Raw genomic sequence first — 56,928 nt, 5'->3', positions numbered from 1 at the left:
TTTCCGCTCACCACTACGCACCTGGCGTTGCTGAATTGCACGTTGTTGTGACGCAGGTCTTTCTTGAAGAAGCGCAGCCTGGCGCTGTCGCTTTCTGAGATCACGAAACGGCCTGAGCCGGCCGCCAGTTCAACTTCACGCAGGAAGGGGACATAAACCTCATCGTCATCCAGGGGCGTGCCGTCGTCCCAAGGCTGGATGTCTGACATTGAAACGCTTGGAGGGATGCGATTCAACGGAACAGCATCGGACACCCCTTTAAGCATGTCACCGGCACCTTCAGCCAGCCACATCGGTGAAACGCCACACGCTGAAGCGATCTGGGCAGCAAAGGCTGTTGCCTTCGATTTCCCGCGCTCAAGGTCGGAGATAGAGGTTTGCGTCAGGCCTGCGCGCTCGGCAAGCTCGGTTTGATTGAGCTTGGCGTGTTGGCGGGCTGCTTTGAGTCGTTCTTTAAATTCCATTTGCGGAGTATTACGGGAGCTCCCATATCATTGCAAATCGTTATCCCGATAATTTGCTAGGTGACGGCTTTATTCGTCGCGACCTTCCATCATGGTCCGTTTGAGCATCACATAAACCGCTCCGGCGCCGCCGTGTTTCGCTTGGCACGAGGTGAAGCCGAGCACTTGTGAATGTTGGCGCAGCCAGGTGTTGACGTGGCTTTTGATCATCGGCCGCTTGCCGTCCAGACGCACGGCCTTGCCGTGGGTGACGCGCACGCAGCGGATTTCGAATTTGGTCGCTTCGGCCAGAAACGCCCAGAGGGTTTCCCGGGCCTTTTCCACGTTCATGCCATGAAGGTCGAGGCTGCCTTCGAACGGGATCTGTCCGATCTTGAGCTTGCGCATCTGGCTTTCCTGAACGCCGTCACGCGCCCACATCAGCTCGTCTTCCGGGCCAACATCAATAACGAACTGATCGGACAGCCCGTCAACGGTGGTGGCATCGGTGCGTACGGTGGCGGCTTGTCGCAACTTGGCGATTTGTGCGCGGTCAGCTTTGGGTTTGCCGGTTTCGGCGCGATCGTGTTTGATCGGCTTGACGCCTTGGATCGCGCTTTTGAACAGGGAAAAATCGTCGTCTTGCATGTCAGCCTCCGCGAAGGGCGGCCAGTTTACCCAACTCGAGACGAATGGGGCGCGAGAAAACGCGCAACGCTCGGCTCAGTCATGCTTTTTCATCAAATGCGGGGAGATGTTCAGCTCTTGCGATTGCCGCGAGCGGCGACGGCAGCGACGCCACAGCCACACGCCGAGGTACAGCACGAACAGGCCAATCGCCAGAATCACTGCCGAACCGACCCGGTTGGTATTCAACTCGCCCAAGGCGGGCGCGTGGCCAAGCAGGCTGGCTATGCCTGCCATCGCCAGCAACACACCGCACATCGACAGCAAGGCAGCAAATGCCGCGCCGATTCGAAAACGCCAGTTGCGTTGGCCTTTGGGCCGCAAGCGGCGAGCGTCAAAACCATCGGATAACTTCATTCCGACCTTCCTCAATGGGTATCGGCCCTTCGACCGGGAGTTGACCGGGATGTTCCTGAGGCTAAGACAATTACAGCAAATGATAGGCTTTTGCGGATGAGCGGCGGCATGGACCGCTCATCGAGCGTTGATCAAATCAGAGCCTGGGTCAGGGCGAGGGTGGCGAAGTTGTCCGCCATGATCGCCATTTCGGTCTGCTGTACGTGGTCTGCGCTCAATACGCCACCCTTGTAAGGCAGGTCGCGAGTCGCGCAGGCGTCTTCCACCAGCGTGCAACGAAAGCCCAGGTTCTTCGCGGCACGCACCGTGGTGCTGACGCTGGAGTGGCTCATGAAACCGCACACGATCAGGTCCAGCGAGCCGAGATTCTGCAGGCGTTCCAGCAGTTCGGTGCCGTGGAACGCACTTGGCAGCAATTTACCGATGATGGTTTCGTCGCCCTGTGGTTCCAGGCCCGGGATGAACTCACCGCGCTCACCTTGTGGATCGAACAGCCCACCGACGGTGCCGAGGTGGCGGACATGGACGATCGGCCGGCCGGCTGCACGGGCAGCGGCCACCAGTTGCTTGATGTTCGCGACGGCAGCATCCATGCCGCTCAAGGCCAAGGGGCCGCTGAGGTATTCTTTCTGGGCATCGATGATGACAAGGGTCGCATGGCTCAGAACGGCAGCTGCATAACCGCGGCCGCTGAGTTGAAACATCGTTTTTGGAACGGACATTCTGGGGCTCCTTTGAGTGGGGCTTTTGCGACATTGTCCTCTGGCTGAGCGCTTCTGTGAATCGCTACCATCGTAGGCACCGTCATTGCTGGCTCGCAGCCTTGTCAATAGGCTCGTTTTGTTCAATAGCCAGTCGAAAAAATAGAATAGTCCTACATTTGCCCCGAAAGTTTTCCCGCGTCGTCGAGACGCGTTTTGGCTGTTAGAATCGCCAGTCGTTTTTTTTGGAGTTTGCCCCGTGATCACTTCCCGACTTCGTACCCTGCGTGACCATATCCGTTGGGCCGTCAGCCGCTTCCATGGGGAGGATCTGTTTTTCGGCCATGGGACCGACAACGCCTGGGACGAAGCGCGTCAGTTGGTGTTGGGTGCCTTGCACTTGCCGTGGGAAATCGCCGACAGCTATCTCGACTGCAATCTGGAAGAAGACGAGCTGGTCAAGCTGCAACGCATGCTCAAGCGCCGTATCGAAGAACGCATTCCTACCGCCTACCTGTTGGGTGAAACGTGGTTTTGCGGCATGTCGTTCATTGTCGATGAGCGCGTATTGATCCCGCGTTCGCCGATTGGCGAGCTGATCGAAAAACGTTTCGAGCCGTGGCTGGGCGCCGAGCCTGCGCGAATTCTCGACCTGTGCACCGGTTCCGGCTGTATCGGTATCGCCTGTGCCTACGAGTTCCAGAACGCCGAAGTGGTACTGGCCGATCTGTCGTTCGAAGCGCTGGAAGTGGCCAACCAGAACATCGAGCGTCATGGCGTCGATGAGCGGGTATACACGGTTCAGGGCGACGGATTTGATGGTTTGCCGGGTCAGCGTTTCGACCTGATCGTGTCGAACCCGCCTTACGTCGATGCGGAAGATTTCGCCGACATGCCGGACGAATACCAGCACGAACCGGAGTTGGGCCTGGCCTGCGGTGATGATGGTTTGAACCTGGTGCGTCGAATGCTCGCCGAAGCGGCGGATCACCTGACCGAGAAGGGCTTGCTGATTGTCGAAGTGGGCAACAGCCAGGTTCACGTCGACGCGCTGTACCCGGAAGTCGACTTCGCCTGGCTTGATTTCGAGCGCGGTGGGCATGGCGTGTTCATGCTGACGGCGGAACAGTGCCGCGATCATCAGGCGCTGTTCGCTTCCCGCGTCTGACCCTTACAAGCAAAAGATCGCAGCCTGCGGCAGCTCACAGGGTTATGTGTACACCTGTGTAGGAGCTGCCGCAGGCTGCGATCTTTTTGGGTTCGACACCGATTACCGGTGCGTGGCAATCCAGATCAGCAACCCCGCCTGAAACACCGCAAACGCCACCAGACAGGTAATGGTAAAGCGCAGCCCGGCGTCTTCGCGCTTGTACTTGCTGACTTTTTCTTCGTGTTTCTTGAGTTTGACTTCCTGCTCGGCCAGATTTTGCTCGGCTTGCTGGAGCATCTGCGCCGCCTCAAGAATTTCCACGACCTGCAATTTTTCCGTGCTCCAGTCACCCAACAGGTCGCCGACCCGCACCTCTTTGACGCTGCCCTTCAAATGCTGGGCGTCGGCATAGATCACGTCGAAACCATGCATCCGCAAAAAGTGATCGCGGCGCAGGCGAGTGTCTTCGTTCAGCGCATCCTTGTTGTTCAGGTCGGTGCCGTCGACGGTGTAGCCAGGCCATCTCTTTTTCGCCCAGGTAATGCCCTGAGCGGCCATGTATCGGCCGATGCCACGGTTCATCGGTTCGATCTGCAAACCGCTGTCAGGCCCGAAATGCACACGCCTGGTGGCGTGATCGACCCACACGTCCAGATGATTCTGTTCCTTGCGCACACGCTGGCCGGGCAGCGAAATGCTCATGCGCATCAGACTGTGTTCCTTGTTGTTGCGCTCGGCGTAACCGAATTCAACAAAGCGCAGCGGCCGTCCACCGGTGTTGCGGTCGGTTTGCAATGGCGACAGACGGAGCATCTTGTGGTGCTCGGCGTGGACGTCCGCCCACGGCAGCTCGACCACTGGTGGTGCGTCTTTTTCAGCAGTGGTGTCGGGTGAAGTCTGGGTATCAGTCATAACGGCGAGATCCTGTCCAAGCTCTGCTTGCCGCCAGTCATAGCGCTGGCGACAAAGGCTTATCGGCCGTTTTTTTCAGGACTGGAGGGCCAGGGGGCGTTCTCAACTGGTTTTCACGCCGCGCCGGGTCTGCTGTTGTGCAGGGCAAGGCGCGAGAAGCGTGGTTTGGTCATTCCAAATAAGCTTTGAGCAACGCAGCCCTGCACAACAGCAGGCCCGGCCCTTCGGGTTGTGCCTTAAAGCGGGCCAGCCTGCGTTGCAGGCCTTGGAAAGGGAACAACCATTACCAGCGGCCTGCGCCTTGCCTGGCCCGCTTTAAGGCGACAACGCGGCGTGAAAACCAGTTGAGAACGCCCCCTAGCACCGCTTAGCTGGTGCGAAGTCCGTCAATAAACCCGAGGATTCGCGTGCCGAGTTCGGCCGCCAGTGGCAATTGCGGATCTTTGTAAGAGGCCAATTGCCGTTTTACATCGTTGGGCACGATGCGCATCACGTGGTTCATGCCTTCGATCAGCGCCATCTCGGCGTCCGGTTTGGCGGCCTTCAACAGCTTGGCGTCACCGACACCGACCTGGATGTCGTTGCTGCCCTGGATGATCAGCGCCGGCATCTTCAATTTGGCGAACGCCGCCGCCGGGTCCTGGCGGAACAATGAAATCAGATACGGCTGCACGCTCGGGCGGAAAATCACCTGCAACTGCGGCGGCACGTTGTCGTCGGTGTGGCCGGCCTTGAGGCTATCGAGCAGTTCATTGCTGCGCAGCATCAGCGGCGGCGGCAGGCGATTGCTCAATTGTTGGCGCAGTACCTGATCGATCGGCCGGGCGCTGCCGGACATGGAGATGACCGCGGCGGCATCCAGGCTTGGCGCCGCGAGGCTGGCGATCAAGGCGCCTTCGCTGTGGCCCAGCAGGATCAGTTGGCCAAAGCGCGGGTCGGTTTTGAGCTTGCGGCCCCAGGCCTCGGCGTCCGCTACGTAGGCTTCAACCGAAAGATTGCGTTCATCCGGGGTCGCCGCAAGACTCGCCGCCACGCCGCGTTTGTCATAACGCACGCTGGCGATGTTGTGTTTGGCCAGTACCCAAGCGAGACGCTTGAGGCTGTCGTTACGTCCGCCGTCGGGGTTGTTTCCGTCACGATCCGTAGGACCGGAGCCGGAAATGATCAGGACAACCGGTACCGGCGTGTCGGACTTGGGCAGCAACAGCGAGCCGAAAAGCTCACCAGTGCCGGTGTCCAAAGTAATCGGGCGTTGCAGGACAGTGGCCTGTACAAAGCCGGTAAACAGGGTAAGGCTCAAGGCTATAACTCGCAGCATCATCACGCCATCATGAACAAGATGCCGGTTGGACTCGCAGGCACCCATAAGGTTCGAGGATGAACTAGTTGGGTAGCCTGCGTATACTGGCGCGCATTACGTATTTGGTTCGAATTCACGGAGCGTCCTGCATGTCCGGCAATACCTACGGCAAGCTGTTCACTGTCACCACCGCGGGCGAAAGCCATGGTCCGGCGTTGGTCGCCATTGTCGACGGCTGCCCGCCGGGCCTGGAGATCTCTCTGGAGGATCTGCAGCGTGACCTGGATCGCCGCAAACCCGGCACCAGCCGCCACACCACCCAGCGCCAGGAAGCCGACGAAGTCGAAATCCTCTCCGGCGTGTTCGAAGGGCGCACCACCGGTTGCCCCATCGGCCTGTTGATCCGCAACACCGACCAGAAGTCCAAGGATTACTCGGCGATCAAGGACCTGTTCCGCCCGGCCCACGCCGACTACACCTATCACCACAAATACGGCGAGCGCGATTACCGTGGCGGCGGTCGCAGTTCGGCCCGCGAAACGGCCATGCGCGTGGCCGCCGGTGCGATTGCGAAAAAATACCTGGCCACTCAGGGCATCGTCATTCGCGGCTACATGAGCCAGCTCGGCCCGATCGAAATCCCGTTCAAGACCTGGGATTCGGTGGAGGAGAACGCCTTCTTCAGCCCCGACCCAGACAAAGTGCCAGAGCTGGAAGCCTATATGGACCAGTTGCGCCGCGACCAGGATTCGGTTGGCGCGAAGATCACCGTAGTCGCTGAAGGCGTAATGCCGGGCCTCGGCGAGCCGATCTTCGACCGCCTTGACGCCGAACTGGCCCATGCGCTGATGAGCATCAACGCGGTCAAAGGCGTGGAAATCGGCGCCGGTTTCGCCAGCGTTGCCCAGCGCGGCACCGAACACCGCGATGAAATGACCCCGCAAGGTTTTCTCAGCAACAACGCGGGCGGCATTTTGGGTGGCATTTCGTCGGGTCAGCCGATCGTCGCGCACCTGGCGCTCAAGCCAACCTCGAGCATTACCACGCCGGGCCGTTCCATCGACATCTATGGCAATCCGGTGGAAGTCGTCACCAAGGGTCGCCACGATCCGTGCGTCGGCATCCGCGCTACACCGATCGCCGAAGCGATGATGGCCATCGTGCTGATGGATCACCTGTTGCGTCACCGTGGGCAGAACCTGGACGTGCGCGTGAGCACGCCGGTGCTGGGTCAGCTTTAATGACTGACCTCACAGCCGCTGCGGTCTGACGACGGTGGCGGCGCTCCCGTACTGGCGGCTCTCCAGTTTCTATCTGTTCTATTTCGCCTTGCTCGGTTCGACAGCGCCGTTTCTGGCGCTGTACTTCGATCACCTGGGCTTTTCCAGCGCGCGCATCGGCGAGCTGGTGGCGATCCCGATGCTGATGCGCTGCGTGGCGCCGAACATCTGGGGCTGGCTCGGTGATTACACCGGCCGACGCCTGGCCATCGTGCGCTTCGGTGCGGTCTGCACGCTGCTGACGTTTTCGCTGATCTTTGTCAGCAAGACCTACGCCTGGCTGGCGATGGTCATGGCCTTGCACGCGTTTTTCTGGCACGCGGTGTTGCCGCAATTCGAAGTCATCACGTTGGCGCACTTGCAGGGCCAGACTAACCGTTACAGTCAGATCCGCCTGTGGGGTTCCATCGGTTTCATCATCACTGTGGTCGCGCTTGGCCGGTTGTTCGAATGGTTGAGCCTGGATATCTATCCGGTGGCGCTGGTGCTGATCATGGCCGGGATCGTGGTCAGCAGTTTGTGGGTGCCGAACGCCCAACCGGCTCAGGGCAATCGAATTGCGGGAGATGGGTTTCTCAAGCAATTGCGCAATCCCGGGGTGCTGGCGTTTTACGCTTGCGTAGCGCTGATGCAGATGAGCCACGGTCCTTATTACACCTTTTTGACCTTGCACCTGGAGCGACTCGGGTACAGCCGTGGGCTGATCGGCGTGCTCTGGGCGGTCGGTGTGGTCGCCGAAGTCTTGATGTTTCTGGCCATGAGCAAGATCCTCGCGCGTTTCTCTGTGCGTCGGGTGTTGCTGGCGAGTTTTCTGCTGGCGGCGTTGCGTTGGTTGTTGCTCGGCTCGTTCGCTGAGTTCCTTTGGGTGCTGTTGTTTGCCCAGGTACTGCACGCGGCGACATTCGGCAGCTTTCACGCGGCTGCCATCCAGTTCGTGCAACGTAGCTTCGGCGCGCGCCAGCAAGGGCAGGGTCAGGCGTTGTACGCCGCACTGGCCGGCACCGGCGGCGCACTGGGCGCGTTGTATTCCGGCTATAGCTGGAATGCCCTCGGCGCCACATTGACCTTTAGTATTGCCAGTCTCGCAGCCCTGGCGGCTGCCGTTATCATTGCCACACGTATGCAAGAGGACAGGCCATGAGCCTCACCCGTGAGCAACTCGTCCAGGAAATCATCGATGCCGGGCGTTTTCTGTATGGCCGCGGCTGGTCGCCTGCCACCAGCAGCAATTACTCGACGCGCCTGTCGCCGACTGAAGCGCTGCTGACGGTGTCCGGCAAGCACAAAGGCCAACTCGGCCTCGACGAAGTGCTGGCCACCGACCTGTCGGGCAATAGCCTGGAACTGGGCAAAAAGCCGTCCGCCGAAACCTTGCTGCACACCCAGCTCTACAACTGGCGTCCGGAGATCGGCGCGGTGCTGCACACGCATTCGGTGAACGCCACGGTGCTGTCGCGCTTGACGTCGCAAGACTTCATCGAGTTCGAAGACTACGAACTGCAAAAAGCCTTCAGCGGCGTATCGACTCATGAATCGCGAGTGCGCGTGCCGATTTTCGATAACGACCAGGACATTGCGCGCCTCGCCGCCAAGGTGCAGCCTTGGCTCCTGGCCCATCTCGATTGCGTCGGCTACCTGATCCGCGGCCACGGTCTCTACACCTGGGGCGCGCGCATGAGCGATGCACTGCGGCAGATCGAGGCCTTTGAATTTTTGTTCGAGTGCGAGTTGAAGATGCGCTCACTCTTGAACCATAAAAAGCTGAACCGTCAAGCATGAACCGCCAAGCATGAACCGTTAAGGAGTTGCCCTGATGAGCAGCCTGTCCGTTTACCACGTCTCAAGCCCTGATTTGCCTAACAAGGTGCTGACGCATTTCGAAGACATCGCCTCGACCCTGGCCGAGCAGGGCGTGCGTTTCGACCGCTGGCAAGCCGCGGCGAAAATCCAGCCCGGCGCCAGTCAGGAAGAAGTGATCGCCGCGTATCAGGAGCAAATCGACAAGCTGATGACCGAACGCGGTTACATCACCGTCGACGTCATCAGCCTGAACAGCGATCACCCGCAAAAAGCCGAATTGCGCGCCAAGTTTCTCGATGAACATCGCCATGGCGAAGACGAAGTACGATTTTTCGTCGCCGGCCGTGGCTTGTTCACCCTGCACATCGACGATTACGTCTACGCGGTGCTTTGTGAGAAAAACGACCTGATCTCAGTACCGGCCGGCACGCCGCACTGGTTCGATATGGGCGAACATCCGCACTTTATTGCGATCCGCCTGTTTAACAACCCTGAAGGCTGGGTAGCCAGCTTCACCGGCGATGACATCGCCAGCCGCTTCCCGCGTCTTGAGGACTGAGGCGATGCCGATCAAGGCGATTCTCACCGACATCGAAGGCACTACGAGCGCGGTGAGTTTTGTGTTCGACGTGCTGTTTCCCTACGCCGCCAAACACCTGCCGGATTTCGTTCGCCAGCACGCCGAGCGTGCGGATGTTGCCGAGCAACTGACCGCCGTGCGCCGGGACAACAATGAACCAGGCGCCGACGTCGAGCGGGTCATCGAGATCCTCTTGAGCTGGATAGCCGAAGACCGCAAAGCCACGCCGCTGAAAGCGTTGCAAGGCATGGTCTGGGAACAGGGTTATCAGGCCGGAGAGTTGAAAGGCCACGTTTACCCGGACGCCGTTGAAGCGCTCAAACGCTGGCATCAGGACGGCTTCAAACTGTTTGTTTATTCGTCCGGTTCGATCCAGGCCCAAAAGCTGATCTTTGGCTGCTCGGAAGCGGGGGATCTGTCACCACTGTTCAGCGGCTATTTCGACGCCACCTCGGGGCCCAAGCGTGAAGCGCAGTCCTACGAGCGCATTACCCAGGCCATTGGCCTGGACGCTTCGCAGATCCTGTTTCTGTCCGACATCGTTGAGGAACTGGACGCGGCGCGTAGGGCGGGAATGGCTACGTGCGGGCTGGCCCGAGAGGGCGGGGAGTTGGTGGAGCATGTGACCGTCGACAGTTTTGCGCGGATCGATCCTTCGACGTTTTAAGGCACATAACACATAACCTGTGGGAGCGAGCTTGCTCGCGAAAGCGGTTTAACATTCAACATTGATGTTGCCTGAAATGCCGCTTTCGCGAGCAAGCCCGCTCCCACAGGGGATTGCGGGATTCCAGAAACAACTCAGGCCGTGAAGCGAAAGCTTTCACGGCCTGTTTGTTTACAGCGTTTAAACGGTTTAAACCGAGTGATACGTCGGCAGGGCAAACCGCTGCTGGCTTTGCAGCATGGAAATCTGCGGCAGTTCGCTGGCCTGTTCGGCGATGTCACGGCGAATGGCACTGATCACCCAGGAAAGCTGATCACCCGCATGCAATTGCTGGTAGGAAATCGAGCGTTTGAAGACTTTGCCGTCGGTGCTGCTCAAGGTCAGCAGAATGCCGCCGTCCGGACGTGGCTGGGTGGTCACTTCGAAGTTGGAGAACAGGGACGAAAATTTTTCTTGGATCAGGTTCATGTCTATCAGCTCCGTTAGCTCTTGAATGGCAAGCATGCAGAGGTAGTTGCAGTGATTGTGCCAGCACCTTATTTTTAAAAAGTCCTTATATATCAATTAGTTAGTTTTTCAGTGCTTTAGCACTTTCGTGCAATCTGCATGAATGGCCATCGTGCATCCTGCATTTTGCGTGGTCGACATCGATTCGATGGAACCATTTGCCCGGCGCAGGCTCACGATTTCAATTGCCGCAGCCGTGGATACAAATCATTTCAAAAACCGCGTGTACAGCTCAGGAACCGCTGACGTATTTTCGGCCTTAATCAACGCCGCCCGAACAATAAAAAAGATCGACCGGGAGCAACCATGAGCCGCACGCCGCACGACACGATTACCTGGGGCATGATGCTCCGCAAGCTGCCTTCCATTGCCAAAGCCATTCCTCGCGTGGTGAAGGGCATGAAAGCCGCCAACGTCAAGGACCCGACCCAATCGTGTGGCCTGGGCTGGAGCTTCGAACAAGCGACGTTGCGCAATCCCGATGGCCCGGCATTGCTGCAGGGCGAGGTGGCGCTGACGTATGCTCAGGTCAACCAATGGGCCAATCGCATTGCCCATCATCTGATTGCCCAAGGCATCCGCAAGGGCGATGTGGTGGCGGTCTTTATCGAGAATCGCCCGGAACTGCTGGTGACGATTCTGGCGGTGGCCAAGGTCGGCGCGATCAGTGCCTTGCTCAATACCTCGCAAACCCGCGATACCCTGGCTCACAGCCTGAACCTAGTGGCACCCGCGGCGATCATTGTCGGAGAAGAGCTGGTCCCGGCGTTTTCGGCGGTTCGCGAACGGGTGTCGATCCACGCGGCGCGCACCTGGTTCGTCGCTGATCGAGACACCTTCAGCCATCCCGGCATTGCGCCCGACGGCTTCATCAACCTGATGACGGCCAGTGCCGACAGCTCCAGCGACAACCCTGCCAGCAGTCAGCAGGTATTTTTCGACGACCCTTGTTTCTATATCTACACCTCGGGCACCACCGGCTTGCCCAAGGCCGGGGTGTTCAAGCACGGCCGCTGGATGCGCAGCTCCGCAAGCTTCGGGCTGATCGCCCTGGATATGCGCCCGGAGGATGTCGTCTATTGCACCTTGCCGCTCTATCACGCCACCGGGCTGTGCGTGTGCTGGGGCTCGGCGATCAGTGGCGCCTCGGGTTTTGCCATTCGCCGCAAGTTCAGCGCCAGTCAATTCTGGAACGATGTGCGCAAGTACCGCGCGACCACCCTCGGTTACGTCGGCGAACTGTGCCGCTACCTCGTGGATCAACCGCCCAGCGCCGACGACAGCAAGCACCGCGTGACGAAGATGATCGGCAATGGCCTGCGCCCCGGCGCGTGGGGCGAGTTCAAGACACGTTTTGCGGTGAATCACATCTGCGAGCTCTACGCCGCCAGCGACGGCAACATAGGCTTCACCAACATCCTCAACTTTGATAACACCGTCGGTTTTTCCCTGATGTCATGGGAGTTGGCTGCGTACGACCACGACAGCGGCGCGCCGATTCGGGATGCCAAGGGCTTCATGCGCAAAGTCGCCAAAGGCGAGCAGGGGCTGTTGCTGGCGAAGATCGACGACAAGGCGCCGCTGGACGGCTACACCGATCCGCAGAAGACCGAAAAGGTTGTGCTGCACGACGTGTTCGAGAAGGGCGACCGTTACTTCAATACTGGTGACCTGCTGCGCAACATCGGTTTTGGTCACGCGCAGTTTGTTGACCGGTTGGGTGATACCTACCGCTGGAAGGGCGAAAACGTCTCGACCACCGAAGTCGAGAACATCCTTTTGCAACACCCGAATATTTCCGAAGCCGTGGCCTACGGCGTGGAAATCCGCAACACCAACGGGCGTGCGGGGATGGCGGCGATTACGCCAGCCGAGTCCCTGGCGACCCTGGATTTCAGTGAACTGCTGGCTTTCGCCCGTGAGCAAATGCCCGCCTATGCGGTGCCGTTGTTCCTGCGGGTGAAGGTGAAAATGGAGACCACCGGCACTTTCAAATACCAGAAGACCCGCCTCAAGGACGAAGCCTTCGACCCCGGCAAAACTGGCGATGATCCGATCTACGCCTGGCTGCCGGGGACCCAGACATACGTGCAGGTCACTCCGCAGTTGCTGGCGGATATTCACGGCGGCGCTTTTCGTTATTGAATGCAGCGCTATTGAATGTGCCTATGGCCTTTCATGAGAAAAAAGAAGTGACAGCCTCGGGGCTGCTCGGGAAACTGTCGGCTTTGCGAATAACAGAACGTGGAGTGCCCAATGTCAGACCAAAGCCGCCAGATGACCCCCGAAGAAGCCGCTGAATTTGCCGAACAGGTATTCAACAAGGCGCGCGAGGGCGATGCGGCCATGATGGCTGCGCTGTTGACCAAGGGCCTGCCGCCGAACCTGCGTAACCACAAGGGCGACACCTTGCTGATGCTGGCCGCTTACCACGGCCATGTGGATACCGTAAAAGTCCTGCTCGAACACAAGGCCGACCCGGAAATCCGCAACGACAACGGCCAGAGCCCGATTGCCGGCGCGGCGTTCAAGGGTGACCTGGCGGTGGTCAAGGCACTGGTTGAAGGCGGCGCGCAAGTGGAAGGTTCGTCCTTCGATGGCCGTACAGCGCTGATGATGGCGGCGATGTTCAATCGCGTGGAAATCTTCGACTACCTGATCAGCAAGGGCGCCGACCCGAAAGCCAAGGACGCCAATGGCGTCTCTGCGCTGGATGCCGCCAAGACGATGGGCGCGGTGGACACCACGGCGCAGTTGCAGAAGCTGCTTGGCTGATTGCACCCTGTAGCAGCTGTCGAGCTTGCGAGGCTGCGTTCGGCTGCGCAGCAGTCGTAAAACCTATATGTGCGGTCTCCCTGAAACACCGCATCGTCTGATTTTACGACTGCTTCGCAGCCGAACGCAGCCTCGCAGGCTCGACAGCTGCTACACACACACACACACACCATCAATGCACCCACACCTCAACCCGCCGATTCTTGATTCGCCCCTCATCCGCGCTATTGGCCGCCACTGGCATCTCGGCGCCAAAACCACGAATCTCGCGTAACACCACGCCGCTTTTCACCAGTTCCCGCCGCACCGCCATGGCGCGCAGTTTCGACAGCAGATCGGCCCGCGCCGGATCACTCTTGGCGTCGCCAAACCCCACCAGCGTCACCTGCCGATTGGTTTTCTCGTGCTGATTTATATAGTCGAGCACTCGCGACAGGTCCTGCCGGGCCTTGTTGTCCAGCGTCGCACTGCCTTCTTCGAAACGAAAATTCACCGTCAGTCGTTGGGCGTGACGGCTGAGCGCCTGATAACCCTCCGGCATTAATGCATTCGGTGTGACCGTCATGGCATGGACGGTCTGGGCGATAAAGCCATTGGCCGCGACAATCGCCTGACCCTTGTTGCTTTGGGCGAACGCCACCAATGCGTCGGCCCAGGGATTTTTCCCGTTGGGCGGCAGGTAAAAGAACAGCCGGCGGGACAACGGATAGTCTTCCGTAGCAATCAGGCTGTTGAGCGGCAACATGGCTTGGGATTGGCCATCGGCAATCGCCACGGCTTTGGCCTGACGCACGTAAGGCAGGCCGATGAAGCCGATGCCTTGCGGGTCGAGGCTGACGGCGTCGGACAATTGCTCGCTGGATTCGAACCGTTTCGCCGCGCTGCTCAGCGTTTTCCCTCGGCGGCTGAGGACCAATTCCTTGAACGTGTCGTAGGTGCCCGATTGGTCATCCCGCGCATAGAGATGAATCGTCCCACCGGTGCCGCCGAGTTCTTCCCAGGTTTTTGCCTCGCCGCTGAAGATTCGCGCCAGTTGTTCGGTGTTCAGTTCGCTCAACGGATTTTGCGGATGAAGAATGATCGCCAGGCCATCGATGGCGATGACTTGCTCGGCGCCGGCGCTTTTAAAGTCGCCCAAGGGTTTGAGGTCCACCCGTTCGTTGTCCTTGATCGGGCGCGAGGCGGCGGCGAGGTCGGCGGTGGCGGTTTTCAGGGCGGTGAAACCGGTGCTGGAACCGTGGGCTGCGACATCCACCACGACCCGACGGCCCTGAGCGGTTTCGCCGATGACGCGCAGTTCGTTGGCTTTGTCCGGGGCCTCGTTGTGAATCTTGATCAGGCCCTGTTCGCGCATCAACCCCTCGACCAGCGCCGGGCCCAATGCCGCGCCAATGGTGTTGGATCCCTGGATGCGCAGCACCGGGCCAGCCTCGGGCGTCGGCAACGCGCCAGCCGAAGCTGTCAGCGGCAGGCAGGCGCACAGCATCAACAGGAACAACACGCGCAGCGTCATGCCGGCACCTTATAAGCCAAAGGAAGTGCCGGGAGAATAAGTCAGTAAGATGTCCGAAAGATGACAGATCAAAAGATCGCAGCGTTCCGCAGCTCCTACAATGGGGCGGCGTACACCCTGTAGGAGCTGCGGAACGCTGCGATCTTTTGCTTCTAGTTCAATTCAAGCCAGATCGGCGCGTGATCCGATGGTTTTTCCATCCCGCGCAGTTCGTAATCCACTCCCGCATCTTTCACGCGTGGCAACAACCCATGGGACGCCATGATCAAATCAATCCGCAGCCCACGCTTGGGCTCATCCTCAAAACCGCGGCTACGGTAGTCGAACCAGCTGAAACGGTCGGCCACCTCTGGGTTCAAGTGACGGAAACTGTCCACCAGGCCCCAGTTCTTCAAACGGGTCATCCACTCGCGTTCTTCCGGCAGGAAGCTGCATTTACCGGTTTTCAGCCAGCGCTTCATGTTGTCCGGGCCGATACCGATGTCGCAGTCTTCCGGCGAAATGTTCACGTCGCCCATCACCACCAGCGGCTGATCGTTGCTGAACTGGCTTTCCAGCAGTTGCTGCAGATCGCTGTAAAAGCGTTCCTTGGCCGGGAACTTGGTCGGGTGATCGCGGCTTTCGCCCTGTGGGAAATAGCCGTTCATGATGGTCACCGGCACGCCATTGGCATCGGCGAACGTGCCCCAGATGAAGCGGCGCTGAGCGTCTTCTTCATCGGTGGCGAAACCTTTGTGCAGCGCGAGAGGCTCCTGACGCGAGAGCAGGGCCACGCCGTAATGACCTTTTTGACCGTGGAAATACACGTGATAGCCCAGCGCCTGAACCTCGGCCAGCGGGAATTGGTCGTCGTGAACCTTGGTTTCCTGCAGTCCGATCACATCTGGCTGATGCTTTTCGATCAGCGCCGCCAGCTGATGGGGGCGAGCGCGCAGCCCGTTGATGTTGAAGGAGACGATCTTCATGGTCGGCAGTCCTGGCAAAAGGGCGATGCTAGCTGACATGTAGGAATGGGGCCAGTGTGGGGTGAGGGCATTCGTGTTTGTCAGTAAGGGTTGAGTCGTCCGGTCCGGCCTCTTCGCGAGCAAGCCCGCTCCCACAGGGTTCTCGAGCGAACACAAAATTTGTGTACGCCACAAAACCTGTGGGAGCGTGGCTTGCCCGCGAAGAGGCCAGTCCAGTCGATGAAGATCCAGCCTTGGTCTATACCTGTGGGGGAACTGTATTACCACCCAAAGGCTCGTACCAATAAGAGCGCAGTCATTTGAGCTGTGCCCCGGGGAGAAATACCGTTATGCCCGAAACCTCGACCGTCATCGCTGATATTCACATGCTCGACAGCGGCTATTCCCGCGAAGCACGTTCGCTGTTGTACCAGGCTTACCGGCATGAGCCGACGTTCGGCTACCTGTTCGAAGCGGAGCGTCCCGGTTATGAACAGCGGGTCCGTGCCACCGTGCGCGAACTGGTCAAACAACACTTTCTTCAGGACTTGCCGGCCATCGGCCTGCTGGTCAACGACCGGTTGATCGGCATCGCGTTGATCGCGCCGCCGCAACGTCGCCTGGGCATCACTGAAAGTTGGGCCTGGCGTCTGCGCATGGTGCTCAGCACCGGCTTTCGCTGCACCCGACGCTATCTCGAGTATCACGATGCCGTGATGGCTTGCGTGCCGTCCGACTCGGTGCACCTGCTGCCGTTGCTGGGAGTGCATCCGCAATTTCAGGGCAAGCACTTTGGTGAACAATTGCTGCAAGCGGTGCACAACTGGTGCGCGGTGGATGAACACTCCGAGGGTGTGATCCTCGATACTGGGAATCCTCGTTATCTGGAGTTCTATAAGCGTCAGGGCTATGAGGAAATCGGTGAGGTCGCCGTAGGACCAATTCGCGAACACGTGTTTTTCCACGCCAATCCGCAGGTGTTACAAACAGCAACGGCATAAAGGTAGAACTTTCATCGCACGCCAGGCTCTATCACGCTCCCAAGCTCGTGATAGCATCCGCGCCTATGAAGTTTCCAGGAAGAATTACCAGCGGCGTGCTGATGCTGATTACCAGCTGCGCGGCGCTGGCGCAAAGTGAATTGGATGTTCGGATCAAACCGTCCAACGATGAACTGAAAGCCAATATAGAGGGCTATATCGGCAGCCTCGGCGATCGTGACGAGGAAGCCTTGCTGCGCTTCAGTCGTGGCGCCGAAGAACAGGCGCGCAAGGCCGCCCAGGCCTTGGGTTACTACCAGCCGCAGATCGACTCGGATGTGAAGGGCGGCAAGACGCCTCGCCTGGTGCTGAACATCGATCCCGGCGAGCCGGTGCATTTGCGCAACGTCACTATTCGCATCGACGGCCCGGCCGCCTCCCTCAAATCCTTTCGTGTACCCAAAAGCGATGCGCTGAAAACCGGCGCAGTGCTCAACCATGGCCATTACGAAGATGCCAAGCGCCTGATTCAGAATCAGGCCTCGCGCTACGGTTTTTTCAGCGGTTACTTCAGCAGCCAGAAATTGTCGGTCGACCCGCGAGCCGGCGTTGCCGACATCGAACTGATCTATAACAGTGGCCCACGCTATTCACTGGGCAAGGTCAGTTTTGAGGGGGATTCGCCGTTCGACGAAGACCTGCTGCGGCGCATGGTGCCATTCAAGGCGGGCGCCCCTTATGACTCCGAATTGATCGCCGAGCTCAATCAAGCCATGCAATCGAGCGGCTATTTCGAAAGCGTGCGGGTGGATGCGGCGCCGACGGCGTCCAAGAACGACGTGATCCCGGTAGGCGTCAAACTCGAAACGCGCAAACCACGGACCATGGGTCTGGGGCTGGGTTATTCCACCGACGTCGGCCCGCGGGTCAAGGCCAACTGGACCCGGCACTGGGTCAACCCTCAGGGACACAGCTATGGGTGGGAGACCGAAGTTTCGGCGCCTCGGCAGAACGTCGGTGTGTTCTATGACATTCCCCTGGACCCGCCGCTGACCGACAAGCTGCGTTTCGCGGGTGGTTATCAGAACGAAGAAATCGCCGACAAGGACTCCCTCAGCAAACTGCTGACCATCGGCCCCGAGTGGCACAGCAAGCTGCCCAGTGGTTGGCAGCGGGTGGTGTCGCTCAAGTGGCAGCGCGAGGAATACAGGCTCGGCGACGACTCGGGGCTCAGCACGTTGCTGATGCCTGGCGTCAACTACTCCTATCTGAAAAGCGACAACCGTATCGACCCGCACAACGGCTATCGTCTGGAGTTCGCGACCAAAGTGGCCAAGGAAGGCTTGGGCTCGGACACCAATCTGGTCTACGGCACCGCGCTGGTGAAAGGCTTGACCACGGTCTTCGACAAACACCGCTTCCTCGGGCGGGTGCAGGTCGGCGGCAGCGCCACCAACGGCTACAAATCGGTACCGCCGTCGTTGCGCTTCTTCGCCGGTGGCGATCAGAGCGTGCGCGGTTACGACTATCAGAGCCTGTCCCCGGAAAACTCCGAAGGTGACCGCATCGGTGGCCGCTACATGGTCGCCGGCAGCGTTGAATATCAGTACTCCATCGCCGAAAAATGGCGGGTCGCGACCTTCATCGACCAAGGCAACTCCTTCAATACCCTCGAACTGCCGGACCTCAAGACCGGCGTCGGTATCGGCGTGCGCTGGGTTTCGCCGGTAGGGCCGATACGCCTCGACCTGGCCCATGCGATGGACGACGACGGCGGCATTCGACTGCACTTTTCCATGGGGCCTGAGCTGTGAATCGAGGTTTGAAAATAACGCTGCTGGCGATTCTGGCGCTGCTGATGCTGGTCGTCCTGACCGTGGCCACCGTGCTGGGTACGGCAACGGGCAGTCGCTGGGCGTTGGGATTTGTGCCGGGTTTGACCGTCGAGAATTTCCAGGGCCGTCTGGGCGGACAGTGGAGTGCCGACCATGTGCTTTGGCAGCAGGACAGCAGTCGGGTCGAGCTGAACAAGGTGATTTTCGCCTGGTCGCCGCTGTGCCTGGCGCGCATGACCCTGTGCATCGACCAATTGAAAACCGATCAGGTCAGCCTGCAATTTCCGCCCGGCACGGAAGAAGAAAGCAGCGGGCCGATCAGTCTCCCGGATTTGAAATTGCCCCTGGCCATCGAGCTGGGCGATGTCCAGGTCGGCAGCCTGCAGTTCAACGGCAGCGAAGAGCTCAAGGGCCTGCAACTGGCAGCGCACTGGACGGGCAAAGGTTTGCAGATCGACTCGGTGCAATTGCAACGTGATGAGCTCAGCCTGAACCTCTCCGGCCTGCTGCAACCCACCGGCAATTGGCCGCTAAAGGCCGAAGGTAAACTGACCTTGCCCGCGCCGGGCACCGAGCCTTGGACGCTGGCCTTGAAGGTCGACGGCGATCTGCTGAAAACCCTGAACCTGAAAGCCGATAGCAGCGGTTACCTCAACGGGCAATTGACCGGCGAACTGCAACCGCTGGTGGAAAACCTGCCGGCCAAGGTGCGGATCACCGCTGACGGCTTCAAGCCCGGCGCCGATCTGCCGGACACTCTGCAACTCAACCAACTGGAACTCACCGGCGACGGCGACCTGAAAAACGGTTACCAGTTGCTCGGCAAAGCCACGTTGCCCGCAGAACTTGGCCCGGTCGCGTTGTTGCTGCAAGGCAAGGTCGACGCCAATGGCGCTCAGATCGCCGGGTTGGACCTCACGGCCAACGATAAACAAAGCCTAAAACTCACTGGCAACCTCGACTGGAGCAAAGGCTTGAGTGCCGATGCAAAAATCGATTGGCTGGATTTCCCGTGGCATCGCCTCTATCCGCTGATCGACGAGCCAGAAGTAGCGTTGCGCAGCTTCAACGGTGAAGTCTCCTACACCGACGGCAAGTACATGGGGCACTTCAACGCCGCACTCGACGGCCCGGCCGGGGCGTTCAGCCTGACCAGCCCGTTCAGCGGCGATCTGACGAAAATCTACCTGCAACAAATTCAACTCGAAGCCGGGCAGGGCAAGGCCGAAGGGCACCTGAACCTGCAATTCGCCGACGGCATTGCCTGGGACACGGCGCTGGACCTGTCGGCGATCAACCCGGCGTACTGGGTCGCGGAATTACCAGGCATCCTGGCCGGACCGTTGCGCAGCAAAGGCGAGATGAAGAATGAAAAACTCAGCCTGACTGCCGACCTCGATCTGAAAGGCAAACTGCGCGGCCAACCGGCAGTGATCCAGGCCAAAGCCGATGGCGGTGGCGAGCAATGGAATCTCAGCGCGTTGCAAATTCGCCTCGGCGACAACAGCATCAACGGCAAGGGCAGCCTGCAACAGAAGCTCGCCGGCCAGATCGATATCAAGCTGCCGCGCCTGGCCCAGCTGTGGCCGCAACTGCGCGGCCAGCTCAATGGTCGCATCGATGTCGCCGGGACGCTCAAGGCGCCGCAAGGCAAGCTCGGACTGCAAGGCACGCAACTGGCCTTCGAAGATAATCGCCTGCAAAGCCTGAACCTGGACGCGACCCTCGACAGCGCGCAACGGGCCAAAATCGACCTCAAGGGCAGCGGCATTCAGGCCGGTGAGACGTCGCTGGGCACACTGACCGCCAGCGGCCAGGGCGATATCAAAAACCAGAAACTCACCCTCGACCTGCAAGGGCCGAAGCTGAAACTCGCGCTCGGCCTCGACGGCAATCTGGACCAAGGCAATTGGCGTGGGCACCTGGCCAGTGGCGATATCCAGGCCGGCGGTCAAGACTGGAAGCTGCAAGGCCCGGCAAAGCTTGAACGGCTGGCGGACGGCAAGATCAATTTTGGCACTCATTGCTGGACGTCCGGCCCGGCCAGTCTGTGCGGTGAGGATCAGCGCCTGATGCCTGAGCCGAAGCTGCGTTATCACCTCAAACAGTTCCCGATCGACAGCCTGGCGCAGTGGTTGCCCAAGGATTTCGCCTGGAAGGGACGACTCAACGCCGACCTGCAACTGGACCTGCCGGCCAGCGGCCCGAACGGCCAGATCAGCGTCGATGCTAGCGGCGGCACGTTGCGCATCAAGGAGAAGGACCAGTGGCTGGACTTCCCGTACCAGACCCTGAAACTCAACAGCAAACTCACGCCCAAGCGCATCGACACTGACCTCAACTTCGTCGGCGGCAAGCTCGGTGAGCTTATGCTCCAGGCGCAGATCAATCCGTTACCGAAGGACAAGCCACTGACCGGCTCATTCCGTTTGAATGGACTGGACCTGTCGGTAGCGCGGCCGTTTGTGCCGATGGTCGAGAAACTGACCGGACGCTTGAATGGCAGTGGCACGCTCGCAGGTACGCTGCTGGCGCCGCAGGTCAACGGCAATCTGTTGCTCAGTGACGGCGAGATTTCCGGGCCTGAACTGCCGATTGACCTCCAAGCGCTGCAACTTCAAGCCGTGATCGCTGGCGAAACCGTGCAATTGAACGGCGGCTGGAAAAGCGGCAAGACCGGGCAGGGTAGCCTGAATGGCAACATTGCCTGGGGTCAGGCGCTGGTGGTGGATCTGGCGCTCAAAGGCACGCAATTGCCCGTCACCGTCGAGCCCTACGCAAAACTGGAAGTGGTGCCGGACCTGAAGATTTCGGTGAAGGACGACAAACTGGCGATTACCGGCAAGGTGCTGGTGCCGAAAGGCGAGATCACCGTGCGCGAACTGCCGTCATCGACGGTCAAGGTGTCCGATGACACGGTGATCGTCGGCCAGCAGACCGAAGAGGGCAAACCCCCGATGGCCATGGCGATGGACATCGATGTGGTGGTCGGTCAGGACAAACTCAGCTTTGCCGGGTTTGGCCTGACCGCCAACCTGCAAGGTCATGTGCACATCGGCGACAACATGGACACCCGCGGCGAGCTCTGGCTCAACGATGGGCGTTATCGTGCCTACGGTCAGCGATTGACGGTGCGCCGGGCGCGTTTGCTGTTTGCCGGCCCGATCGACCAGCCGTATCTGGACATCGAAGCGATTCGCCAGACCGACGACGTGATCGCCGGTATTCGCCTGACCGGCAGCGCCGAGCAGCCGACCACACAGATCTTCTCCGAGCCGGCGATGAGCCAGGAACAGGCATTGTCCTATCTGGTGCTGGGGCGTCCGCTGAGCACCAGCGGTGAGGACAACAACATGCTCGCCCAAGCCGCGCTGGGGTTGGGGTTGATGGGCAGTTCGGGAGTGACCAGCGGGTTGGCCAAGAACCTGGGGATTCAGGACTTCCAGCTCGACACCCAAGGCAGCGGCAACGCCACCAGCGTGGTGGCCAGCGGCAATATCTCCGAGAAGCTCAGCCTGCGTTATGGCGTTGGCGTGTTCGAGCCGGCCAACACCATCGCCTTGCGTTACAAACTGAGCAAGAAGGTCTACCTCGAAGCCGCCGGCGGCGTGGCCAGTTCGCTGGACATCTTCTACAAGCGGGATTTCTAAGCCCCGCCCCCTCCAAAACCGGGTCGCTGCCTTCGCGAGCAAGCCCGCTCCCACACAGATCACACCAAACCTGTGGGAGCGGGCTTGCTCGCGAAGGGCGCGCTGCGGTCATCGATCCGAAGCAACTTTCCCGCGCCATTTATCAACTAAATAGCAAGCAACCTAACTATTACGTTGACATTCGCTGCCTAGGCAGTAACATCTCGTCATACATTCTCTGCCTAGGCAGCTAATTGGTGGTCAGATGAAACATTTCACCCCAGACGCATTCCACACTTGCCATCTCGGCCTCCTGCTCGGGCGCGCCGCGCTGCTCAAGGACCGGATCATCGACACGCACATGGAACCCCACGGCATCACCGCCGCGCAGTTCAAAGTGCTGATCATCATGGCCCAGTTCGGCGTCGATACCCCGGCCGAGCTGTGCCGTCACCTGTCGCTGGACAGCGGTTCGATGACCCGCATGCTCGACCGTCTGGAACAGAAAGGTTTCCTCGCCCGCCAACGCTCCGAAGCGGATCGCCGTCAGGTTCAGCTGGTGCTGACCGAGCAAGGCCAGCAGTTGACTGACCGCCTGCCGGAGATCGGCGCCGACGCCATGAATGAACTGGCCGGCGCGATCACCCCAGAGGAATTGAAAACCCTCGAACAGATCCTGAAGAAAATTTTGGTGGCAGCCGGTGACTCGATCACCTTGCTGCGGGTAGGTGACAAATGAGCAGTAAAACCTTACGTGCCGGCCTGAGCCTGGTGCTGGCAGCCATGACCCTCGCGGGTTGTGCCAGCTACAGCGGCTTGACGACCGAGGGCAAAAGCCTCGATGCGAAAAACCTCAAGGCCGGGCAATCCCTCAGCGGTGTGACCCTGTCGCCCGCGGCCTGGCCGAAAAGCGACTGGTGGAAAAGCCTCGGCGACCCACAGCTCGACGGCTTGATCCACGAAGCCCTGCACGACAGCCCCGACATGCAAATCGCCGACGCCCGTGCTCACCAGGCCAGCGCCGCCGCCTATGCCGCCGACGCCGCCCGCATGCCAACCCTCGATGCCAGCGCTGGTGTCAGCCGTTCGCGTCTGGCCCGGGATCAGGACCCGAGCGGGCAGGGCGGCACTTATTCCACCGTGCGCAACATCGGCGCCAGTTTCAATTACAACTTCGATCTCTGGGGTGGTCAGCGTGATGCCTGGGAAGCCGCACTGGGCCAGGCCCGTGCTGCCGAAGTCGATCAACAGGCCGCTCAGCTGACGTTGTCCGCCGACGTGGCTCGCGCCTACAGCGATCTGGGGCAGGCGCATATCGTCTACGACCTGGCCAGTGAAGACCTCAAACGCACCAAACAAATGCTCGATCTGAGCCAGCGTCGCCTGAGCTCGGGGATCGACAGTCAGTACCAGTTCCAGCAAACCGAAAGCCTGGAAGCCACCTCCGAAGCCAGCCTGATCGACGCCGAGAAACGCCTGCAAAGCGCGAAAATCGCCTTGGCCGTCTTGCTCGGTAAAGGCCCGGATCGCGGCAATGAAATCGCCCGACCGAAAATTCTTCAGGCCAGCGCCGTCGCGTTGCCATCGGTACTGCCGGCCGAGTTGCTCGGTCGTCGTCCAGACCTGGTGGCCGCGCGTTGGCGGGTCGAGGCCGCGAGCAAGAACATCGCAGCCGGCAAAACCCAGTTCTATCCCAACTTGAACCTCAGCGCTGCCGCCGGTGCCGAATCGTTGTTGGGGGATGCAATGTTTGGTTCGGCGAGCCGTTTCTTCAACATTGCTCCCACGATTTCAGTGCCGATTTTCGACGGCGGCCGACTGCGTGCCAACCTCGATTCCCGCGACGCCGATTACGACCTCGCCGTGGCGCAGTACAACAAAAGCCTGGTGAAAGCCCTGGGTGATGTCAGCGACACCATCAACCAGTTACGCGATATCGGCCGGCAGATCGGCGCTCAACAGCACGCCACCGACATTGCCCAGGATTCTTACAACACCGTGGTCCAACGCTACGGTTCCGGCATCGGCAATTACCTGGACGTGCTCAGCATCGAGCAGCAATTGCTCCAGGCCCAGCGCCAGCTGGCCAACCTGAATGCCGAGCAGATCGACCTGTCGATCCAACTGATGCAGGCGCTGGGCGGCGGCTTCCAGGGCGAATCCCTGACAGCAGCCAACGCAACCCCAGCCACGCAGCACAACTAATTCAAGGTATTTGTCATGGCCACTGCCGATACAGCCCAATCCCCTGACAACACGCAAGACACGAGCAATCCGCGCAAACGCAAAGTCATGCTGATTGTCCTGGCTATCGTGGTGATCCTCGCCGGTGTCGGCGTCTGGGGTTATCACGAATTCTACGGGCGCTGGAACGAAAGCACCGACGATGCCTACGTGAACGGCAACGTGGTGGAAATCACGCCGTTGGTCACCGGCACTGTGGTCAGCATCGGTGCCGACGATGGCGACCTGGTCCATGAAGGTCAGGTGCTGATCAACTTCGACCCGAATGACGCCGAAGTCGGTCTGCAAAGTGCCCAGGCCAATCTGGCCCGCACCGTGCGTCAGGTTCGCGGCTTGTACAGCAATGTCGACGGCATGAAAGCCCAGGTCAACGCCCAACAGGCTGAAGTGCAGAAGGCTCAGGACAACTTCAATCGCCGGAAGAACCTCGCCGCTGGCGGCGCGATTTCCCAGGAAGAGCTGTCCCATGCTCGCGACGACCTGACCTCGGCGCAAAACGCCTTGGCCAACGCCAAACAGCAACTGAAAACCACCAGCGCGTTGGTCGATGACACCGTGGTTTCGTCGCACCCGGACGTGATGTCCGCTGCCGCGCAATTGCGTCAGGCTTACTTGAACAACTCCCGCAGCACCTTGATCGCGCCGGTCACCGGTTATGTCGCCAAACGTTCCGTGCAACTGGGCCAACGCGTCCAGCCGGGCACCGCGTTGATGGCGGTCATTCCGCTGGATCAGCTGTGGATCGACGCCAACTTCAAGGAAACCCAACTGCGTGACATGCGCATCGGGCAGCCAGTGGACATCGAAGCCGACCTCTACGGCAGCGACGTGAAGTTCAGCGGCACCATCGACAGCCTCGGCGCCGGTACCGGCAGCGCGTTTGCCCTGTTGCCGGCGCAGAACGCCACCGGTAACTGGATCAAAATCGTCCAGCGGGTGCCGGTGCGGATTCACATCAACGCCGAAGAACTGGCCAAGCACCCGTTGCGGGTCGGCCTGTCGACTCAGGTCGATGTGAACCTGCGTGACCAGAGCGGCCCGGTGCTGGCGCAACAACCGCCGCAAAAGGCCTCGTTCAGCACCAACGTCTATGACCGTCAGTTGGCCGAGGCCGACGCGATGATCACTCAATTGATCCACGACAACAGCGCCGCGGTCAGCAAAACCGTCCAGCGCTGATTCGCCATCACACCGACCCTGTGGGAGCGAGCTTGCTGGCGATGGCGGATTTACATTCAACATCTTTGTTGATTGATCCACCGCTATCGCGAGCAAGCTCGCTCCCACAAGGTCAGCTGCGTCAGTAACAGGCGCTGCGCCAATCAGGTTCCAAAGGATTCGCGATGAGCAATAACGCCTCTTTTACGCCGCCCAGCCTGTTGCTCAGCACTATCGGCCTATCGCTGGCGACCTTCATGCAAGTGCTCGACACCACCATCGCCAACGTGGCGCTGCCGACGATTTCCGGCAACCTGGGCGTGAGTTCGGAGCAGGGCACTTGGGTGATTACTTCGTTCGCCGTGAGCAACGCCATCGCGCTGCCGCTGACCGGTTGGCTCAGTCGGCGTTTCGGCGAGGTGAAGCTGTTTCTCTGGGCGACGATTCTGTTCGTGCTGGCTTCGTTTCTGTGCGGTATCTCGACCTCGATGCCGGAGCTGATCGGCTTTCGGGTGCTTCAAGGTCTGGTGGCGGGTCCCCTGTACCCGATGACTCAAACGCTGCTGATTGCCGTCTATCCACCCGCCAGGCGTGGCATGGCCCTGGCGTTGCTGGCGATGGTCACGGTGGTGGCGCCGATTGCAGGTCCCATCCTCGGCGGCTGGATTACCGACAGCTATAGCTGGCCGTGGATCTTCTTTATCAACGTGCCGATCGGTGTTTTCGCGGTGATGGTGGTGCGCCAGCAACTCAAGGCGCGGCCGGTGGAAACCAGTTACCAGCCGATGGATTACGTCGGTTTGATCACCCTGATCATTGGCGTCGGCGCGTTGCAGGTGATCCTCGACAAGGGTAACGACCTGGATTGGTTCGAGTCGAACTTCATCCTCATCGGCGCGGCCATTTCAGTGATAGCGCTGGCGGTGTTCGTGATCTGGGAAATGACCGACAAACACCCGGTGGTCAATCTGCGGCTGTTCGCTTACCGCAATTTCCGCATCGGCACCATTGTGCTGGTGTTGGGTTACGCCGGGTTCTTCGGGATCAACCTGATCCTGCCGCAATGGCTGCAAACCCAGATGGGTTACACGGCGACGTGGGCGGGGCTGGCGGTGGCGCCGATCGGTATTCTGCCGGTGCTGATGTCGCCGTTTGTCGGCAAGTACGCACACAAATTCGACCTGCGATTGCTGGCCGGCCTGGCGTTCCTGGCGATTGGCTTGAGCTGCTTCATGCGTGCCGGGTTTACCAACGAAGTGGACTTCCAGCACATCGCTCTGGTGCAGCTGTTCATGGGGATCGGTGTGGCACTGTTCTTCATGCCGACCTTGAGCATTCTGATGTCGGACCTGCCACCAAGCCAGATCGCCGACGGCGCGGGCCTGGCGACGTTCCTGCGGACGTTGGGTGGCAGTTTTGCGGCGTCGCTGACGACCTGGATCTGGATTCGTCGGGCCGATCAGCACCACGCCTATATGAGCGAAAGCATCAGCACCTATGAGCCGGCTACCCGCGAGGCGCTTAACAGCCTGGGCGGAGCGAGCAATCCGGCGTATGCGCAACTGGATCATGTGCTGACCAGTCAGGCGTACATGCTCTCCACCGTGGATTACTTCACGTTGCTGGGGTGGGCATTCATGGGCTTGATTGTGCTGGTGTGGCTGGCGAAACCGCCGTTTGCGGCGAAGGCGGGGCCTGCTGCCTCCGGTCACTAAGTCAAACACAAGGAATTTGTGCCGGGCCGAAAATTTGATATTGGCGTAGGACCCATGTGGGAGCGAGCTTGCTCGCGAAAGCGATCTGACATTCAACATCTTCGTCGAATGTTAAGCCGTCTTCGCGAGCAAGCCCGCTCCCACAAGGGTTTTGAGTTCGGTAGTCAGTTCGCAGGTGCTGCCAGCTGCGACGGCGGGGCGAAGTCGAACGGAGCAAGCGCAAACCCGCTCTCATCCACCTGCAATGCCCACCCCTGACGATCCCAATCCCCCAGCACAATACGTTTGGCCGCCTGTTCGCCAATCTGCAACTTGTGAATGGCGGGGCGATGGGTATGCCCATGGATCAAGGTCTTCACGCCATAGGCCTGCATGATCCGCGGCACTTCTTCCGGCGTGACATCCACAATGTCGTTCGCCTTCATCCGTGTTTGCGCGCGGCTTTCATTGCGCAGCTTGCGCGCCAGTTTATGGCGAGTCCGCAGAGGCAAGTGCCGCAGGATGAACAGGGTGATGGGGTTACGCAGGTAACGACGCAGCTTCATATAAGCCTCGTCGCGGGTGCAGAGGCTGTCGCCGTGCATCAACAGCACCGGCTCACCGTAAAACTGCACGACACTCGGGTCTTTCAACAACGTACAGCCGGCCTGTTTGCAGAAGGCCTGGCCGAGCATGAAGTCGCGATTGCCGTGCATCAGAAAAATGGCCGTGCCGCTGTCGCTAAGATCGCGCAGGGCCTGGCAGATGGAACGCTGGAACGGCGTCATGGCATCGTCGCCAATCCACGCCTCGAAAAAGTCGCCCAGGATGTACAACGCACTCGCCGAGCGGGCGCGTCCGGCGAGCAAATCCAGAAACGCCCGGCTGATGTCCGGGCGCTCCTCTTCCAGATGCAAGTCTGAAATCAGCAGTATCACTCAATGATCTCGGCTTTCTCGATGATCACGTCTTCTGCTGGTACGTCCTGATGGCCGGACTTCATGGTGGTGGAAACACCTTTGATCTTGTCGACCACGTCGGTGCCTGCAACGACTTTGGCGAATACCGCGTAGCCCCAGCCCTGAGTGGTCTTGGCGCTGTGGTTCAGGAAGCTGTTGTCAGCCACGTTGATGAAGAACTGGGCGGAAGCCGAATGCGGCTCCATGGTGCGGGCCATGGCAACGGTGTACTTCTCGTTCGGCAGGCCGTTGTCGGCTTCGTTCTGGATGCTTGGGCGCTTGTCTTTCTTTTCTTTCATGCCTGGCTCGAAACCGCCGCCCTGGATCATGAAGTTACCGATGACGCGGTGGAAAACAGTGTTTTCGTAGTGACCGGCTTTGACGTACTCGATGAAGTTGGCCACGGTGATCGGGGCTTTCTCAGCGTTCAGTTCCAGGACGATGTCGCCATGGTTTGTTGTCAGTTTGACTTGGGTCATGATCGGTACTCTTTCTAATAATTCGTGGGTTTCGGGGCGTTGAAGCCCTCAACCGGTCCGGCCAATTTTGGCCAAGATGCGCAGTTTAGCGTGCCGGGCGCGAATTTCGAGGCTGTTTTTCATTTGCATCCGATTAAATGCAGCCGTTTTTTGCCCTGCGCTGTCAGCGACTTGACGGCATCGGCTATGATAAGCCCCTTTGTTTTAACCGCCGCTTTGATTTGGCCAACTGGCCGCGCACTTGTACGTTCAAGGATCCTATGAGCAAGCCCACTGTCGACCCTACCTCGAATTCCAAGACCGGCCCTGCCGTGCCGGTCAATTTCCTGCGCCCGATCATCCAGGCGGACCTGGACTCGGGTAAGCACACGCAGATCGTCACCCGTTTCCCGCCTGAGCCCAACGGCTACCTGCACATTGGTCACGCCAAGTCGATTTGCGTGAACTTCGGCCTGGCCCAGGAATTTGGCGGCGTCACGCACCTGCGTTTCGACGACACCAACCCGGCCAAGGAAGACCAGGAATACATCGACGCGATCGAAAGCGACGTCAAATGGCTGGGCTTCGAATGGTCCGGTGAAGTGCGCTACGCCTCGCAGTATTTCGACCAGTTGCACGATTGGGCCGTTGAGCTGATCAAGGCCGGCAAGGCCTACGTCGATGACCTGAGCCCTGAACAGGCCAAGGAATACCGTGGCAGCCTGACCGAGCCGGGCAAGAACAGCCCGTTCCGCGATCGCTCCGTGGAAGAAAACCTCGACTGGTTCGCCCGCATGAAGGCCGGTGAATTCAAGGACGGCGCACGCGTGCTGCGGGCCAAGATCGACATGGCCTCGCCGAACATGAACCTGCGCGATCCGATCATGTATCGCATCCGCCACGCTCACCACCACCAGACCGGTGACAAGTGGTGCATCTACCCGAACTACGACTTCACCCACGGTCAGTCGGACGCCATCGAAGGCATCACCCACTCGATCTGCACCCTGGAGTTCGAAAGCCACCGTCCGCTGTACGAGTGGTTCCTCGAGAACCTGCCCGTGCCAGCGCAACCGCGTCAGTACGAATTCAGCCGTCTGAACCTGAACTACACGATCACCAGCAAGCGCAAGCTCAAGCAACTGGTCGATGAAAAGCACGTTCTTGGCTGGGACGATCCGCGCATGTCCACGCTGTCCGGCTTCCGCCGCCGTGGTTACACGCCGAAATCGATCCGCAACTTCTGCGAAATGGTCGGCACCAACCGTTCCGACGGCGTTGTCGACTTCGGCATGCTCGAATTCAGCATCCGTGACGACCTCGACCACAGCGCCCCGCGTGCCATGTGCGTGCTGCGTCCGCTGAAAGTCGTGATCACCAACTACCCGGAAGGTCAGGTCGAGAACCTCGAATTGGCATGCCACCCGAAAGAAGACATGGGCGTGCGTGTTCTGCCGTTCGCCCGTGAGCTCTACATCGACCGTGAAGACTTCATGGAAGAGCCGCCAAAAGGCTACAAACGTCTTGAGCCGAACGGCGAAGTGCGTCTGCGCGGCAGCTACGTGATTCGCGCCGACGAAGCGATCAAGGACGCCGATGGCAACATCGTCGAACTGCGTTGCTCCTACGACCCGGAAACCCTGGGCAAGAACCCTGAAGGCCGCAAGGTCAAAGGCGTGGTGCATTGGGTGCCGGCAGCGGCCAGCGTCGAGTGTGAAGTGCGTCTGTACGATCGCCTGTTCCGTTCGGCCAACCCTGAGAAGGCCGAAGACAGCGCCAGTTTCCTGGACAACATCAACCCCGACTCGCTGCAAGTCCTCACCGGTTGTCGTGCTGAACCCTCGCTGGGCAATGCACAGCCGGAAGACCGTTTCCAGTTCGAGCGCGAAGGTTACTTCTGCGCGGATATCAAGGACTCGAAACCAGGTCATCCGGTGTTCAACCGTACCGTGACCTTGCGTGATTCGTGGGGCCAGTGATTCAAGGAACCTCTACCGTGCTTTCGATCTACAACACGCTCACCAAGAGCAAAGAAGTTTTCAAGCCGCTGGATGGCAACAATGTGCGCATGTACGTCTGCGGGATGACTGTGTACGACTACTGCCACATTGGCCACGGCCGCAGCATGGTCGCGTTTGACCTGGTGACCCGCTGGTTGCGGTTCAGCGGTTACAACCTGACCTACGTGCGCAACATCACCGACATCGAAGACAAGATCATCAATCGGGCCAAGGAAAACGGCGAGCCGTTCGACGCCCTGACCGAGCGCATGATTACCGCGATGCATGAGGACGAGGCGCGCCTCAACATCCTCAAGCCGGACATGGAACCGCGTGCCACCGATCATATTCCGGGCATGCTGAGCATGATCCAGACCTTGATTGACAAGGGTTACGCCTACGCTCCGGGCAATGGCGACGTGTATTACCGCGTCGCCAAGTTCATGGGCTACGGCAAGCTGTCGCGCAAAAAGATTGAAGACCTGCGCATTGGCGCACGGATCGAAGTTGACGAGTCCAAGCAGGACCCGCTGGACTTCGTGCTGTGGAAAGCCACCAAGCCGGGCGAGCCGAGCTGGGAATCGCCGTGGGGCGACGGTCGTCCGGGCTGGCACATCGAGTGCTCGGTGATGTCGACCTGCTGCCTCGGCGAGACCTTCGACATTCATGGCGGCGGCAGCGACCTCGAGTTCCCGCACCACGAAAACGAAATCGCCCAGAGCGAAGCAGCCACCGGCAAGACCTACGCCAACGCGTGGATGCATTGCGGCATGATTCGCATCAATGGCGAGAAGATGTCCAAGTCCTTGAACAACTTCTTCACCATTCGTGACGTGCTGGAAAAGTACCACCCGGAAGTCGTGCGTTACCTGCTGGTGTCGAGTCATTACCGCAGCGCGATCAACTATTCGGAAGACAACCTCAAGGACGCCAAGGGCGCACTCGAGCGGTTCTACCACGCGTTGAAAGGCCTGCCGAGCGTGGCGCCGGCTGGCGGCGAAGCCTTTGTCGAGCGCTTCACCCAGGTGATGAACGACGACTTCGGCACGCCGGAAGCTTGCGCGGTGTTGTTTGAGATGGTCCGCGAGATCAACCGTCTGCGTGAGAGTGATCTTGATGCGGCGGCAGGTCTGGCGGCTCGTTTGAAGGAATTGGCCAGTGTGTTGGGTGTGTTGCAGCTTGAGGCTGATGATTTCCTGCAGGCCGGTGCCGAAGGGCGGGTTGATGCGGCTGAGGTTGATGCGCTGATTGCTGCGCGTCTGGCGGCTCGTGCTGGTAAAGACTGGGCCGAGTCCGACCGTATCCGCGACCAGCTCACCGCCATGGGTGTGGTGCTGGAAGACGGGAAGGGCGGGACGACCTGGCGACTGGCTGACTGATTGCTGCTTCTGTTACAGACAAAACCCGCCTTGTGCGGGTTTTTGTTTTTGGTTTGTTCGCGAGTGCAGCGGTGTCTGGGCAGGCGCTTTCGCGAGCAAGCCCGCTCCCACATTGGATCTTCGCCATGTTTGAGTTGTGTGTACGACTCAATTCCCCTGTGGGAGCGGGCTTGCTCGCGAAGGTCTCAAACCGAACACCGGCAGTGCGGCCTACGCGTCACTCGGACTGGCGCAACCGCTTGTAAAGGGTATTGCGGCTCACCCCCAACCGCCGCGCCAAATGGGAGATGTTCCCCCCAGCCGCCTGCAACTGCCGATTCAAATCCTCGGCATCATTCAAATCCACCGCCAACGGCTCCGGTAAATCCACCGGCTCCATCTCCATATCCACAAAAAAATCATCCGGCAAATGCTCCGGCCGCACCGGTTGTTCCTCGGCCATGGCCAGCGCTACCTGCATCACGCTGCTGACCTGGCGCAAATTCCCCGGCCACGGGTGGCGCCCGAACAACTCCAATACCTCTCTGCTCAAACCGGCCCATTGGCTCGGTTCGCGGTGCTGTTCCCACAGGCGTTTGAACAAGGCCGCTTTATCACTGCGTTCTCTTAACGGCGGCAGTTCCAGGGTCAAACCACCAATCCGGTAATAGAGATCTTCACGAAACCGCCCGAGTTGCACCTGTTCGCGCAACGAGCGGTTAGTTGCCGAAATAATCCGTATATCCACCTGGAACAACTCGCTGCTGCCCACCGGTTGCACGCAACGCTCCTGCAACACTCGCAGCAGTCGAGCCTGAGTCGGCAACGGCATATCGCCGATTTCATCAAGGAACAGGGTGCCTTTGTCGGCCTTGCGGATCAGCCCGATGCTGCCTTTCTGGTTGGCACCGGTGAACGCGCCTTTTTCGTAGCCAAACAGCTCGGACTCCACCAGTTCGGCGGGGATGGCTGCACAGTTGACGGCGATGAAGGGTTTTTTGCTCCGGGAACTGGCCTGATGCAGGGCTTTGACGAAGACTTCCTTGCCGACTCCGGTTTCGCCGTGGATCAACAACGGAATGTCTTTTTCCAGTAACCGCTCGGCCTGGCGCACGGCTTTTTCCACGCGGCTGTCACCGAAATGCAGAGTGTTGAGGCTGATCGCTGCCGGTGTCGCCACCGTGGGTTCCGCAAACAGCCGCGCCTGAATCACTGTCTGTTTCGGCCGCTTCAACAGGCACTGGAAGCGGTTGCGTCCCGAGGTTTGCAACGCGAAGGGCAGGCCGTCCGGCTGGTTCAACAACTCCAGCAGCGAGACTTTGAACAGGCTTTCGACACTGACCCGCGACAAGCTGATGCCCAGCAGATTGTCGGCCCGGCGGTTGGCGGACAGCACCTGACCGGTTTCGTCAAAGATCAGCAGCCCGGCCCATTGACTGTCGAGGTTGTTCAGCCCGGTGTTGAAGGTCAGTTGGAAATGCTGGCCATGGAACAGGTTGAGGATCAGCCGGTTTTCCACGGTCTGACTCATCATCTTGACCATGCCGAGGGTGTGGGACGGCGGCAGGTAGCTGTCGCTGGACACATCCAGCACCGCGATGACTTTGCGTTCGGCATCGAAAATCGGTGCGGCGGAACCGGTCATGAAACGGTTGGCCTTGAGGAAATGTTCGTCGTGCTCGATGTGCACCGCCTGCTCGCAGGCGAGGGCGGTGCCGATCGCATTGGTGCCGCTGCAGCGTTCCATCCAGCTGGCACCGGCGCTGAAACCGCGGGTCAGGTTCGGCTCGATAAAACGCTGGGTGCCCCAGGACGTCAGCACCTGGCCCTGATTGTCGGCGAGCATGATCAGGCAGTTGGAGTTGCTGAGGATGTTCTCGTAGTACGGCAGGACTTCCTGGTGAGTGGTTTGCACCAGTGAGTGCTGGCTCTCCAGCAATTGCGCAATGCCCTCGGCCGGCAACTGATCGAACGCCGGGGCGCTCTGATGATTGAGACCGAACGCGCGGCAGCGGGACCAGGAGTCCTGGATGATGGCGTCGTGGGAGAGCGGCAAGGCGGGTGCGGCCATGGCAGTCGATCTCTGAGCAAGCTTTTATTGTTTTTATGGGTTTTGCATCACGCTGGTTTCGCCTCGGCCCCCTGTAGGAGCTGCCGAAGGCTGCGATCTTTTGATCTCGATCTTCACAAATGTCACGGGCGCCAAGATCAAAAGATCGCAGCCTTCGGCAGCTCCTACGGGGACCGTGAACGGTGTGTAGAGTGTTGTTCACTATTGTTCATTGTCAACCGCCGGGTTGTTCAATTGTTCAGTCGCGGTTGTTCATTTCTGTTCAGCAACGAACTCGGTTTTTCTTCCACTTCAAGGATTCTCAAGCCGGATCAACGGCTTGCAATTTCTGGCACGAATGTCGCTCTGTAGCTCTGGTCGCTTGACTCCAATAATAAAAAGGCCGAGCCATGTCATTAACCCTGGAGCACGTCAGCCGTACCGTCGAGGGCCAGACCTGGATCGATGATGCGTGCCTTAGTTTCGAAGCCGGATCCTTCAACGTTTTGCTCGGGCGCACGCTGTCCGGCAAAACCAGTCTCATGCGCCTGATGGCCGGTCTGGACAAGCCTGACAGCGGCCGCATCCTGATGAACGGCGTCGACGTCACTCAGCGCCCGGTGCGTTTGCGCAACGTGTCGATGGTTTATCAGCAGTTCATCAACTATCCGACCATGACGGTGTTCGAGAACATCGCCTCGCCATTGCGCCAGGGCGGCGTTTCCAATGAGCTGATCCAGAGCAAAGTGCTGGAAACCGCGAAGATGCTGCGCATCGAGAAATTCCTCCAGCGCCACCCCCTCGAACTCTCCGGTGGTCAGCAACAGCGCACGGCCATGGCCCGGGCGCTGGTCAAGGATGCCGAGCTGATCCTGTTCGACGAACCGCTGGTGAACCTCGACTACAAACTGCGCGAAGAACTGCGCCAGGAAATGCGCGAGCTGTTCAAGGCCCACCACACCATCGCCATCTATGCCACCACCGAACCCAACGAAGCGTTGGCGCTGGGCGGCACCACCACCATTCTTCACGAAGGCCGGGTGATCCAGAGTGGCAAGTCTTCCGAGGTGTATCACCAGCCGGAAACCGTGCTGGCGGCAGAGCTGTTCTCCGAGCCGCCGATCAATCTGATGCCGGGACGTATCGCCGGCAACGAAGTCAGCTTCGCCAATTTCGTGCACTTCCCGCTCAACGTCGATTTGCGGCCGGTGGGCGAGGGCGAGTTCCGCTTTGGCGTACGGCCCAGCCATATTTCGCTGGTGCCGAGCAACGACGATGACCTGGAGTTGGCGGTGACCGTCGAGGTGGCCGAGATCAGCGGTTCGGAAACCTTCCTGCACGTGCGCAACGAGCATTTCCTGTTGGTGCTGCACTTGCCCGGCGTTCACGAATACGACGTCGATGCGCCGATTCGCATCTATATCCCGACCCATAAACTGTTTGTCTTCGATACGCAGGGGCGGCTGGTCCAGGCGCCCGGTCGACGTATCGCGAGGGTTGCCTGATGGCCGAAATTCGTTTGCAGCACCTCGCCCACAGTTACACCCGCACGCCGACTGGCCCCGAGGATTATGCGATTCGTGAGATGGACCACGTCTGGGAGCAGGGCGGTGCTTATGCGCTGCTCGGGCCTTCGGGCTGCGGCAAGTCGACCTTGCTCAACATCATTTCGGGGCTGCTCAGTCCGTCTCAGGGCCAGGTGCTGTTCGACAGCAAAGTGGTTAATGACCTGACCCCGGAAAAGCGCAACATTGCCCAGGTTTTCCAGTTTCCGGTGGTCTACGACACCATGACGGTGTTCGATAACCTGGCCTTCCCATTGCGTAATCAGGGCATGGCGGAAGCAAAAATTCACAGCAAGGTGCAGGAAATCGCCGAAGTTCTCGACCTCCAGACGCTGCTGAGCAAGAAGGCGCGCAACCTTACCGCCGATGAAAAACAGAAAGTCTCCATGGGCCGTGGGCTGGTGCGCGATGACGTGTCGGCGATCCTGTTCGATGAGCCGCTGACCGTGATCGACCCGCACCTGAAGTGGAAGCTGAGGCGCAAGCTCAAGCAGATCCACGAGCAGTTCAACATCACCATGGTCTACGTCACCCACGATCAGCTCGAAGCCTCGACCTTCGCCGACAAGATCGCGGTGATGTATGGCGGGCAGATTGTGCAATTCGGTACGCCGAGAGAACTGTTCGAGCGGCCGAGCCACACCTTTGTCGGCTATTTCATCGGTAGTCCGGGGATGAATCTGATCGAGGTTCAGCCGCAGCCAGGCGGTGTCGGTTTCGCCTCGACTCATTTGCCACTTTCCGATGCTCAACAGAAACGCATCGCCGAGTCCGAGTGGAAAACCCTGAAGGTCGGCATCCGTCCAGAGTTCGTGCACGTGTGGGACGAGCCGTTTGATGAGGCGATGCAGGCACAGGTCGTACACGTCGAAGACCTTGGCACCTACAAGATCATGACCCTGAACCTCGACGGCTCCCCTTTGAAAGTGCGCCTGGCCGAAGACAAGCCAGTGCCTGAGGGAACCGCCTACATCAGCTTCCCGGCTCAATGGTTGATGGTGTATGCCGACGAATATCTCCTGGAGACGTAGCCATGAACAAGGTGCAGAACAACAAGGCCTGGTGGCTGGTGTTGCCGGTGTTTTTGCTGGTGGCGTTCAGTGCGGTGATCCCGATGATGACGGTGGTCAACTACTCGGTGCAGGACATCTTCGACCAGTCCAGCCGCTACTTCGTCGGCGCCGACTGGTACAAGCAAGTGCTGCTCGATCCGCGCCTGCATGACTCTTTACTGCGCCAGTTCATCTACTCCGGCTGTGTGCTGCTGATCGAAATCCCGCTGGGCATCGCCATCGCCCTGACCATGCCGACCAAGGGTCGTTGGTCGTCGCTGGTGCTGATCATTCTGGCGATTCCGTTGCTGATTCCGTGGAACGTGGTCGGCACCATCTGGCAGATCTTCGGTCGGGCGGACATTGGATTGCTCGGCGCCAGCCTCAAGGCCATGGGCCTGAACTACAACTACGCGGCCAACACCATGGACGCTTGGGTCACGGTGCTGGTGATGGACGTCTGGCACTGGACGTCGTTGGTGGCGCTGTTGTGTTTCTCGGGGCTGCGGGCGATTCCGGACGTGTACTACCAGGCGGCGCGGATTGATCGGGCATCGGCCTGGGCGGTTTTCCGACACATCCAGTTGCCCAAGCTCAAGAGCGTGCTGTTGATCGCGGTGATGTTGCGGTTCATGGACAGTTTCATGATCTACACCGAGCCGTTTGTGCTGACCGGTGGCGGTCCGGGGAATGCCACGACGTTTCTGAGCCAGACCCTGACGCAAATGGCGATCGGGCAGTTCGACCTCGGCCCGGCAGCGGCTTTCTCACTGGTGTACTTCCTGATCATCTTGTTGGTGTCCTGGCTGTTCTATACGGCCATGACTCACTCTGACGCCAACCGCTGAGGTCTGCCATGAGCAAGAGAAAGCTTATTCCGCTGGTGATCTACATCCTGTTCCTGCTGGTGCCGATCTACTGGCTGCTGAACATGTCCTTCAAGAGCAACACCGAAATCCTCAGCGGCCTGACGTTGTTTCCGCAGGATTTTACCTTCGCCAACTACAAGGTGATCTTCACCGATCCGGCCTGGTACACCGGTTACCTCAACTCGCTGTACTACGTGAGCCTGAACACGGTGATTTCGCTGAGCGTGGCATTGCCGGCGGCGTATGCGTTCTCGCGCTATCGGTTCCTCGGTGACAAGCACCTGTTTTTCTGGCTCCTGACCAACCGCATGGCACCACCGGCGGTGTTTTTGCTGCCGTTCTTCCAGCTGTATTCCTCGATCGGTTTGTTCGATACGCACATCGCCGTCGCGTTGGCTCATTGCCTGTTTAACGTGCCGTTGGCGGTGTGGATTCTTGAGGGCTTCATGTCCGGCGTGCCGAAGGAGATCGACGAAACCGCCTACATCGACGGCTACAGTTTCCCCAAGTTCTTCGTGAAGATTTTCGTTCCGCTGATTGGCTCCGGGATCGGTGTGACGGCGTTTTTCTGCTTCATGTTTTCCTGGGTCGAACTGCTGCTGGCGCGAACGCTGACGTCGGTCAACGCCAAACCGATTGCGGCGGTGATGACGCGCACGGTCTCGGCGTCCGGTATCGACTGGGGCGTGCTGGCGGCAGCGGGGGTGTTGACCATCCTGCCGGGCATGCTGGTGATCTGGTTTGTTCGCAACCACGTGGCCAAGGGCTTTGCCCTGGGCCGGGTCTGAGGAGCTGATGATGGAATGGATGAGTTGGACCGGCCCTACGGCGGCATTCTTCAGCGTCATTGCCTTGATCCTGGTGGGCATGACGACCTGGGAACTGCGTTCGCCGAGCATTCTTCGGCGTGGTTTGTTGCCGATTGCCACCACCCGTGGCGATCGGTTGTTTATAGGTCTTCTCGGCAGCGCCTACCTGCATTTGCTGGTAATCGGCGTCACCGACTGGAGCATCTGGGTTGCGTTCGCGTTGTCCCTGGTGTGGCTGTTGGCTGTGATGCGTTGGGGCTAGTCGAATCGCTCGGCAAAGTTGCTCCGAAACCCTAAAAGGAGGTCTCTATGTTCGACAAAAACAATAAGCTGCGACATAGCGTTTCATTGGCAGCCATGCTGGCACTCAGCGGGTTGAGCGCTGCGGCCTGGGCCGATGCCTATGAAGACGCCGCGAAGAAATGGATTGGCAGCGAATTCACACCGTCCACCCTCACCCCAGAGCAGCAGCTCGCGGAGTTGAAGTGGTTCATCAAGGCGTCCGAACCGTTTCGCGGGATGAGCATCAAGGTGGTTTCGGAAACCATCGCGACCCACGAATATGAATCCAAAACGCTGGCCAAAGCCTTTACCGAGATCACCGGGATCAAGCTGACCCACGACTTGCTGCAAGAAGGCGACGTGGTGGAAAAGCTGCAGACCCAGATGCAATCGGACAAGAACATCTATGACGGCTGGGTCAACGACTCGGACCTGATCGGCACGCACTTTCGCTACGGCAAAACCGAATCGATCACCGACCTGATGGCCAACGAAGGCAAGGCCTACACCTCGCCGACCCTGGACATCAAAGACTTCATCGGCATCTCGTTCACCACCGCGCCGGACGGCAAGATCTATCAGCTGCCTGACCAGCAGTTCGCCAACCTCTACTGGTTCCGCGCCGACTGGTTCGAACGGCCAGAGTTGAAGGCCAAGTTCAAGGAAAAGTACGGCTACGAATTGGGCGTCCCGGTGAACTGGTCGGCCTATGAAGACATCGCCAAATTCTTCAGCGAAGACGTCAAGGAAATCGATGGCAAGCGTATCTATGGGCACATGGACTACGGCAAGAAAGACCCGTCCCTGGGCTGGCGCTTTACCGATGCCTGGTTCTCCATGGCCGGCGCTGGCGACAAGGGCATTCCCAACGGCTTGCCGGTGGACGAGTGGGGCATCCGCGTCGAGGACTGCCATCCGGTCGGTTCCAGCGTGACCCGCGGCGGCGACACCAACGGCCCGGCGGCGGTCTATGCAACCACCAAATACGTCGACTGGCTGAAGAAATATGCGCCACCGGAAGCGGCGGGCATGACCTTCTCCGAATCCGGTCCGGTGCCGTCCCAGGGCAACATCGCGCAGCAGATCTTCTGGTACACCGCGTTTACCGCCGATATGACCAAACCGGGCTTGCCGGTGATGAATGCCGACGGCACGCCGAAATGGCGCATGGCACCGTCGCCGCGCGGGCCGTACTGGGAGGAGGGCATGAAACTCGGGTATCAGGACGTGGGTTCCTGGACTTTCATGAAGTCCACGCCTGAGAAGCAAAAACTGGCGGCCTGGCTGTACGCGCAGTTCGTGACCTCGAAAACCGTATCCCTGAAGAAAACCATCGTCGGCCTGACGCCGATCCGCGAGTCGGACATCAACTCGCAAGCCATGACCGACCTGGCACCGAAACTCGGTGGTCTGGTCGAGTTCTATCGCAGCCCGGCCCGTGTGCAGTGGACCCCGACCGGGACCAACGTGCCGGACTATCCGCGTTTGGCGCAACTGTGGTGGAGCCACATCGCCGAAGCCGCCAGCGGCGAGAAAACCCCACAACAGGCGCTGGATGGTTTGGCCAAGGATCAGGATGCGATCATGACCCGTCTGGAACGCTCGAAAGCGCAAGCCACCTGCGCACCGAAAATGAACCCCGAGCGCGACGCGCAGTACTGGTTGGACCAACCGGGTGCACCGAAGCCGAAACTGGCGAACGAGAAGCCTAAAGGTGAAACCGTGAGCTATGCCGAACTGCTGAAATCGTGGGAGGCGGCGCGTAAGTAACAGGCTCTCTGCAGTGTTGAACGGCACTTTCGGGTGCCGTTTTTGTTAACGGTCACTTTCACGTTTCAGTGACTGCTGCACGGTTTTCAGTATCGGGAGTTCGAAGGCGTTGTGTCCGGCGTGGAGCAGACGACAACGGATGTTCTGGCGCTGGCGAAGCCAACGTACGCTGGACATGCCGAAGGTGTCTCTGATGCCTTGTATCACAACGGTATTGGCGTCGACCGAGAGACTTTCGTCCGCCCGTGTGAAGAAGTAGTGATTGATGTGGTAATGCAACTCCAGCCGGATGGCGCGCACGGCTTCTTCATTGACAAAGTCTTCGAGTGCGCACAGGCGCATCGATTGCCCGTTCAATTGCAAAATGGCCTGCAACCAGTGGATGGCTGCCTGACGTTGTTGCACCTCGCAACCCTTGCTCAGTATCTGGTAGATAACCCGCGCACTGGCGCCGTGGGAGCCATTGGTTATTTCAGATAAACCCTCGCTCAAGGTTTTATCGTAGGCGCTTACATTCGCGGCAAACGGTATGAACACCGAGACCAATGTGGTTTTAAGAATGACGTCGGGATAGCGCTGCTGGTATTGAATGGCCAGCCAGCTTCCCCATGAAACGCCCAGCAAGCTGACTTTTTCAAAACCAAAATGTCGACGCAGGGCATCGATGTCTTCAACGGATAGCCCGGTATTGTTGTGCTGGAGCTCTCCGAGAGGACGGGAGCGACCGCAGCCACGCTGGTCGAACACAATGATGTCGAAACATCGCAGATCAAAGAACGCAAGGTGCTGGGGAGTGCTGCGGCCACCCGGCCCGCCATGCAGGAAAAATATGGGTTCGCTGCCCGGTGTACCGTGCCGCTCCCAGTAGAGATGGTGGCCGTCACCGGTTGGGTAGTAGCCTTTGTTCAGGAAGGCAGCCATCAGAGGGGAACCCTCAGCCGATAGAACTGAAACAATTCCTTGTGCCCAGGGCGGGCCGCTACGCTGGAAACCAGCTCCAGGTTCAATGCCTGGGCCATGTAGGGAACAGCGATCAATACTGGCGTATGGCCGAAAATGATAAGGGTGCCACCCGGGTTCACACACGACGCCATATCGAGCAATGTTTGCTGCGCGTCGGTGCGAGTCATCACTTCGGCATTGAAGAAACGCAGTATCAGAACATCACATTTAACGCCGGTTGAGGCGATGTTGCGGGCATCGGCCAGGTAAAACTCGGCGGATGAGGTGGCATGACGAATTTTTGCGTGCTCGATCATCGAAACCGACCGATCAGAGCCCATGCACCGGCATTCCGGGAGCTCGCGGGCCAGGTGGGCGATGAACTCGCCCGTCGAACACGCTGGGTCATGAATCACTGTGCCGGCGCTCGATATCGTTTTGAGTAAGGCTGCACAATGCTGGCGAAAGTGACTTTCGTCGGCATCCAGCTGGGTGACGAGCGACTCAGTGCACTGCCAGTATTCGAGCGGGCATACAAACTCCTGCCCTGTGCCGTCAGTGGCAGGAAACGGGAAATAGACTTCGCTGTCTGGCTGAGTCTGCGCGATGTGGAAAGCTGTTTCCTTTTCTTGCGGGGTCACCCCTCGAAAAGAGATCACTGCACCTTCATTACCCCAATGCAGTTGAGCCAGCGGGCCGAGCAACATCCAGGGCCTAAGCAGGCTGTTGATGTGCCAGCCGTCAGGCTCAGTATGTTGCAGGACTTTTCGGCCTACCCAGTCGCGGTCATTAATACGCAAAACGAAGAGATGGTGCAGTCCTGGCCCCAAAGGCTCGATGTAGCGATTGAGTTCGGCCGGGGATGCAAAGGAATGGGCGAAGGTATCAGCCAGTCGTTGTTCTCGAAGGGGGTCGCTCGTATCGAATCGAGGGTTCATGCCGGCACTCCATGCCTGTTTTCCAATCGCCGCCCCCGCGCCTGCGGGATCACCACATTGCCGCTGGAAACAACGAAAAAACGCTCCAGCCCCGGAATGACGACATTGACTAGCGTGGTTCCGAGTTCGGTCTGATGAAGCTGTGCAATGCCCAGCGTGCGCCCATGTCGGTGCAGGTCCTCGGCCAGAAGACCGATCTGCTCGGCCAATGGCGGCTCATCGGGGGCAGCGGGCAAGGTCACCGTTTGCTGCTCGCACAGGTTCAACAGTGGATACAGATCGAATCGCAGGCAGCGCAAAAGGCGAGGGAATTTAGTCAGATGGCGTTGTGCGTTACTCAGATAGTCTCTCAGTTCGGGCTCCGAGGCCGAGTGATGCAACTGCACCAGTTCGGTTAGCGCTCGCCAGGCACCATGCCGGGCACTGATCGAGCAACCGGTGCCGAAGACTCGTGGCTGGGCGCAAGGTGCGGTTGAAAAGGCCAGAAAGGTTCGCGCAAGAAATTCAGTGCTGATGTCGACAAGGATAATCTCGGCGCCGATCTCCGTTTCGGCGTCCAGCCATAGCCGACCCAGAGCGTCTTGAGGGGACATACGCGCGATGCGGCGCAAGGGAGGGTGGACTTCGTAGTAAAAGTGTTTCAGTAGAAACAACGAAAGTGCATCACGCTCTATGCATTCATTGGCCGCATGCAAGACCGCCTCGTTATAACTTGCGCCAATAGCCGTTCCACTATTGCTGGCATAACGCTGCAGTGCGCCATAGTTCGTTGTGTCTTGTTCCAGCGTCTGCCGTGAATATCCGGGGGTGCTCAGAGCGATCGGATAAAAAAATGAAGTGTGATTTAGAGCGCTCGTATACGTTCGGCAGCCTGTTAAGGCATTGGGTTGTTCGACGATATGTGCAAGGACAGTATCGTCGGCAAATAGTGGCGTATTGGAAAAATAGCGCGGGGCTACATAGTGAATATCGGAAGTATTGAACCGGTCACTTAAATAATGCTCCAGGGTTTCATAAAGCGCACCGACACGGGCGTGTTGCAGGTAACCTTTACCCGATCCTCTGGCGGTACGGTGTGGATCGGTGGTGCTGACAGAAACATGGACCGCGACGATTTGCCGGCCAAGTGTGCGGGTGCCGATGCTGAGTCCCAGGCCATCCAGTTCGGCATGAATCCTCTGCTCGGCCTGCTCCAGGTTGAGTTCTCGTTCAGCAATTGTGAACCTGTCCATTGTCCGTTCCCTCGAGAAACGGGGGGGCCGTGGCCCCCCCGTTTTTTTATACAGCTTCCAGTTCGGCCTGCTCGGCCTCAGTCAGTTGCAGTTCTTCGATTTGCTCTGCCGTTGGAGCTTCCTGTTGTTCAAGATCGACAACTTTATTGGCGTTCCAGCTACTCATGTAACCCATGATTAAACTCCTTTTATTAGAAATTGGATGTGCCGTATCGAGCACGGAGCAAATGTATAAGTCAGGTGTTGGTTTGGTCAAAAATGACAGAAAGTTTCAGTGCCATTTTTCAAGGGGGGATGAAATACGTACACATCATTTGTCGGGTTGACGATTTTTTCGTGATTAATGGGTGGGCGCTGAATAGGGCTGTATTTCAAAACATACTCGCCCAACGATTTTGGCGTACGCATTTGTCGGAAATTTCAGCTGCATGGAGGGGTTAAATCGTGATGACTGAGATTTGTGATCCATTGGGTGCTGTGCGCAACGACTTTGCCTATAACGCACAAAGACGTTTCTAACAAAACGGCGTGTTGAGTCAGCGACTTTTTACCGCCGAATCTGCGCTCGAACCCACAAACGCAAAAACGGCACCCGAAGGTGCCGTTTCTGTAGTGTTTGTGTCGGTTCAGGTTAACGCTGCGAGCCTTTCCAATATCAGGGGAGGATAGGGAAGAGGTGGCCGGTTAAACCAGGATTGCTAAATCTGTGTACCTGGCAACCAACGGGTCCGCGGTGAGCAGTTTCATCGGCTCTGTCATGGCGGTTGCAACAATAAGGCGGTCGAACGGGTCGCGATGGTGATGTTCGAGGTCTTTTACGGCGATGGCATGTTCCGAAGTCACCGGCAGTTCGATGAACCCGCTTTCGAGGCAGTACTGCCGGATTTCTTCCAGGTCAACGTTCAGCTTTCCCAGCCCGACCTTGATCGCCATCTCCCAGAATGTCGCTGCGCTGACGTAAATATCAGCAGCGTTCTCAATTAGCGTTCTGGCTTTGCCGGATAGCCTGGAGTCATCACTGAGCGTCCAGAGCAAAATGTGCGTGTCGAGCAGAAGCCTCATTCTTGAGCGCCTTCAAAAGCATCAAGCATGTCGTCCGGCAATGGGGCGTCGAACTCTTCGGGCAGTACCAGTTTGCCTTTCATTGCTCCGAGACGCTGTCCGCAGGGTTTTCCCACGGGAACGAGGCGGGCAAGTGCCCGACCATGTTTAGTAATCGTGATGACCTGTCCCGCGGCGGCGTCATCGACGAGTTTAGATAGATTGTTTTTTGCTTCTGCCAACGGAACGATGATCATCATGTGTCCCCGTATTCTGGACAAATATAGCCAGAATTTTTGGCGGCGGCAAAGTTGTGTGGTTCCTCATTGATGACGGAGGCTAGTTTGGCGGCTTTCGCTTTTGGGTGTAGTAGCGAGACTTTACCTTGGCGCTCAGCGGCCAAGGCCTCGAAGCCTTCTACCAATTCTAAAAAGATGTCACGTTTCATTATTTGTTCTCGCCTCGATTGCTCTATCCAGCAGCCACTCAAGATAGAGCCAAGTGCTCAATGCTGGCTGTAGGACGAGGCGGATAGTCCGGCGAGAGCTTTCGGGGATAGCGAGAGGAGGGGAGTGCAGCGGTAACAAATCGTACAAACGCAAAAACGGCACCCGAAGGTGCCGTTTCTGTTTTCTACCGAGTGTCGCTTAAGCGATCAACCTGCCAACCCCGCCTGCTGAACCAGGACCAGCAACGGCTGCGGATACAGACCGAGGAAGAACGCCAGTGCAGCGATGGCCAGCAGCATCACGCCACCTGCACGTTGTTCCCAGTGCAGTTGCGCATCATGGCGACGCAGGTTCGGTTCGATCAGGTACAGGGTGACCATCACACGCAGGTAGTAGAAGACGCCGATGGCGCTGCCCAGTACCAGGGAACCGACAAGCCACCATTGGTGCGACTCGACGCCGGTAGCGATGATGTAGAACTTGCCGATGAAGCCTGCGGTCAGCGGGATACCGGCCAGGGACAGCATCATCACGGTCAGTACGGCGGTCAGGTACGGACGGCGCCAGAACAGGCCGCGGTATTCGTACAGGGCATCCGCGTCACGGCCGTTGTACGGCGAGGACATCAGGGTGATTACGCCGAACGCGCCGAGGCTGGTGATCACGTAGGTGACCAGGTACACGCCGATGGCTTCCACGGCCAGACCCTTGCTCGCCACCAGGGCGATCAGCAGGTAACCGAAGTGAGCGATGGACGAGTAGCCCAGCAGACGCTTGAGGTTGCTCTGGGTCAGTGCCAGCAGGTTACCGAACAGGATCGACGCGATGGCAATGATGGTCAGCACGTCGCTCAGTACACCGCTGCTCGCCGCGGGCGAGATCTGGAACAGACGCACCATCACTGCGAACACAGCGACTTTCGAAGCGGTGGCCAGGAACGCGGCCACCGGTGCCGGAGCACCTTCGTAAACGTCCGGGGTCCAGAGGTGGAACGGTACCAGCGACAGCTTGAACGCCAGACCGATCAGCATCATGCCCAGGCCCAGTTGCGCCAGCGAGCTTGGCAGGCCGGTGGCCGCGAGGGCCTGGCCGATGCCGACGAAGCTCAGGCTGCCGGAGTCGGCATAAAGCAGGGCCATGCCGAACAACAGGAACGCGGAACCGGCGGCCGACAGCACCATGTACTTGATACCGGCTTCCAGCGAACGCTTGTTGAAGAAGGCATAAGCCACCAGACCGTAGACCGGTACCGAGAGCAGTTCCAGACCGATGAACAACCCGGCCAGGTGCTGCGCGCTGACCAGTACCAGGCCACCGGCGGCGGCCATCAGGATCAGCAGGTAAAGTTCTTCACGGTTGCCCGGGTAACCCGAACCGCCATCGCCGAGGTAGGCGTGGGCGAGGGTCACACAAGCAAGGGTGGCGACCAGGATCAGCGCCATGTACAAGCAAGCGAAGGTGTCGATTTGCAGCAGTGGAGTCACGGCCAGAGGCGCGACTTTCAGGGCTGGCAGGATCGACAGCAACGCCAGGTTCAGACCCGCCACGGAAATCAGGAAGGTCTGCGAGTGGTTGCGGCGCCAGGCGATTGCCAGCATCACCACGATGATCGTGGCGCTGGTGATCAACAACGGCGCAAGCGCGATAAAGTGTTGAGTCGTGAATTCCATAGCGCTCTTACCGGGCCGAAGCGAGTTGAGTGAAGGCGGTGCCGAGCCATTGCTGCACGCCATGCATCGTCGCGGCAGAGGTATCGAGGAACGGTTGCGGGTACACGCCGATGAAAATCAGCAACGCTGCCAGACCGACCACCATGATCAGTTCGCGACCATCCATGCCATGCAGCACCGCGTCCGATTTGGACGGGCCGAAGTAGGCACGGTGGATCATGATCAGCGAGTAGACCGAACCGAACACCAGACCGGACGTCGCGAGGATAGTGATCAATGGAGCGCTCGGGAACGTGCCGATCAGGATCAGGAACTCACCCACAAAGTTACCGGTAGCCGGCAAGCCCAGGGACGCAGCTGCGAAGAACAGGCTGACGGCCGGCAGGTAAGCAATCTTCGACCACAGGCCACCCATCTCACGCATGTCGCGGGTGTGAGTGCGCTCGTACAGTTGACCACTGAGGATAAAGAGTGCCGCCGCCGACAGGCCGTGCGCCAGCATCTGCATGACCGCGCCCTGCAGTGCCAGTTGGCTGCCGGAGTAGATGCCGATCAACACGAAACCCATGTGGGAAACGGAGGAGTAGGCGATCAGACGCTTGATGTCGGTTTGGGCGAAGGCCAGGAACGCACCGTAGAAGATCCCGATCAGACCCAGGGTCATGGCGAACGGCGCGAACTCGGCCGAGGCATTCGGAAACAGCGGCAGGGCGAAACGCAGCAGACCGTAAGCCGCCGTTTTCAGCAAGATACCGGCCAGGTCGACCGAACCCGCGGTCGGTGCCTGGGCGTGAGCGTCAGGCAACCAGGAGTGGAACGGCACCACCGGCAGTTTCACCGCGAAGGCGATGAAGAAGCCGAGCATCAGGATGTACTCGGTGGTCAGCGACATCTTGGTTTTCAACAGGTCGGCGTAGTTGAAGGTAATCACGCCGGTGTCGTTGAAGTTGACCAGGACCAGACCCAGGATCGCCACCAACATGATCAGGCCGGAAGCCTGAGTGAAGATGAAGAACTTGGTCGCCGCGTAGATCCGGGTTTTCTTGCCGTCCGAAGAGCTGTGACCCCAGAGTGCGATGAGGAAGTACATCGGCACCAGCATCATTTCCCAGAAGAAGAAGAACATGAACAGGTCGAGGGCGAGGAACACGCCGACGACACCGCCCAGGATCCACATCAGGTTCAAGTGGAAGAAGCCAACGTGACGCTGGATCTCTTTCCACGAGCAGAGTACCGAGAGGATACCCAGCAGACCGGTCAGCAGGATCATCAACAGCGACAGGCCGTCGAGGGCCAGGTGCACGCTGATGCCGAAGCGCTCGATCCAGATGTGCTTGAACTCAAGCACCCAGGTCGGATCGGCGTCAGGTGCCGGAGCAAATGAATAATTACCGTGGGCCCACAGCCAGAGGCCGAGCGCGAGTTCCAGGGTCATGGTCAACAGCGCAATCCAGCGGGGGAGGGTAGCGCCGAAGCGCTCACCCATCCAGCACAGCAGGCCGCCGATGAAGGGGATCAGGATTAGCCAAGGCAGAATCATGACGGGCTCAATTCCTTTCGCAAGTTCGCAAGGTTCATATCAGACCGCTACCAGCACGATGGCGCCGATGACCAGCACGGAGCCGGCTGCCATCGATGCCGCGTACCAACGCAGTTGACCGGTTTCGGTACGGCTCAGGGCGGTGTGGCCGCCTTTGGCCATACGCGGGATCAGACCGATGGTCTGGTCGAGCGGGTCTCTGCGCAGTGCGTGGCTGATCGCAAGGTATGGCTTGACGAACAGTTTGTCGTAGATCCAGTCGAAGCCCCAGGCAGCGAACCACCAGGCCGAAAGGAAGCGGCCGATGCCGCTGTTGGCGATTGCAGTGACGAAACGACGCTTGCCGAGGAACAGCAGCGCGGCCAGCAGGATACCGGACAGGGCGATGGCGCCCGATGCGATTTCCAGACTGTGCTTGGCTTCGCCGCCGGCATGGCCGACGCTTTCCGGCAGCACGCCGTGCAGCGGTGGAACGATCATCGCGCCAATGGCGGTGGACAACACGATCAGCACCGACAGTGGCAGCCAGTGAGCGATGCCGTGACCGGCGTGCGCTTCGGTCTTCACTTCACCGTGGAACGCGATGAAGATCAGGCGGAAGGTGTACAGCGACGTCATGAACGCACCGACCAGACCTGCGTAAAGCAGACCGTGGTTGCCGCTGGCGAACGCTTCCCAAAGGATTTCGTCTTTGGAGTAGAAACCTGCGGTCACCAGTGGCAGGGCCGACAGAGCCGCGCCGCCGACGATGAAGCTGGCGTAGGCCAGTGGCAGTTTTTTCCACAGGCCGCCCATCTTGAAGATGTTCTGCTCGTGATGGCAGGCAACGATCACCGCACCGGACGCAAGGAACAGCAGCGCCTTGAAGAAGGCGTGGGTCATCAGGTGGAAGATCGCGCCATCCCACGCGCCAACGCCCAGTGCCAGGAACATGTAGCCGATCTGGCTCATGGTCGAGTAGGCGAGGATACGTTTGATGTCGGTCTGAACCAGTGCGGCAAAACCGGCGAGTACCAGGGTCACACCGCCGACGATGCCGACGAGGTGCAGGATATCCGGCGCCAGGGCAAAGAGGCCGTGAGTACGGGCGATCAGGTAAACACCGGCGGTCACCATGGTTGCGGCGTGGATCAGTGCCGAAACCGGAGTAGGACCGGCCATCGCGTCCGCCAGCCAGGTTTGCAGCGGCAGTTGCGCGGATTTACCGACAGCGCCGCCCAGCAGCATCAGGGTGGCCATGACCATCCAGAAGTCGCCAGCCTGGAATTTCTGTGGCGCCAGCACCAGCAGTTCCTGGATGTTCAGCGTGCCCAATTGCGCGAACAGGATGAACAGGCCGATGGCCATGAACACGTCGCCGATACGGGTGACGATGAAGGCTTTCAGTGCCGCGTTACCGTTGTTGCGGTTGCTGTAGTAGAAACCGATCAACAGGTACGAGCACAGGCCCACGCCTTCCCAACCGAAGTACAGGAACAACAGGTTATCGCCCAGCACCAGGAACAACATGCTGGCAATAAACAGGTTGGTGTAGGCGAAGAAGCGCGAGTAACCGGCTTCACCGCGCATGTACCAGGACGCGAACAGGTGGATCAGGAAGCCAACGCCGACCACCACACCGAGCATGGTCAGGGACAGACCATCCAGGTACAGCGCGAAGTTAGGCGTAAAGCCTTCCACCGCCATCCACTGCCACAACACCTGGGTGTAGTGACCGCCTTCAGGTGGCGCAACGTTGAACTGCCAGATCACATAAGCCGTGACGATGGCAGACAAGCCGATGGAACCGACGCCAATCAGCGCCGATAGGTTTTCCGAGAAGCGACCGCGTGAAAACGCCAGCAGCAGGAAACCTATGAGTGGGAATACGAAAGTCAGATAGAGAAGATTCATCCGCGCATCTCGCTGGCAGCGTCGATATCGAGAGTGTGGAAGCGGCGATACAGCTGCAACAGAATCGCCAGGCCAATACTGGCCTCGGCGGCTGCCAGGCTGATCACCAGGATGAACATGATCTGTCCATCCGGCTGCGCCCAGCGGCTACCGGCAACGATGAAGGCCAGTGCGGAGGCATTCATCATGACCTCCAGGCTCATCAGCACGAAGAGAATGTTGCGGCGGACCATCAAACCGACCAGACCGAGGCAGAACAGGATGCCGGCGACCGCCAGACCATGCTCCAAAGGGATAGCAGGCATCGTCATTGCTCCTTGGCTTCGTTGCGGCCCAAGTGGAACGCCGTGACGGCTGCGGCGAGCAGCAACATCGAGGCGAGTTCGACCACCAGCAGATAAGGACCGAACAGGCTGATGCCCACGGCCTTGGCGTCTACGGAGGTGTGGCCGATGGCCTGACCGCTGGAGTGGCTGAACAGCACGTACAGCAGTTCAACCAGCAGCAGGGTGCCGAGTGCGACCGGGCCGAGCCAGATGCCGGGCTTGAGCCAGACGCGCTCTTGCTGAACCGAGGCGGGGCCCAGGTTCAGCATCATCACCACGAACACGAACAGCACCATGATGGCGCCAGCGTAGGCGATCACTTCCAGCACGCCGGCGAACGGCGCGCCGAGGGCGAAAAACGTCATCGCCACGGCAATCAGCGAAATGATCAGGTAGAGCAGGGCGTGCACAGGGTTGGTGTTGGTGATCACGCGAAGCGTGGACACAACAGCGATACCCGATGCGAAATAGAAAGCGAATTCCATCTTTCTTCCTTAAGGCAGCAAGCTCTTCACGTTGATCGGTTCGGCTTCATTCTGCGCGGCGCCTTTCGGCTTACCGGCAATCGCCATACCTGCAACACGATAGAAGTTGTAATCAGGGTTTTTGCCGGGGCCGGAGATCAACAGATCTTCTTTCTCGTACACCAGGTCCTGACGTTTGAACTCGGCCATCTCGAAATCCGGTGTCAGCTGGATCGCGGTGGTCGGGCAGGCTTCCTCGCAGAGGCCGCAGAAAATGCAGCGCGAGAAGTTGATACGGAAAAACTCGGGGTACCAGCGACCGTCATCGGTTTCAGCTTTCTGCAGCGAGATGCAACCGACCGGGCACGCCACGGCGCACAAGTTGCAGGCTACACAACGCTCTTCGCCGTCGGGGTCGCGGGTCAACACGATACGGCCACGGAAGCGCGGCGGCAGGTACACCGCCTCTTCCGGGTATTGCAGCGTGTCGCGTTTGCGGAAGGCGTGGCCGAAGATCATCACCAGGCTGCGAAGCTGGGTGAAGAAGCCATGCACGATGTCAAATATGTACTTCATGATTCTCTATCCTCACTGAGCCGCGACGGCGGGCGTGTTGAGCAACACGATCGCAGCGGTCACCAGCATGTTGACGAGGGTCAGCGGCAGGCAGAACTTCCAGCTGAAATCCATCACTTGGTCATACCGTGGGCGCGGAATCGAGGCGCGCAGCAGGATGAAGAACATGATGAAGAACGCGGTTTTCAGTGCGAACCAGATGAACGGGATCTGCGGCAGAATGCCAAACGGACCGTGCCAGCCACCGAAGAACAGGGTCACCAGCAGCGCCGAAATCAACACGATGCCGATGTACTCACCGACGAAGAACATGCCCCATTTCATGCCGGCGTATTCAATGTGGTAACCGTCAGCCAGTTCCTGCTCCGCTTCCGGCTGGTCGAACGGGTGACGGTGAGTCACGGCGACGCCGGCGATGAAGAAGGTCAGGAAACCGAAGATCTGCGGAATGACGAACCACAGGTTCTGCGCCTGGTATTCAACGATGTCGCGCATGTTGAACGAGCCAACCTGGATCACGATGCCCATCAGCGACAGGCCCATGAACACTTCGTACGACACGGTTTGCGCCGAGGCCCGCAAGCTGCCCAACAGGGCGAACTTGTTGTTACTCGACCAGCCGGCGAACAGCACCGCGTAGACCGACAGACCGGCCATGGCGAAGAAGAACAGGATGCCGATGTTGATGTCCGCCACACCCCAGGTCGGGGTGATCGGGATGATCGCGAAGGCAATCAGCAAGGCGCTCATGGCCACAACCGGTGCCAAGGTGAAGATCACCTTGTCGGCGAACGGCGGGGTCCAGTCTTCCTTGAAGAACATCTTGATCATGTCGGCCGCAATCTGGAACGCGCCGAACGGGCCGACGCGGTTCGGACCGTAACGGTCCTGCCAGAGGGCGAGCAGACGACGCTCGACCCAGCTCAGCAGCGCGCCGCACACCACGACGGCGAGCAGAATCACGATGGCCTTGAGGACCGCGATGATCACGTCAATCACTTCAGGCGTGAACCAGGTCATTGAGCTGCCTCCTGCAGACCGTCAACGGATTTGCCAAAGATCGCTGGTGGAATGCCGGCGATACCGGCCGGCAATGCGACCAGACCGGCACCCAGCTCTTCGTTGATGCGCAGCGGCAGACGCAGGGTCTGGCCAGCAACGCTCAAGCTCAGCAGGGCGCCGTCATTGACACCCAGACGGTCGGCTTCGGATTTGGCCAGCGACACGTAAGCGGCCGGGATGCGTTCCTGAACCGGTGCGGCTTTGGAAGAGTTCTCTTCGCTGCCGAACAGGTGGAAGAACGGCACAACCTGCCAGGTGCCCGGAGCCGGGTTGAACGCGCGAGGAACACTGGCGAACCAGTTCAGCGAGTCACCGGTGCTTTCGATCAGGCGGGTGCCCGGGTCGCCAGCGCGGATGTGACCACCGACTTCGTCCTGGAACTTGTTCCAGGCTTGCGGCGAGTTCCAGCCCGGAGACCAGGCGAATGGCACTTGCTGGCGCGGTTCGACCGAGCCCGAGTAACCTTCCATGGAGAACGAGAACGCGGTGTCGTTGTCCTGGGAAGTACGCGGTTCGTGCACGCTGATGTCGGCGCGCATGGCGGTACGACCGGAGTAACGCAGCGGTTCGCGAGCCAGTTTCAGGCCTTTGATGCGGAACGCGGCGGACGGTGCGGCGCTGACAATGCCGGCCAGTTGCGGAGTGCTGGCGGCGCAGGCAGCGGTGACGTGGTCCAGTTGGGTCCAGTCGATCGGCTGGTTCAACAGGGTGGCGCGCAGGGCATGCAGCCAGCGCCAGCCTTCGTGAACCATGATGCTTGCGTCGAGGTAAGTCGGGTCGAAGACCTGGAAGAAGCGCTGGGCGCGGCCTTCCTGGCTGACCAGCGTACCGTCGCCTTCAGCGAAGCTGGCGGCTGGCAGAACCAGGTGCGCGCGATCGCTGGTGGCGGTCTTCTGATGGTCCGCCACGATCACCACTTTCGCGGCGTTCAGGGCAGCATCGACCTTGGCTTTGTCAGTTCGGGTGTACAGATCGTTTTCCAGCACGACGATAGCGTCGGCTTTGCCGTCGATCACCGCTTGCAGCGCGGCATCGACCGAGTCGCCACCGAGCATGGCCAGGCCGAGGCTGTTGGCCTCTGGCACGATCAGGCTAATGGAGCCGTTCTTCTCGCGCAGCTTCAGGGCCTTGGCGATGTTTGCCGCGGCTTCGATCAGCGCCTTGGAACCCAACGAGGTACCGGCAATGATCAGCGGACGCTTGGCGGCGAGCAGGGCGTCGGCAATGCGCTTGGCCAGCTCGAGGGCTTCAGCGTCCAGACCTTCAACGGCAGGCGCGCTGGCGTCGAGGGCGTGAGCCACGGCGAAACCGATGCGGGCCAGGTCGTCTGGCGCAGCGTGAACGCATTCTTCAGCGATGTCGTCGAGCTTGGTTTCAGCCAGGCTGGCGATGAACAGCGGGTTCAGAGCGTTCTGACCGATGTTCTTCACGGCGGCGTCGAGCCAAGGCTGAACGCGCATGGCGTCGGCCATGTCTTCGGCTTTGCCTTTGACCGATTGACGCAGGGACAGGGCCATACGCGCAGCGGTCTGGGTCAGGTCTTCACCGAGGACGAAGATCGCATCGTGGTCTTCGATGTCGCGCATGTTCGGGATCGGCAGCGGGCTGTCTTTGAGCACCTGCATGACCAGACGAATGCGTTCCAGCTCGGCGGCTTCGATACCGGAGTAGAAGTGCTCGGCACCGACCAGCTCGCGCAACGCGTAGTTGCTTTCGAGGCTGGCACGCGGCGAACCGATACCGACGATGTTGCGACCGCGCAGCAGGTCGGCGGCTTTATCCAGCGCTTCGTCGAGGGTCAGCTTGGCGCCGTTGGCCAGTAATGCCTGACGCGGGCGATCCTTGCGGTTGACGTAGCCATAGCCGAAACGGCCACGGTCGCACAGGAAGTACTGGTTTACCGAACCGTTGAAACGGTTTTCGATACGACGCAGTTCACCGTAGCGCTCGCCCGGGGAGATGTTGCAACCGCTGGAGCAGCCATGGCAGATGCTCGGCGAGAACTGCATGTCCCACTTGCGGTTGTAGCGCTCGGAGTGAGTCTTGTCGGTGAACACACCGGTCGGGCAGACCTCGGTGAGGTTGCCGGAGAACTCGCTTTCCAGGGTGCCGTCTTCAACGCGACCGAAGTACACGTTGTCGTGGGCGCCGAACACACCGAGATCGGTGCCGCCGGCGTAGTCCTTATAGAAGCGCACGCAGCGGTAGCAGGCGATGCAGCGGTTCATTTCGTGACCGATGAACGGGCCGAGATCCTGGTTCTGGTGGGTACGCTTGGTGAAGCGATAACGGCGCTCGTTGTGGCCGGTCATCACGGTCATGTCTTGCAGGTGGCAGTGACCGCCTTCTTCACAGACCGGGCAGTCGTGAGGGTGGTTGGTCATCAGCCATTCGACGACGCTGGCGCGAAACACTTTCGCTTCTTCGTCGTCGATGGAGATCCAGCTGCCGTCGGTGGCGGGGGTCATGCAGGACATGACGATCCGACCACGCTTGTCGTTCTCGTCGGTGTACTGCTTGACCGCGCACTGGCGGCAAGCGCCAACGCTGCCTAGGGCTGGGTGCCAGCAGAAATAAGGGATATCGAGGCCTAGCGACAGACATGCCTGTAACAGGTTGTCTGCCCCATCGACTTCGAGCTCTTTGCCGTCTACGTGGATAGTGGCCATGGTTCAAAGTTCTTCGTTGGCCCGGTGTCAGCGGGCGTGGCTAATGGAATCTTGTTATTCGCGTGAATCAACACAGCCGCTTGCGGCGTCATCACACGACAAAGCGAAGGGCACGGACCCTTCGCTTTTTTAAGCGTTTACGCGCCGACTACGATCGGCCTTGCCAGAGGCGGGACGACGGCGCTGGTAGGCGCGATGCCGGCTTCGAACTCATGGCGGAAGTATTTGATTGCGCTGCCCAACGGCTCCACGGCGCCCGGTGCGTGAGCACAGAAGGTCTTGCCCGGGCCGAGGAAGCCGACCAGACCCAGCAGGGTCTCGATATCGCCGGCTTGCCCTTCACCGTTCTCGATCGCGCGTAGAAGCTTGACGCTCCACGGCAAACCGTCACGGCACGGGGTGCAGAAGCCACAGGATTCGCGGGAGAAGAACTCTTCCATGTTGCGCAACAGGGAAACCATGTTGACGCTGTCGTCCACCGCCATGGCCAGGCCGGTACCCATACGGGTGCCCACTTTGGCGATGCCGCCGGCGTACATTTGTGCGTCCAGGTGTTCCGGCAACAGGAAACCGGTACCGGCGCCACCTGGCTGCCAGCACTTGAGCTTGTAACCGTCGCGCATGCCGCCGGCGTAGTCTTCGAACAACTCGCGACCGGTGACGCCGAACGGCAATTCCCACAGGCCCGGGTTCTTGACCTTGCCGGAGAAGCCCATGAGCTTGGTGCCCATGTCTTCACTGCCTTCGCGGGCCAACGATTTGTACCAGTCCACGCCGTCGGCAATGATCGCCGGCACGTTGCACAGGGTTTCAACGTTGTTCACGCAGGTCGGCTTGCCCCACACGCCAACGGCCGCAGGGAAGGGCGGCTTGGAGCGCGGGTTGGCGCGGCGGCCTTCGAGGGAGTTGATCAGTGCGGTTTCTTCACCGCAGATGTAACGTCCGGCGCCGGTGTGGACGAACAGCTCGAAATCGAAGCCGCTGCCCAGAATGTTTTTACCCAAAAGGCCCGCTGCCTTGGCTTCTTCCACTGCACGGTTCAGGTGCTTGGCGGCGGTGGTGTATTCGCCACGCAGGAAGATGTAGCCACGGTAGGTTTTCAGCGCGCGAGCACTGATCAGCATGCCTTCGATCAGCAGATGGGGCAGTTGCTCCATCAACATGCGGTCTTTCCAGGTGTTCGGTTCCATCTCGTCCGCGTTGCACAGCAGATAGCGGATGTTGATGGATTCGTCTTTGGGCATCAGGCCCCACTTCACGCCCGTGGGGAAGCCGGCACCGCCGCGACCTTTAAGACCGGAGTCTTTCACGGTCTGGACGATGTCGTCCTGAGCCATGTCGGCGAAAGCCTTGCGCGCAGCCGCGTAACCGTTCTTGGCCTGGTACTCGTCGAGCCAGACAGCTTCGCCGTCGTCACGCAGACGCCAGGTGAGCGGGTGAGTCTCGGCCGAACGCTTGATGCGGTTGGCTGGACCGAAGGAAGTCAGGGTCATACGTAGCCCTCGAGCAATTTGGCAACGCCGGCAGGCTGCACATCACCGAAAGTGTCGTCGTCGATCATCAACGCCGGCGCCTTGTCGCAGTTGCCGAGGCAGCAGACCGGCAGCAGGGTGAAACGACCGTCGGCGGTGGTCTGACCCAGGCCGATGCCCAGATTGCTCTGGATTTCGCTGACAACGGATTCATGGCCGCCGATGTAGCAGACCATGCTGTCGCAGACGCGAATGATGTGACGGCCGACCGGCTGACGGAAGATCTGGCTATAGAACGTCGCCACGCCTTCCACGTCGCTGGCCGG

General features: G+C 59.4%; 53 protein-coding genes (2 of these 53 running past the window's edge). 24 read left to right on the top strand and 29 right to left on the bottom strand.

Features of this window, described 5'->3' with window-relative positions; all coding sequences use genetic code 11:
• The 4 genes from E3W21_RS27415 to E3W21_RS27400 form a co-directional block, all read right to left on the bottom strand.
• Window positions 1-464, bottom strand: partial view of a helix-turn-helix transcriptional regulator gene (locus tag E3W21_RS27415; RefSeq protein WP_134422698.1) — the 5' portion only. 271 nt of this gene lie to the left of the window's left edge; the window shows 464 of its 735 coding nt (coding positions 1-464); its start codon is at window positions 462-464; its stop codon lies beyond the left edge, outside the window.
• A 69-nt stretch (window positions 465-533) separates the two neighbouring features.
• Window positions 534-1,091: a Smr/MutS family protein gene (locus E3W21_RS27410; protein ID WP_056740389.1), complete on the bottom strand. Its 558-nt coding sequence runs from the start codon at window positions 1,089-1,091 to the stop codon at window positions 534-536.
• Window positions 1,092-1,166: 75 nt separating this feature from the next.
• Entirely contained in the window at window positions 1,167-1,487 is a 321-nt protein-coding gene (locus tag E3W21_RS27405; RefSeq protein WP_033057147.1) for a hypothetical protein, read from the bottom strand.
• Window positions 1,488-1,618: 131 nt separating this feature from the next.
• Entirely contained in the window at window positions 1,619-2,209 is a 591-nt protein-coding gene (locus E3W21_RS27400; RefSeq protein WP_129436944.1) for a cysteine hydrolase family protein, read from the bottom strand.
• Between the two features lie 238 nt (window positions 2,210-2,447).
• Between E3W21_RS27400 and prmB the strand changes: the two genes are divergently transcribed.
• Complete coding sequence (gene prmB / locus E3W21_RS27395) at window positions 2,448-3,356, top strand: 50S ribosomal protein L3 N(5)-glutamine methyltransferase (protein ID WP_134422696.1); 909 nt, start codon at window positions 2,448-2,450, stop codon at window positions 3,354-3,356.
• A gap of 102 nt (window positions 3,357-3,458) precedes the next feature.
• Here the strand turns inward: prmB and E3W21_RS27390 are convergent, their stop codons facing one another.
• Complete coding sequence (locus E3W21_RS27390; RefSeq protein ID WP_134422694.1) at window positions 3,459-4,250, bottom strand: hypothetical protein; 792 nt, start codon at window positions 4,248-4,250, stop codon at window positions 3,459-3,461.
• A gap of 367 nt (window positions 4,251-4,617) precedes the next feature.
• Window positions 4,618-5,616, bottom strand: coding sequence for an alpha/beta hydrolase (locus E3W21_RS27385; protein ID WP_129436941.1), 999 nt, complete (start codon window positions 5,614-5,616; stop codon window positions 4,618-4,620).
• Window positions 5,617-5,699: 83 nt separating this feature from the next.
• Here E3W21_RS27385 and aroC point away from each other — a divergent pair, with 83 nt between their 5' ends.
• The 5 genes from aroC to mtnC are packed head-to-tail and all read left to right on the top strand — an operon-like array spanning window position 5,700 to window position 9,877.
• Window positions 5,700-6,791 (top strand): chorismate synthase, encoded by a 1,092-nt coding sequence (aroC, locus tag E3W21_RS27380; RefSeq protein ID WP_134422692.1) that lies wholly within the window; start codon window positions 5,700-5,702, stop codon window positions 6,789-6,791.
• Between the two features lie 34 nt (window positions 6,792-6,825).
• Window positions 6,826-7,971 carry an MFS transporter gene (locus E3W21_RS27375; RefSeq protein WP_129436939.1) on the top strand — a complete coding sequence of 382 codons (1,146 nt, stop codon included), beginning with the start codon at window positions 6,826-6,828 and terminating at the stop codon, window positions 7,969-7,971.
• Window positions 7,968-8,609, top strand: coding sequence for a methylthioribulose 1-phosphate dehydratase (locus E3W21_RS27370; RefSeq protein WP_134422690.1), 642 nt, complete (start codon window positions 7,968-7,970; stop codon window positions 8,607-8,609). Before E3W21_RS27375 ends, E3W21_RS27370 begins: the two co-directional genes overlap by 4 nt.
• A 34-nt stretch (window positions 8,610-8,643) precedes the next feature.
• Window positions 8,644-9,189: an acireductone dioxygenase gene (locus tag E3W21_RS27365; protein ID WP_134422688.1), complete on the top strand. Its 546-nt coding sequence runs from the start codon at window positions 8,644-8,646 to the stop codon at window positions 9,187-9,189.
• A gap of 4 nt (window positions 9,190-9,193) precedes the next feature.
• Window positions 9,194-9,877, top strand: a complete 684-nt coding sequence (mtnC, locus tag E3W21_RS27360) for an acireductone synthase (RefSeq protein WP_134422686.1) — start codon at window positions 9,194-9,196, stop codon at window positions 9,875-9,877.
• Between the two features lie 189 nt (window positions 9,878-10,066).
• On the opposite strand, the gene E3W21_RS27355 is transcribed toward mtnC, so the two are convergent.
• A complete protein-coding gene (locus E3W21_RS27355) occupies window positions 10,067-10,345 on the bottom strand; it encodes a DUF3509 domain-containing protein (RefSeq protein ID WP_008146103.1) in 279 nt (92 codons plus the stop codon).
• Between the two features lie 142 nt (window positions 10,346-10,487).
• On the opposite strand from E3W21_RS27355, the gene E3W21_RS27350 reads away from it, so the two are divergent.
• From E3W21_RS27350 to E3W21_RS27340, 3 genes are all read left to right on the top strand, one after another.
• Window positions 10,488-10,694 carry a hypothetical protein gene (locus E3W21_RS27350; RefSeq protein ID WP_134422684.1) on the top strand — a complete coding sequence of 69 codons (207 nt, stop codon included), beginning with the start codon at window positions 10,488-10,490 and terminating at the stop codon, window positions 10,692-10,694.
• Window positions 10,691-12,529 carry a long-chain-acyl-CoA synthetase gene (locus E3W21_RS27345; protein WP_134422682.1) on the top strand — a complete coding sequence of 613 codons (1,839 nt, stop codon included), beginning with the start codon at window positions 10,691-10,693 and terminating at the stop codon, window positions 12,527-12,529. The genes E3W21_RS27350 and E3W21_RS27345 overlap by 4 nt, the downstream gene beginning before the upstream one ends.
• Window positions 12,530-12,640: 111 nt before the next feature.
• A complete protein-coding gene (locus E3W21_RS27340; protein ID WP_134422680.1) occupies window positions 12,641-13,159 on the top strand; it encodes an ankyrin repeat domain-containing protein in 519 nt (172 codons plus the stop codon).
• A gap of 172 nt (window positions 13,160-13,331) precedes the next feature.
• Here E3W21_RS27340 and E3W21_RS27335 read toward each other — a convergent pair whose 3' ends face one another.
• On the bottom strand, window positions 13,332-14,672 hold the full coding sequence (locus E3W21_RS27335) for a substrate-binding domain-containing protein (RefSeq protein ID WP_134422678.1): 1,341 nt from the start codon (window positions 14,670-14,672) through the stop codon (window positions 13,332-13,334).
• A 152-nt stretch (window positions 14,673-14,824) separates the two neighbouring features.
• On the bottom strand, window positions 14,825-15,637 hold the full coding sequence (gene xthA / locus E3W21_RS27330) for an exodeoxyribonuclease III (protein WP_134422676.1): 813 nt from the start codon (window positions 15,635-15,637) through the stop codon (window positions 14,825-14,827).
• A gap of 329 nt (window positions 15,638-15,966) precedes the next feature.
• Here xthA and E3W21_RS27325 point away from each other — a divergent pair, with 329 nt between their 5' ends.
• The 7 genes from E3W21_RS27325 (at window position 15,967) to E3W21_RS27295 (ending at window position 27,177) form a co-directional block, all read left to right on the top strand.
• Window positions 15,967-16,617 carry an N-acetyltransferase gene (locus E3W21_RS27325; protein ID WP_046047485.1) on the top strand — a complete coding sequence of 217 codons (651 nt, stop codon included), beginning with the start codon at window positions 15,967-15,969 and terminating at the stop codon, window positions 16,615-16,617.
• Window positions 16,618-16,682: 65 nt separating this feature from the next.
• Window positions 16,683-18,410 carry an autotransporter assembly complex family protein gene (locus E3W21_RS27320; RefSeq protein WP_134422674.1) on the top strand — a complete coding sequence of 576 codons (1,728 nt, stop codon included), beginning with the start codon at window positions 16,683-16,685 and terminating at the stop codon, window positions 18,408-18,410.
• Window positions 18,407-22,081: a translocation/assembly module TamB domain-containing protein gene (locus E3W21_RS27315; protein WP_134422672.1), complete on the top strand. Its 3,675-nt coding sequence runs from the start codon at window positions 18,407-18,409 to the stop codon at window positions 22,079-22,081. Before E3W21_RS27320 ends, E3W21_RS27315 begins: the two co-directional genes overlap by 4 nt.
• A 244-nt stretch (window positions 22,082-22,325) precedes the next feature.
• Window positions 22,326-22,799, top strand: a complete 474-nt coding sequence (locus E3W21_RS27310) for a MarR family winged helix-turn-helix transcriptional regulator (protein WP_134422670.1) — start codon at window positions 22,326-22,328, stop codon at window positions 22,797-22,799.
• On the top strand, window positions 22,796-24,265 hold the full coding sequence (locus tag E3W21_RS27305) for an efflux transporter outer membrane subunit (protein ID WP_134422668.1): 1,470 nt from the start codon (window positions 22,796-22,798) through the stop codon (window positions 24,263-24,265). Before E3W21_RS27310 ends, E3W21_RS27305 begins: the two co-directional genes overlap by 4 nt.
• 15 nt (window positions 24,266-24,280) lie before the next feature.
• Window positions 24,281-25,483 carry an efflux RND transporter periplasmic adaptor subunit gene (locus tag E3W21_RS27300; protein ID WP_134422666.1) on the top strand — a complete coding sequence of 401 codons (1,203 nt, stop codon included), beginning with the start codon at window positions 24,281-24,283 and terminating at the stop codon, window positions 25,481-25,483.
• Between the two features lie 164 nt (window positions 25,484-25,647).
• Window positions 25,648-27,177 carry a DHA2 family efflux MFS transporter permease subunit gene (locus E3W21_RS27295; RefSeq protein WP_095128971.1) on the top strand — a complete coding sequence of 510 codons (1,530 nt, stop codon included), beginning with the start codon at window positions 25,648-25,650 and terminating at the stop codon, window positions 27,175-27,177.
• A 164-nt stretch (window positions 27,178-27,341) separates the two neighbouring features.
• Here E3W21_RS27295 and lpxH read toward each other — a convergent pair whose 3' ends face one another.
• Window positions 27,342-28,094: a UDP-2,3-diacylglucosamine diphosphatase gene (gene lpxH, locus E3W21_RS27285; protein ID WP_134422662.1), complete on the bottom strand. Its 753-nt coding sequence runs from the start codon at window positions 28,092-28,094 to the stop codon at window positions 27,342-27,344.
• The gene (locus E3W21_RS27280) at window positions 28,091-28,594 is read right to left on the bottom strand and encodes a peptidylprolyl isomerase (protein ID WP_033057103.1); all 504 of its coding nucleotides are present in this window, start codon (window positions 28,592-28,594) and stop codon (window positions 28,091-28,093) included. The genes lpxH and E3W21_RS27280 overlap by 4 nt, the downstream gene beginning before the upstream one ends.
• A 260-nt stretch (window positions 28,595-28,854) precedes the next feature.
• On the opposite strand from E3W21_RS27280, the gene E3W21_RS27275 reads away from it, so the two are divergent.
• Both E3W21_RS27275 and cysS read left to right on the top strand, forming a co-directional pair.
• Window positions 28,855-30,552, top strand: a complete 1,698-nt coding sequence (locus E3W21_RS27275) for a glutamine--tRNA ligase/YqeY domain fusion protein (protein WP_129436925.1) — start codon at window positions 28,855-28,857, stop codon at window positions 30,550-30,552.
• Window positions 30,553-30,569: 17 nt separating this feature from the next.
• Window positions 30,570-31,952, top strand: coding sequence for a cysteine--tRNA ligase (gene cysS / locus E3W21_RS27270; RefSeq protein ID WP_134422660.1), 1,383 nt, complete (start codon window positions 30,570-30,572; stop codon window positions 31,950-31,952).
• A 217-nt stretch (window positions 31,953-32,169) separates the two neighbouring features.
• Here cysS and E3W21_RS27265 read toward each other — a convergent pair whose 3' ends face one another.
• Window positions 32,170-34,002 carry a sigma-54-dependent Fis family transcriptional regulator gene (locus E3W21_RS27265; protein WP_134422658.1) on the bottom strand — a complete coding sequence of 611 codons (1,833 nt, stop codon included), beginning with the start codon at window positions 34,000-34,002 and terminating at the stop codon, window positions 32,170-32,172.
• A gap of 389 nt (window positions 34,003-34,391) precedes the next feature.
• On the opposite strand from E3W21_RS27265, the gene E3W21_RS27260 reads away from it, so the two are divergent.
• Genes E3W21_RS27260 through E3W21_RS27235 form a run of 6 tightly spaced genes read left to right on the top strand, consistent with a single transcriptional unit; the run spans window position 34,392 to window position 40,328 of the window.
• Window positions 34,392-35,486 carry an ABC transporter ATP-binding protein gene (locus E3W21_RS27260; RefSeq protein ID WP_134422656.1) on the top strand — a complete coding sequence of 365 codons (1,095 nt, stop codon included), beginning with the start codon at window positions 34,392-34,394 and terminating at the stop codon, window positions 35,484-35,486.
• Entirely contained in the window at window positions 35,486-36,577 is a 1,092-nt protein-coding gene (locus E3W21_RS27255) for an ABC transporter ATP-binding protein (protein ID WP_134422654.1), read from the top strand. Before E3W21_RS27260 ends, E3W21_RS27255 begins: the two co-directional genes overlap by 1 nt.
• A 2-nt stretch (window positions 36,578-36,579) precedes the next feature.
• Window positions 36,580-37,446 (top strand): carbohydrate ABC transporter permease, encoded by an 867-nt coding sequence (locus tag E3W21_RS27250; protein WP_129436920.1) that lies wholly within the window; start codon window positions 36,580-36,582, stop codon window positions 37,444-37,446.
• Window positions 37,447-37,454: 8 nt separating this feature from the next.
• Window positions 37,455-38,255, top strand: coding sequence for a carbohydrate ABC transporter permease (locus tag E3W21_RS27245; protein ID WP_129436919.1), 801 nt, complete (start codon window positions 37,455-37,457; stop codon window positions 38,253-38,255).
• Window positions 38,256-38,265: 10 nt separating this feature from the next.
• A complete protein-coding gene (locus E3W21_RS27240; protein ID WP_008146061.1) occupies window positions 38,266-38,538 on the top strand; it encodes a DUF2160 domain-containing protein in 273 nt (90 codons plus the stop codon).
• Window positions 38,539-38,585: 47 nt separating this feature from the next.
• Entirely contained in the window at window positions 38,586-40,328 is a 1,743-nt protein-coding gene (locus E3W21_RS27235) for an ABC transporter substrate-binding protein (protein WP_129436918.1), read from the top strand.
• Window positions 40,329-40,373: 45 nt separating this feature from the next.
• Here E3W21_RS27235 and E3W21_RS27230 read toward each other — a convergent pair whose 3' ends face one another.
• The 17 genes from E3W21_RS27230 to nuoE all read right to left on the bottom strand — a co-directional run.
• The gene (locus E3W21_RS27230) at window positions 40,374-41,249 is read right to left on the bottom strand and encodes an alpha/beta fold hydrolase (protein ID WP_134422652.1); all 876 of its coding nucleotides are present in this window, start codon (window positions 41,247-41,249) and stop codon (window positions 40,374-40,376) included.
• Entirely contained in the window at window positions 41,249-42,208 is a 960-nt protein-coding gene (locus E3W21_RS27225) for a trans-aconitate 2-methyltransferase (protein ID WP_134422650.1), read from the bottom strand. Before E3W21_RS27225 ends, E3W21_RS27230 begins: the two co-directional genes overlap by 1 nt.
• Window positions 42,205-43,440 carry a YcaO-like family protein gene (locus E3W21_RS27220; protein ID WP_134422648.1) on the bottom strand — a complete coding sequence of 412 codons (1,236 nt, stop codon included), beginning with the start codon at window positions 43,438-43,440 and terminating at the stop codon, window positions 42,205-42,207. Before E3W21_RS27220 ends, E3W21_RS27225 begins: the two co-directional genes overlap by 4 nt.
• Window positions 43,441-43,486: 46 nt before the next feature.
• Complete coding sequence (locus tag E3W21_RS32025) at window positions 43,487-43,615, bottom strand: hypothetical protein (protein WP_256661669.1); 129 nt, start codon at window positions 43,613-43,615, stop codon at window positions 43,487-43,489.
• 509 nt (window positions 43,616-44,124) lie between these two features.
• Window positions 44,125-44,502, bottom strand: coding sequence for a type II toxin-antitoxin system VapC family toxin (locus E3W21_RS27215; protein WP_134422646.1), 378 nt, complete (start codon window positions 44,500-44,502; stop codon window positions 44,125-44,127).
• A complete protein-coding gene (locus E3W21_RS27210) occupies window positions 44,499-44,738 on the bottom strand; it encodes a type II toxin-antitoxin system Phd/YefM family antitoxin (RefSeq protein WP_134422712.1) in 240 nt (79 codons plus the stop codon). The genes E3W21_RS27215 and E3W21_RS27210 overlap by 4 nt, the downstream gene beginning before the upstream one ends.
• Entirely contained in the window at window positions 44,738-44,929 is a 192-nt protein-coding gene (locus E3W21_RS32460) for a hypothetical protein (protein WP_371927166.1), read from the bottom strand. The genes E3W21_RS27210 and E3W21_RS32460 overlap by 1 nt, the downstream gene beginning before the upstream one ends.
• 207 nt (window positions 44,930-45,136) lie before the next feature.
• A complete protein-coding gene (gene nuoN / locus E3W21_RS27200) occupies window positions 45,137-46,600 on the bottom strand; it encodes an NADH-quinone oxidoreductase subunit NuoN (protein ID WP_033057078.1) in 1,464 nt (487 codons plus the stop codon).
• Window positions 46,601-46,607: 7 nt separating this feature from the next.
• On the bottom strand, window positions 46,608-48,140 hold the full coding sequence (nuoM, locus tag E3W21_RS27195; protein WP_134422644.1) for an NADH-quinone oxidoreductase subunit M: 1,533 nt from the start codon (window positions 48,138-48,140) through the stop codon (window positions 46,608-46,610).
• Window positions 48,141-48,179: 39 nt separating this feature from the next.
• Window positions 48,180-50,033 (bottom strand): NADH-quinone oxidoreductase subunit L, encoded by a 1,854-nt coding sequence (nuoL, locus tag E3W21_RS27190; RefSeq protein WP_129436913.1) that lies wholly within the window; start codon window positions 50,031-50,033, stop codon window positions 48,180-48,182.
• Window positions 50,030-50,338, bottom strand: a complete 309-nt coding sequence (nuoK, locus tag E3W21_RS27185) for an NADH-quinone oxidoreductase subunit NuoK (RefSeq protein WP_007940879.1) — start codon at window positions 50,336-50,338, stop codon at window positions 50,030-50,032. The genes nuoL and nuoK overlap by 4 nt, the downstream gene beginning before the upstream one ends.
• A 2-nt stretch (window positions 50,339-50,340) precedes the next feature.
• The gene (gene nuoJ, locus E3W21_RS27180) at window positions 50,341-50,844 is read right to left on the bottom strand and encodes an NADH-quinone oxidoreductase subunit J (protein ID WP_129436912.1); all 504 of its coding nucleotides are present in this window, start codon (window positions 50,842-50,844) and stop codon (window positions 50,341-50,343) included.
• A 9-nt stretch (window positions 50,845-50,853) separates the two neighbouring features.
• Window positions 50,854-51,399, bottom strand: coding sequence for an NADH-quinone oxidoreductase subunit NuoI (nuoI, locus tag E3W21_RS27175; RefSeq protein ID WP_019648466.1), 546 nt, complete (start codon window positions 51,397-51,399; stop codon window positions 50,854-50,856).
• A 12-nt stretch (window positions 51,400-51,411) separates the two neighbouring features.
• Window positions 51,412-52,419 (bottom strand): NADH-quinone oxidoreductase subunit NuoH, encoded by a 1,008-nt coding sequence (gene nuoH, locus E3W21_RS27170; protein WP_008146046.1) that lies wholly within the window; start codon window positions 52,417-52,419, stop codon window positions 51,412-51,414.
• Entirely contained in the window at window positions 52,416-55,130 is a 2,715-nt protein-coding gene (nuoG, locus tag E3W21_RS27165; RefSeq protein ID WP_134422642.1) for an NADH-quinone oxidoreductase subunit NuoG, read from the bottom strand. Before nuoG ends, nuoH begins: the two co-directional genes overlap by 4 nt.
• Before the next feature lie 137 nt (window positions 55,131-55,267).
• Entirely contained in the window at window positions 55,268-56,623 is a 1,356-nt protein-coding gene (gene nuoF, locus E3W21_RS27160; protein WP_008146041.1) for an NADH-quinone oxidoreductase subunit NuoF, read from the bottom strand.
• A protein-coding gene (nuoE, locus tag E3W21_RS27155) for an NADH-quinone oxidoreductase subunit NuoE (protein WP_008146039.1) crosses the window boundary here: on the bottom strand, window positions 56,620-56,928 show its 3' portion. It continues 189 nt past the right edge of the window; 309 of the gene's 498 nt are visible here — the last part of the coding sequence; its start codon lies off the right edge, out of view; its stop codon occupies window positions 56,620-56,622. Before nuoE ends, nuoF begins: the two co-directional genes overlap by 4 nt.

The organism is Pseudomonas sp. F01002 (assembly GCF_004402115.1).
Classification (GTDB): domain Bacteria; phylum Pseudomonadota; class Gammaproteobacteria; order Pseudomonadales; family Pseudomonadaceae; genus Aquipseudomonas; species Aquipseudomonas frigoris.
The sequence above is the reverse complement of the archived record's forward strand: the minus strand, read 5'-3'. Positions and strand labels throughout refer to the sequence as shown.

Coding starts and splice junctions, on each gene's coding strand:
- E3W21_RS27410 (WP_056740389.1), bottom strand. CDS start 1,091: ATGCAAGACGACGATTTTTCCCTGTTCAAAAGCGCGATCCAAGGCGTC.
- E3W21_RS27405 (WP_033057147.1), bottom strand. CDS start 1,487: ATGAAGTTATCCGATGGTTTTGACGCTCGCCGCTTGCGGCCCAAAGGC.
- E3W21_RS27400 (WP_129436944.1), bottom strand. CDS start 2,209: ATGTCCGTTCCAAAAACGATGTTTCAACTCAGCGGCCGCGGTTATGCA.
- E3W21_RS27390 (WP_134422694.1), bottom strand. CDS start 4,250: ATGACTGATACCCAGACTTCACCCGACACCACTGCTGAAAAAGACGCA.
- E3W21_RS27385 (WP_129436941.1), bottom strand. CDS start 5,616: ATGGGTGCCTGCGAGTCCAACCGGCATCTTGTTCATGATGGCGTGATG.
- aroC (WP_134422692.1), top strand. CDS start 5,700: ATGTCCGGCAATACCTACGGCAAGCTGTTCACTGTCACCACCGCGGGC.
- E3W21_RS27370 (WP_134422690.1), top strand. CDS start 7,968: ATGAGCCTCACCCGTGAGCAACTCGTCCAGGAAATCATCGATGCCGGG.
- E3W21_RS27365 (WP_134422688.1), top strand. CDS start 8,644: ATGAGCAGCCTGTCCGTTTACCACGTCTCAAGCCCTGATTTGCCTAAC.
- mtnC (WP_134422686.1), top strand. CDS start 9,194: ATGCCGATCAAGGCGATTCTCACCGACATCGAAGGCACTACGAGCGCG.
- E3W21_RS27355 (WP_008146103.1), bottom strand. CDS start 10,345: ATGAACCTGATCCAAGAAAAATTTTCGTCCCTGTTCTCCAACTTCGAA.
- E3W21_RS27350 (WP_134422684.1), top strand. CDS start 10,488: ATGGCCATCGTGCATCCTGCATTTTGCGTGGTCGACATCGATTCGATG.
- E3W21_RS27345 (WP_134422682.1), top strand. CDS start 10,691: ATGAGCCGCACGCCGCACGACACGATTACCTGGGGCATGATGCTCCGC.
- E3W21_RS27340 (WP_134422680.1), top strand. CDS start 12,641: ATGTCAGACCAAAGCCGCCAGATGACCCCCGAAGAAGCCGCTGAATTT.
- E3W21_RS27335 (WP_134422678.1), bottom strand. CDS start 14,672: ATGACGCTGCGCGTGTTGTTCCTGTTGATGCTGTGCGCCTGCCTGCCG.
- xthA (WP_134422676.1), bottom strand. CDS start 15,637: ATGAAGATCGTCTCCTTCAACATCAACGGGCTGCGCGCTCGCCCCCAT.
- E3W21_RS27325 (WP_046047485.1), top strand. CDS start 15,967: ATGCCCGAAACCTCGACCGTCATCGCTGATATTCACATGCTCGACAGC.
- E3W21_RS27320 (WP_134422674.1), top strand. CDS start 16,683: ATGAAGTTTCCAGGAAGAATTACCAGCGGCGTGCTGATGCTGATTACC.
- E3W21_RS27310 (WP_134422670.1), top strand. CDS start 22,326: ATGAAACATTTCACCCCAGACGCATTCCACACTTGCCATCTCGGCCTC.
- E3W21_RS27305 (WP_134422668.1), top strand. CDS start 22,796: ATGAGCAGTAAAACCTTACGTGCCGGCCTGAGCCTGGTGCTGGCAGCC.
- E3W21_RS27300 (WP_134422666.1), top strand. CDS start 24,281: ATGGCCACTGCCGATACAGCCCAATCCCCTGACAACACGCAAGACACG.
- E3W21_RS27295 (WP_095128971.1), top strand. CDS start 25,648: ATGAGCAATAACGCCTCTTTTACGCCGCCCAGCCTGTTGCTCAGCACT.
- E3W21_RS27280 (WP_033057103.1), bottom strand. CDS start 28,594: ATGACCCAAGTCAAACTGACAACAAACCATGGCGACATCGTCCTGGAA.
- E3W21_RS27275 (WP_129436925.1), top strand. CDS start 28,855: ATGAGCAAGCCCACTGTCGACCCTACCTCGAATTCCAAGACCGGCCCT.
- E3W21_RS27265 (WP_134422658.1), bottom strand. CDS start 34,002: ATGGCCGCACCCGCCTTGCCGCTCTCCCACGACGCCATCATCCAGGAC.
- E3W21_RS27260 (WP_134422656.1), top strand. CDS start 34,392: ATGTCATTAACCCTGGAGCACGTCAGCCGTACCGTCGAGGGCCAGACC.
- E3W21_RS27255 (WP_134422654.1), top strand. CDS start 35,486: ATGGCCGAAATTCGTTTGCAGCACCTCGCCCACAGTTACACCCGCACG.
- E3W21_RS27250 (WP_129436920.1), top strand. CDS start 36,580: ATGAACAAGGTGCAGAACAACAAGGCCTGGTGGCTGGTGTTGCCGGTG.
- E3W21_RS27245 (WP_129436919.1), top strand. CDS start 37,455: ATGAGCAAGAGAAAGCTTATTCCGCTGGTGATCTACATCCTGTTCCTG.
- E3W21_RS27240 (WP_008146061.1), top strand. CDS start 38,266: ATGGAATGGATGAGTTGGACCGGCCCTACGGCGGCATTCTTCAGCGTC.
- E3W21_RS27235 (WP_129436918.1), top strand. CDS start 38,586: ATGTTCGACAAAAACAATAAGCTGCGACATAGCGTTTCATTGGCAGCC.
- E3W21_RS27230 (WP_134422652.1), bottom strand. CDS start 41,249: ATGGCTGCCTTCCTGAACAAAGGCTACTACCCAACCGGTGACGGCCAC.
- E3W21_RS27225 (WP_134422650.1), bottom strand. CDS start 42,208: ATGAACCCTCGATTCGATACGAGCGACCCCCTTCGAGAACAACGACTG.
- E3W21_RS27220 (WP_134422648.1), bottom strand. CDS start 43,440: ATGGACAGGTTCACAATTGCTGAACGAGAACTCAACCTGGAGCAGGCC.
- E3W21_RS32025 (WP_256661669.1), bottom strand. CDS start 43,615: ATGGGTTACATGAGTAGCTGGAACGCCAATAAAGTTGTCGATCTTGAA.
- E3W21_RS27215 (WP_134422646.1), bottom strand. CDS start 44,502: ATGAGGCTTCTGCTCGACACGCACATTTTGCTCTGGACGCTCAGTGAT.
- E3W21_RS27210 (WP_134422712.1), bottom strand. CDS start 44,738: ATGATCATCGTTCCGTTGGCAGAAGCAAAAAACAATCTATCTAAACTC.
- E3W21_RS32460 (WP_371927166.1), bottom strand. CDS start 44,929: ATGAAACGTGACATCTTTTTAGAATTGGTAGAAGGCTTCGAGGCCTTG.
- nuoN (WP_033057078.1), bottom strand. CDS start 46,600: ATGGAATTCACGACTCAACACTTTATCGCGCTTGCGCCGTTGTTGATC.
- nuoM (WP_134422644.1), bottom strand. CDS start 48,140: ATGATTCTGCCTTGGCTAATCCTGATCCCCTTCATCGGCGGCCTGCTG.
- nuoL (WP_129436913.1), bottom strand. CDS start 50,033: ATGAATCTTCTCTATCTGACTTTCGTATTCCCACTCATAGGTTTCCTG.
- nuoK (WP_007940879.1), bottom strand. CDS start 50,338: ATGCCTGCTATCCCTTTGGAGCATGGTCTGGCGGTCGCCGGCATCCTG.
- nuoJ (WP_129436912.1), bottom strand. CDS start 50,844: ATGGAATTCGCTTTCTATTTCGCATCGGGTATCGCTGTTGTGTCCACG.
- nuoI (WP_019648466.1), bottom strand. CDS start 51,399: ATGAAGTACATATTTGACATCGTGCATGGCTTCTTCACCCAGCTTCGC.
- nuoH (WP_008146046.1), bottom strand. CDS start 52,419: ATGACCTGGTTCACGCCTGAAGTGATTGACGTGATCATCGCGGTCCTC.
- nuoG (WP_134422642.1), bottom strand. CDS start 55,130: ATGGCCACTATCCACGTAGACGGCAAAGAGCTCGAAGTCGATGGGGCA.
- nuoF (WP_008146041.1), bottom strand. CDS start 56,623: ATGACCCTGACTTCCTTCGGTCCAGCCAACCGCATCAAGCGTTCGGCC.